This is a genomic window from Pseudomonas sp. MPR-R2A5 (genome assembly GCF_058793055.1).
In genome coordinates, this window is the sequence record NZ_JBXAFK010000048.1 from 1 (window position 1) to 54,781 (window position 54,781).

At 59.8% G+C, this 54,781-nt stretch carries 57 protein-coding genes (1 of these 57 cut by a window edge); 31 read left to right on the plus strand and 26 right to left on the minus strand.

Annotation, left to right across the window (positions count from 1 at the left end):
• Positions 1-120 precede the first annotated feature (120 nt).
• Entirely contained in the window at positions 121-558 is a 438-nt protein-coding gene (locus tag AC1Q6I_RS27330; RefSeq protein WP_010568046.1) for a Z-ring associated ZapG family protein, read from the minus strand.
• A 147-nt stretch (positions 559-705) separates the two neighbouring features.
• Between AC1Q6I_RS27330 and AC1Q6I_RS27335 the strand changes: the two genes are divergently transcribed.
• From AC1Q6I_RS27335 to zapE, 3 genes are all read left to right on the plus strand, one after another.
• Entirely contained in the window at positions 706-1,335 is a 630-nt protein-coding gene (locus tag AC1Q6I_RS27335; RefSeq protein ID WP_102624982.1) for an alpha/beta hydrolase, read from the plus strand.
• 24 nt (positions 1,336-1,359) lie between these two features.
• The gene (locus tag AC1Q6I_RS27340) at positions 1,360-2,715 is read left to right on the plus strand and encodes a tryptophan--tRNA ligase (RefSeq protein ID WP_102624981.1); all 1,356 of its coding nucleotides are present in this window, start codon (positions 1,360-1,362) and stop codon (positions 2,713-2,715) included.
• A gap of 79 nt (positions 2,716-2,794) precedes the next feature.
• Positions 2,795-3,889 (plus strand): cell division protein ZapE, encoded by a 1,095-nt coding sequence (gene zapE, locus AC1Q6I_RS27345; protein WP_024073425.1) that lies wholly within the window; start codon positions 2,795-2,797, stop codon positions 3,887-3,889.
• Between the two features lie 112 nt (positions 3,890-4,001).
• Here zapE and AC1Q6I_RS27350 read toward each other — a convergent pair whose 3' ends face one another.
• A complete protein-coding gene (locus AC1Q6I_RS27350; RefSeq protein WP_172831371.1) occupies positions 4,002-4,922 on the minus strand; it encodes a GlxA family transcriptional regulator in 921 nt (306 codons plus the stop codon).
• A gap of 220 nt (positions 4,923-5,142) precedes the next feature.
• On the opposite strand from AC1Q6I_RS27350, the gene AC1Q6I_RS27355 reads away from it, so the two are divergent.
• Positions 5,143-6,279: an acyl-CoA dehydrogenase family protein gene (locus AC1Q6I_RS27355; RefSeq protein WP_024073427.1), complete on the plus strand. Its 1,137-nt coding sequence runs from the start codon at positions 5,143-5,145 to the stop codon at positions 6,277-6,279.
• A 137-nt stretch (positions 6,280-6,416) separates the two neighbouring features.
• On the opposite strand, the gene AC1Q6I_RS27360 is transcribed toward AC1Q6I_RS27355, so the two are convergent.
• The gene (locus tag AC1Q6I_RS27360) at positions 6,417-7,457 is read right to left on the minus strand and encodes an NADP(H)-dependent aldo-keto reductase (protein WP_024073428.1); all 1,041 of its coding nucleotides are present in this window, start codon (positions 7,455-7,457) and stop codon (positions 6,417-6,419) included.
• A 248-nt stretch (positions 7,458-7,705) separates the two neighbouring features.
• On the opposite strand from AC1Q6I_RS27360, the gene rplM reads away from it, so the two are divergent.
• The 7 genes from rplM (at position 7,706) to AC1Q6I_RS27395 (ending at position 12,589) form a co-directional block, all read left to right on the plus strand.
• Complete coding sequence (rplM, locus tag AC1Q6I_RS27365; protein ID WP_010568039.1) at positions 7,706-8,134, plus strand: 50S ribosomal protein L13; 429 nt, start codon at positions 7,706-7,708, stop codon at positions 8,132-8,134.
• A gap of 14 nt (positions 8,135-8,148) precedes the next feature.
• A complete protein-coding gene (gene rpsI, locus AC1Q6I_RS27370; RefSeq protein WP_003171743.1) occupies positions 8,149-8,541 on the plus strand; it encodes a 30S ribosomal protein S9 in 393 nt (130 codons plus the stop codon).
• Positions 8,542-8,807: 266 nt separating this feature from the next.
• The gene (gene petA / locus AC1Q6I_RS27375; protein ID WP_024073429.1) at positions 8,808-9,401 is read left to right on the plus strand and encodes a ubiquinol-cytochrome c reductase iron-sulfur subunit; all 594 of its coding nucleotides are present in this window, start codon (positions 8,808-8,810) and stop codon (positions 9,399-9,401) included.
• A complete protein-coding gene (locus AC1Q6I_RS27380) occupies positions 9,401-10,612 on the plus strand; it encodes a cytochrome b (RefSeq protein ID WP_003171746.1) in 1,212 nt (403 codons plus the stop codon). The genes petA and AC1Q6I_RS27380 overlap by 1 nt, the downstream gene beginning before the upstream one ends.
• A complete protein-coding gene (locus tag AC1Q6I_RS27385; RefSeq protein WP_024073430.1) occupies positions 10,612-11,388 on the plus strand; it encodes a cytochrome c1 in 777 nt (258 codons plus the stop codon). The genes AC1Q6I_RS27380 and AC1Q6I_RS27385 overlap by 1 nt, the downstream gene beginning before the upstream one ends.
• Before the next feature lie 146 nt (positions 11,389-11,534).
• Positions 11,535-12,152 carry a glutathione S-transferase N-terminal domain-containing protein gene (locus AC1Q6I_RS27390; protein ID WP_024073431.1) on the plus strand — a complete coding sequence of 206 codons (618 nt, stop codon included), beginning with the start codon at positions 11,535-11,537 and terminating at the stop codon, positions 12,150-12,152.
• A gap of 17 nt (positions 12,153-12,169) precedes the next feature.
• On the plus strand, positions 12,170-12,589 hold the full coding sequence (locus AC1Q6I_RS27395; protein ID WP_024073432.1) for a ClpXP protease specificity-enhancing factor: 420 nt from the start codon (positions 12,170-12,172) through the stop codon (positions 12,587-12,589).
• 65 nt (positions 12,590-12,654) lie between these two features.
• Here AC1Q6I_RS27395 and AC1Q6I_RS27400 read toward each other — a convergent pair whose 3' ends face one another.
• Positions 12,655-14,244 carry a glucan 1,4-alpha-maltotetraohydrolase domain-containing protein gene (locus AC1Q6I_RS27400; protein WP_024073433.1) on the minus strand — a complete coding sequence of 530 codons (1,590 nt, stop codon included), beginning with the start codon at positions 14,242-14,244 and terminating at the stop codon, positions 12,655-12,657.
• Positions 14,245-14,475: 231 nt separating this feature from the next.
• Here AC1Q6I_RS27400 and AC1Q6I_RS27405 point away from each other — a divergent pair, with 231 nt between their 5' ends.
• Positions 14,476-15,225 carry a FadR/GntR family transcriptional regulator gene (locus tag AC1Q6I_RS27405; RefSeq protein WP_024073434.1) on the plus strand — a complete coding sequence of 250 codons (750 nt, stop codon included), beginning with the start codon at positions 14,476-14,478 and terminating at the stop codon, positions 15,223-15,225.
• Position 15,226: 1 nt separating this feature from the next.
• Here the strand turns inward: AC1Q6I_RS27405 and AC1Q6I_RS27410 are convergent, their stop codons facing one another.
• The 3 genes from AC1Q6I_RS27410 to AC1Q6I_RS27420 all read right to left on the minus strand — a co-directional run bounded on the left by AC1Q6I_RS27410 (position 15,227) and on the right by AC1Q6I_RS27420 (position 17,322).
• Entirely contained in the window at positions 15,227-15,436 is a 210-nt protein-coding gene (locus AC1Q6I_RS27410) for a hypothetical protein (RefSeq protein WP_024073435.1), read from the minus strand.
• A 220-nt stretch (positions 15,437-15,656) separates the two neighbouring features.
• Entirely contained in the window at positions 15,657-16,031 is a 375-nt protein-coding gene (locus AC1Q6I_RS27415) for a hypothetical protein (RefSeq protein ID WP_024073436.1), read from the minus strand.
• 136 nt (positions 16,032-16,167) lie between these two features.
• The gene (locus AC1Q6I_RS27420) at positions 16,168-17,322 is read right to left on the minus strand and encodes a phospholipase (protein WP_102624980.1); all 1,155 of its coding nucleotides are present in this window, start codon (positions 17,320-17,322) and stop codon (positions 16,168-16,170) included.
• Between the two features lie 234 nt (positions 17,323-17,556).
• Between AC1Q6I_RS27420 and kdgD the strand changes: the two genes are divergently transcribed.
• The 4 genes from kdgD to garD all read left to right on the plus strand — a co-directional run bounded on the left by kdgD (position 17,557) and on the right by garD (position 23,108).
• Positions 17,557-18,468 (plus strand): 5-dehydro-4-deoxyglucarate dehydratase, encoded by a 912-nt coding sequence (gene kdgD / locus AC1Q6I_RS27425; RefSeq protein WP_024073438.1) that lies wholly within the window; start codon positions 17,557-17,559, stop codon positions 18,466-18,468.
• A 54-nt stretch (positions 18,469-18,522) separates the two neighbouring features.
• The gene (locus AC1Q6I_RS27430) at positions 18,523-19,968 is read left to right on the plus strand and encodes an aldehyde dehydrogenase family protein (RefSeq protein WP_102624979.1); all 1,446 of its coding nucleotides are present in this window, start codon (positions 18,523-18,525) and stop codon (positions 19,966-19,968) included.
• Between the two features lie 204 nt (positions 19,969-20,172).
• Positions 20,173-21,543: an MFS transporter gene (locus AC1Q6I_RS27435; RefSeq protein WP_102624978.1), complete on the plus strand. Its 1,371-nt coding sequence runs from the start codon at positions 20,173-20,175 to the stop codon at positions 21,541-21,543.
• Positions 21,544-21,554: 11 nt separating this feature from the next.
• Entirely contained in the window at positions 21,555-23,108 is a 1,554-nt protein-coding gene (garD, locus tag AC1Q6I_RS27440; RefSeq protein ID WP_041160840.1) for a galactarate dehydratase, read from the plus strand.
• On the opposite strand, the gene AC1Q6I_RS27445 is transcribed toward garD, so the two are convergent.
• The 3 genes from AC1Q6I_RS27445 to AC1Q6I_RS27455 are packed head-to-tail and all read right to left on the minus strand — an operon-like array spanning position 23,101 to position 25,309.
• Positions 23,101-23,826, minus strand: coding sequence for an HAD family hydrolase (locus AC1Q6I_RS27445; protein ID WP_024073442.1), 726 nt, complete (start codon positions 23,824-23,826; stop codon positions 23,101-23,103). The two genes, garD and AC1Q6I_RS27445, sit on opposite strands and share 8 nt — an antisense overlap.
• On the minus strand, positions 23,823-24,683 hold the full coding sequence (locus AC1Q6I_RS27450; RefSeq protein ID WP_102624977.1) for a lysophospholipid acyltransferase family protein: 861 nt from the start codon (positions 24,681-24,683) through the stop codon (positions 23,823-23,825). The genes AC1Q6I_RS27445 and AC1Q6I_RS27450 overlap by 4 nt, the downstream gene beginning before the upstream one ends.
• A 32-nt stretch (positions 24,684-24,715) precedes the next feature.
• On the minus strand, positions 24,716-25,309 hold the full coding sequence (locus tag AC1Q6I_RS27455; protein WP_102624976.1) for a GNAT family N-acetyltransferase: 594 nt from the start codon (positions 25,307-25,309) through the stop codon (positions 24,716-24,718).
• Positions 25,310-25,514: 205 nt separating this feature from the next.
• Between AC1Q6I_RS27455 and AC1Q6I_RS27460 the strand changes: the two genes are divergently transcribed.
• The gene (locus AC1Q6I_RS27460) at positions 25,515-26,456 is read left to right on the plus strand and encodes an AEC family transporter (RefSeq protein ID WP_069075255.1); all 942 of its coding nucleotides are present in this window, start codon (positions 25,515-25,517) and stop codon (positions 26,454-26,456) included.
• A gap of 38 nt (positions 26,457-26,494) precedes the next feature.
• On the opposite strand, the gene AC1Q6I_RS27465 is transcribed toward AC1Q6I_RS27460, so the two are convergent.
• The 6 genes from AC1Q6I_RS27465 to gatC form a co-directional block, all read right to left on the minus strand.
• Entirely contained in the window at positions 26,495-26,878 is a 384-nt protein-coding gene (locus tag AC1Q6I_RS27465; RefSeq protein ID WP_053254400.1) for a carboxymuconolactone decarboxylase family protein, read from the minus strand.
• Positions 26,875-27,921, minus strand: a complete 1,047-nt coding sequence (locus AC1Q6I_RS27470) for a calcium/sodium antiporter (RefSeq protein WP_102624975.1) — start codon at positions 27,919-27,921, stop codon at positions 26,875-26,877. Before AC1Q6I_RS27470 ends, AC1Q6I_RS27465 begins: the two co-directional genes overlap by 4 nt.
• A gap of 58 nt (positions 27,922-27,979) precedes the next feature.
• Positions 27,980-28,351, minus strand: coding sequence for a septal ring lytic transglycosylase RlpA family protein (locus AC1Q6I_RS27475; RefSeq protein WP_024073448.1), 372 nt, complete (start codon positions 28,349-28,351; stop codon positions 27,980-27,982).
• 184 nt (positions 28,352-28,535) lie between these two features.
• Complete coding sequence (gene gatB, locus AC1Q6I_RS27480; RefSeq protein ID WP_102624973.1) at positions 28,536-29,981, minus strand: Asp-tRNA(Asn)/Glu-tRNA(Gln) amidotransferase subunit GatB; 1,446 nt, start codon at positions 29,979-29,981, stop codon at positions 28,536-28,538.
• Positions 29,982-29,991: 10 nt separating this feature from the next.
• A complete protein-coding gene (gene gatA, locus AC1Q6I_RS27485; RefSeq protein ID WP_102624972.1) occupies positions 29,992-31,443 on the minus strand; it encodes an Asp-tRNA(Asn)/Glu-tRNA(Gln) amidotransferase subunit GatA in 1,452 nt (483 codons plus the stop codon).
• Positions 31,444-31,460: 17 nt separating this feature from the next.
• A complete protein-coding gene (gene gatC, locus AC1Q6I_RS27490; protein ID WP_010567677.1) occupies positions 31,461-31,748 on the minus strand; it encodes an Asp-tRNA(Asn)/Glu-tRNA(Gln) amidotransferase subunit GatC in 288 nt (95 codons plus the stop codon).
• A 210-nt stretch (positions 31,749-31,958) separates the two neighbouring features.
• Between gatC and mreB the strand changes: the two genes are divergently transcribed.
• The 8 genes from mreB to tldD all read left to right on the plus strand — a co-directional run bounded on the left by mreB (position 31,959) and on the right by tldD (position 43,164).
• Entirely contained in the window at positions 31,959-32,996 is a 1,038-nt protein-coding gene (gene mreB / locus AC1Q6I_RS27495) for a rod shape-determining protein MreB (RefSeq protein WP_002555108.1), read from the plus strand.
• 138 nt (positions 32,997-33,134) lie between these two features.
• Positions 33,135-34,253 carry a rod shape-determining protein MreC gene (mreC, locus tag AC1Q6I_RS27500; RefSeq protein WP_081329150.1) on the plus strand — a complete coding sequence of 373 codons (1,119 nt, stop codon included), beginning with the start codon at positions 33,135-33,137 and terminating at the stop codon, positions 34,251-34,253.
• A complete protein-coding gene (gene mreD / locus AC1Q6I_RS27505) occupies positions 34,253-34,741 on the plus strand; it encodes a rod shape-determining protein MreD (RefSeq protein WP_024073452.1) in 489 nt (162 codons plus the stop codon). Before mreC ends, mreD begins: the two co-directional genes overlap by 1 nt.
• Before the next feature lie 51 nt (positions 34,742-34,792).
• Complete coding sequence (locus AC1Q6I_RS27510) at positions 34,793-35,389, plus strand: Maf family protein (protein ID WP_102624971.1); 597 nt, start codon at positions 34,793-34,795, stop codon at positions 35,387-35,389.
• A gap of 71 nt (positions 35,390-35,460) precedes the next feature.
• Positions 35,461-36,918, plus strand: a complete 1,458-nt coding sequence (gene rng / locus AC1Q6I_RS27515) for a ribonuclease G (RefSeq protein WP_024073454.1) — start codon at positions 35,461-35,463, stop codon at positions 36,916-36,918.
• A 75-nt stretch (positions 36,919-36,993) separates the two neighbouring features.
• Positions 36,994-40,809, plus strand: coding sequence for a YhdP family protein (locus tag AC1Q6I_RS27520; RefSeq protein WP_024073455.1), 3,816 nt, complete (start codon positions 36,994-36,996; stop codon positions 40,807-40,809).
• Positions 40,810-40,856: 47 nt separating this feature from the next.
• Positions 40,857-41,705: a carbon-nitrogen hydrolase family protein gene (locus AC1Q6I_RS27525; protein WP_069075260.1), complete on the plus strand. Its 849-nt coding sequence runs from the start codon at positions 40,857-40,859 to the stop codon at positions 41,703-41,705.
• 16 nt (positions 41,706-41,721) lie between these two features.
• Positions 41,722-43,164 carry a metalloprotease TldD gene (tldD, locus tag AC1Q6I_RS27530; RefSeq protein WP_069075261.1) on the plus strand — a complete coding sequence of 481 codons (1,443 nt, stop codon included), beginning with the start codon at positions 41,722-41,724 and terminating at the stop codon, positions 43,162-43,164.
• A 44-nt stretch (positions 43,165-43,208) separates the two neighbouring features.
• Here the strand turns inward: tldD and yjgA are convergent, their stop codons facing one another.
• On the minus strand, positions 43,209-43,730 hold the full coding sequence (yjgA, locus tag AC1Q6I_RS27535) for a ribosome biogenesis factor YjgA (RefSeq protein WP_102625292.1): 522 nt from the start codon (positions 43,728-43,730) through the stop codon (positions 43,209-43,211).
• 108 nt (positions 43,731-43,838) lie between these two features.
• Here yjgA and pmbA point away from each other — a divergent pair, with 108 nt between their 5' ends.
• The 6 genes from pmbA to AC1Q6I_RS27565 all read left to right on the plus strand — a co-directional run bounded on the left by pmbA (position 43,839) and on the right by AC1Q6I_RS27565 (position 49,094).
• A complete protein-coding gene (gene pmbA, locus AC1Q6I_RS27540; protein ID WP_102625291.1) occupies positions 43,839-45,185 on the plus strand; it encodes a metalloprotease PmbA in 1,347 nt (448 codons plus the stop codon).
• A gap of 148 nt (positions 45,186-45,333) precedes the next feature.
• Positions 45,334-45,729, plus strand: a complete 396-nt coding sequence (locus AC1Q6I_RS27545) for a hypothetical protein (protein ID WP_024073460.1) — start codon at positions 45,334-45,336, stop codon at positions 45,727-45,729.
• A complete protein-coding gene (locus AC1Q6I_RS27550; protein WP_102625290.1) occupies positions 45,722-47,098 on the plus strand; it encodes a class II fumarate hydratase in 1,377 nt (458 codons plus the stop codon). The genes AC1Q6I_RS27545 and AC1Q6I_RS27550 overlap by 8 nt, the downstream gene beginning before the upstream one ends.
• A 27-nt stretch (positions 47,099-47,125) precedes the next feature.
• The gene (locus AC1Q6I_RS27555; RefSeq protein WP_102625289.1) at positions 47,126-47,554 is read left to right on the plus strand and encodes a DUF2753 family protein; all 429 of its coding nucleotides are present in this window, start codon (positions 47,126-47,128) and stop codon (positions 47,552-47,554) included.
• Between the two features lies 1 nt (position 47,555).
• Positions 47,556-48,167, plus strand: coding sequence for a superoxide dismutase (locus AC1Q6I_RS27560; protein ID WP_102625288.1), 612 nt, complete (start codon positions 47,556-47,558; stop codon positions 48,165-48,167).
• Between the two features lie 33 nt (positions 48,168-48,200).
• Positions 48,201-49,094: a ZIP family metal transporter gene (locus tag AC1Q6I_RS27565; protein WP_069075266.1), complete on the plus strand. Its 894-nt coding sequence runs from the start codon at positions 48,201-48,203 to the stop codon at positions 49,092-49,094.
• A 35-nt stretch (positions 49,095-49,129) separates the two neighbouring features.
• On the opposite strand, the gene AC1Q6I_RS27570 is transcribed toward AC1Q6I_RS27565, so the two are convergent.
• The 9 genes from AC1Q6I_RS27570 to AC1Q6I_RS27610 all read right to left on the minus strand — a co-directional run.
• The gene (locus AC1Q6I_RS27570) at positions 49,130-49,402 is read right to left on the minus strand and encodes an HPr family phosphocarrier protein (RefSeq protein WP_024073465.1); all 273 of its coding nucleotides are present in this window, start codon (positions 49,400-49,402) and stop codon (positions 49,130-49,132) included.
• A gap of 16 nt (positions 49,403-49,418) precedes the next feature.
• Entirely contained in the window at positions 49,419-50,276 is an 858-nt protein-coding gene (gene rapZ, locus AC1Q6I_RS27575; protein WP_102625287.1) for an RNase adapter RapZ, read from the minus strand.
• A gap of 2 nt (positions 50,277-50,278) precedes the next feature.
• Positions 50,279-50,743 (minus strand): PTS IIA-like nitrogen regulatory protein PtsN, encoded by a 465-nt coding sequence (gene ptsN, locus AC1Q6I_RS27580; protein WP_069075268.1) that lies wholly within the window; start codon positions 50,741-50,743, stop codon positions 50,279-50,281.
• Positions 50,744-50,755: 12 nt separating this feature from the next.
• Positions 50,756-51,061, minus strand: a complete 306-nt coding sequence (hpf, locus tag AC1Q6I_RS27585) for a ribosome hibernation-promoting factor, HPF/YfiA family (RefSeq protein ID WP_024073468.1) — start codon at positions 51,059-51,061, stop codon at positions 50,756-50,758.
• A 75-nt stretch (positions 51,062-51,136) separates the two neighbouring features.
• Positions 51,137-52,630, minus strand: a complete 1,494-nt coding sequence (locus AC1Q6I_RS27590) for an RNA polymerase factor sigma-54 (RefSeq protein WP_024073469.1) — start codon at positions 52,628-52,630, stop codon at positions 51,137-51,139.
• Between the two features lie 185 nt (positions 52,631-52,815).
• Positions 52,816-53,541 carry an LPS export ABC transporter ATP-binding protein gene (gene lptB, locus AC1Q6I_RS27595; protein ID WP_003171806.1) on the minus strand — a complete coding sequence of 242 codons (726 nt, stop codon included), beginning with the start codon at positions 53,539-53,541 and terminating at the stop codon, positions 52,816-52,818.
• Positions 53,541-54,074 (minus strand): lipopolysaccharide transport periplasmic protein LptA, encoded by a 534-nt coding sequence (lptA, locus tag AC1Q6I_RS27600; RefSeq protein ID WP_024073470.1) that lies wholly within the window; start codon positions 54,072-54,074, stop codon positions 53,541-53,543. The genes lptB and lptA overlap by 1 nt, the downstream gene beginning before the upstream one ends.
• Entirely contained in the window at positions 54,061-54,633 is a 573-nt protein-coding gene (gene lptC, locus AC1Q6I_RS27605; RefSeq protein ID WP_024073471.1) for an LPS export ABC transporter periplasmic protein LptC, read from the minus strand. Before lptC ends, lptA begins: the two co-directional genes overlap by 14 nt.
• Before the next feature lie 8 nt (positions 54,634-54,641).
• Positions 54,642-54,781, minus strand: the end of a protein-coding gene (locus tag AC1Q6I_RS27610) for a KdsC family phosphatase (protein ID WP_069075269.1). 385 nt of this gene lie beyond the right edge of the window; 140 of the gene's 525 nt are visible here — the last part of the coding sequence; its start codon lies beyond the right edge, outside the window; the stop codon is at positions 54,642-54,644.

A 54,781-nucleotide genomic window follows, 5' to 3' on the forward strand; every position in this document is an offset into this window, starting at 1 on the left:
ATGGCCTCCAAAAACAAAACACCCTGCGAAAGCGTAGCCCTCGCAGGGTGTGGGGGTGACCATCTCATTAGCCCGGCTGATCATCGATCAGCCGGGCTTTTTTACAGCGCTCGAAAAGGCTTACTTCTTCAAGCCGTAATGCTCATCCAGCATGCCTGGGGCGTTCGGCGTCTTTGGCGCGTAGTCCCGTGGCGGCTCCTGGTTTTCCCGTGGCGGGGTCAGGCGCTCCCGTGGGGTTTGCGGTGCATCGGAATGCAGCGCGGCCAGCAGGCGCTGACGGGTGATGTCGTCGAGTGCCAGGCGGTTGGCGCCATCGGCGAGGTGATCCTGTACTTCCTGGTAGCTCTGGGTGAGCTTTTTGACCAGGGTCGCGGTGGTGTTGAAGTGGGTAACAACCTCGTTCTGATAACTGTCAAAACGTTCCTGGATGTCATCCAACTGACGCTGCGTGCGGTTAGGCGCGGCATTCGGCAGAAGGCGAGCAACCAGGAATCCAATGGCGACACCGGCAACCAGGGCAAGAGTCGGCAACAACCAAACTAAGAGCGAGTGTTCCACGAGTCCTTCCTCTATAAACGGCTTTGCTTTACGTTAACGGCTCGGACCTGCGCTGTATACCGCGATTAAGCTCGCAATGATGCCATGCACAGACTTTTAGCTAGACGAGTCGACCCCTTGAGAGGTCACGGAGTTCATTCCTTGCTCATGCGTGAAACCCCCGTTTTGATCGATGGCCCAGTAGGCCAGTTGGAAGCCTTGTACCTGGATCACCCCGAGCCACGTGGCCTGGCGCTGATCTGCCACCCTAACCCGGTACAGGGTGGGACCATGCTCAATAAAGTCGTATCGACCCTGCAACGCACTGCCCGCGATGCCGGTTTGATTACTTTGCGTTTTAATTACCGTGGCGTGGGTGCCAGCGCCGGCACGCACGATATGGCCACCGGTGAAGTCGATGATGCCGAAGAGGCCGCCGCCTGGCTGCGAGAAAAACACCCGGACCTGCCGATCACCCTGCTTGGGTTTTCTTTCGGTGGTTATGTGGCGGCCAGCCTGGGCGGTCGCCTGGAAGCCAAGGGCGAAAAGCTCGCGCACCTGTTCATGGTCGCCGCGGCAGTGATGCGCTTGCGTGATACTGACGTGTTGCCTCAAGGCTGCCCATTGACCCTGATCCAGCCGGAAACCGACGAAGTGGTCGACCCGCAGACCGTCTACGATTGGTCCGCCGCCCTGAAACGTCCCCATGAGCTGCTGAAAGTGGCAGAATGCGGACACTTTTTTCATGGCAAGCTGACCGATCTCAAGGATCTGGTACTGCCGCGCCTCTCGAATTGATAGCAGTCTGACAAGCGATTACCCATGACGACTCGTACCCGTATCCTCACCGGCATCACCACCACTGGCACGCCGCACCTGGGCAACTACGCCGGTGCGATTCGCCCGGCGATCCTCGCCAGCCAGGACGCCAATGCTGATTCCTTCTACTTCCTGGCCGACTACCACGCCCTGATCAAGTGCGATGACCCGCAGCGAATCCAGCGCTCGCGCATGGAAATCGCCGCGACCTGGCTGGCCGGTGGCCTGGATGTGGACCGGGTGACTTTCTATCGCCAGTCCGACATCCCGGAAATCCCCGAGTTGACCTGGCTGCTGACCTGCGTTGCCGCCAAGGGCCTGCTCAATCGCGCCCATGCCTACAAGGCGTCGGTGGACAAGAACGTGGAAACCGGCGAAGACCCGGATGCGGGCATCACCATGGGCCTGTACAGCTACCCGGTGCTGATGGCGGCGGACATCCTGATGTTCAATGCACACAAGGTGCCGGTGGGACGCGACCAGATCCAGCACGTGGAGATGGCGCGCGACATCGGCCAGCGCTTCAACCACCTGTTCGGCAACGGCAAGGAGTTCTTCACCATGCCCGAGGCGTTGATCGAGGAAAGCGTCGCCACGTTGCCGGGCCTGGATGGCCGCAAGATGTCGAAGAGCTACGACAACACCATCCCGTTGTTCACCAGCGCCAAGGACATGAAAGACGCCATTTCGCGGATCGTCACCGACTCCCGCGCGCCCGGCGAAGCCAAGGACCCGGACAACTCGCACTTGTTCACCCTCTACCAGGCGTTTGCCAGCAAGGCCCAGGAAGAAGCGTTCCGCGCTGAACTGCTGCAAGGCCTGGGCTGGGGCGAGGCGAAGAATCGTCTGTTCCAGCTGCTGGACGGCCAGTTGGGCGAAGCCCGCGAGCGCTATCACCAGTTGATGGCGCGACCGTCGGATATGGAAGACCTGCTGCTGGTGGGAGCCAAGAAAGCCCGCGCCGTGGCCGCGCCGTTCCTCGCCGAGTTGCGTGAGGCGGTGGGCCTGCGTTCTTTCGTGAACCAGGCCGCGGCACCTGTGAGCACCAAGAAGAAAACGGCGAAAGCCGCGCGTTTCGTCAGCTTCCGTGAAGACGACGGCAGCTTCCGGTTCCGCTTGCTGGCGGCTGATGGCGAGCAGTTGCTGCTGTCGCGCAACTTTGCTGACGGCAAGGCCGCCGGCGCGGTGACCAAACAACTGCAGAGCGGTAACGCGCTGGATATACGCACCGAAGCCCTGGGTTTCAGCGTATGGCTGGACGGCGCTGCAGTGGCCGACAGCGCGTCATTTGCCGACGACGCAGCGCGTGATGCCGCCATCGAAGCCTTGCGCGTCGCGTTGACCCCCCTCGAGGATTAACCCGACCAAGGGTTGATTGCCATTATCCAGGGCCGTCGTTACAGTGACGGCCCGTTTTTGTTGCCTTGCTAACGAAATTATGACGCCCCTAGAACGATATCAAGCTGATCTGAAACGCCCCGAGTTCTTCCACGACGCTGCCCAGGAAACGGCGGTGCGTCATTTGCAGCGCCTGTATGACGACCTGGTCGCGGCCTCGCAAAGCAAGCCTGGGATGCTCAGCAAGCTGTTTGGCAAGAAAGACCGCACGCCGGTCAAGGGCCTGTACTTCTGGGGTGGCGTGGGCCGGGGCAAGACGTACCTGGTGGACACCTTCTTCGAAGCGCTGCCGTTCAAGGAAAAGGTCCGGACGCACTTCCACCGCTTCATGAAGCGCGTGCACGAAGAGATGAAGACCCTGCCGGGCGAAAAAAACCCGCTGACCATCATCGCCAAGCGGTTCTCCGAAGAAGCGCGGGTGATCTGCTTCGACGAGTTCTTCGTCTCCGACATCACCGACGCCATGATCCTTGGCACCCTGATGGAAGAACTGTTCAAGAATGGGGTGACCTTGGTCGCGACGTCGAACATCGTGCCCGACGGTTTGTACAAGGACGGTCTGCAACGCGCGCGGTTCCTGCCGGCCATTGCGCTGATCAAGCAGAACACCGATATCGTCAACGTCGACAGCGGTGTCGACTACCGCCTGCGGCACCTTGAGCAAGCCGAGCTGTTCCACTTCCCGCTGAACGACGCGGCGCACGAAAGCCTGCGCAAAAGCTTCCGAGCCCTCACGCCGGAATGCACCCAGGCGGTGGAAAACGATAAGTTGATCATCGAAAACCGTGAAATCATTGCGCTGCGCACCTGTGACGACGTGGCCTGGTTCGATTTCCGCGAGCTGTGCGACGGCCCGCGCAGCCAGAACGACTACATCGAGCTGGGCAAGATCTTCCATGCGGTGATCCTGAGCGGCGTGGAGCAGATGAGCGTCACCACCGACGACATTGCGCGGCGCTTTATCAACATGGTCGACGAGTTCTATGACCGTAACGTCAAGTTGATCATCTCGGCGGAAGTCGAGCTCAAGGACCTCTACACCGGCGGCCGCTTGAACTTCGAATTCCAGCGCACCTTGAGCCGCTTGCTGGAAATGCAGTCCCACGAGTTCCTGTCGCGGGCGCACAAACCCTAGGACCGACACCGTAAAAAATGTGGGAGGGGGCTTGCCCCCGATAGCGGTCTTTCAGTAACAGATGCACTGACTGATCCACCGCTATCGGGAGCAAGCCCCCTCCCATATTTGCTTACGCAGCCTGTTGGAACTGCTGGCGGTACTGGTTCGGCGACAGCTCGGTGTGCTGCCTGAACAACCGCGCAAAGAAACTCGCGTCGTCGTAACCCACCTCATAACTGATGGTCTTGATGCTCTTGCGGCTGCCCGAGAGCAAGCCCTTGGCGGTCTCGATGCGCAGGCGTTGCAGGTAATGCAGCGGCTTGTCGCCGGTAGCGGTCTGGAAGCGGCGCATGAAGTTGCGGATGCTCATCCCGTGTTCCCGGGCGACGTCCTCGAAGCGGAACTTATCGGCGAAGTGTTCTTCGAGCCAGTGCTGGATCTGCAGGATGATCACGTCCTGGTGCAGTTTCTGCCCGCCGAAACCGATACGCCCCGGCGCATAGCTGCGCTGTACTTCGTAGAGGATGTCCCGGGCCACGGCCTGGGCGATGTTGGCGCCGCAGAAGCGTTCGATCAAATAGATGTAGAGGTCGCAGGCCGAAGTGGTGCCGCCGGCGCAGTAGAGGTTGTCGGCGTCGGTGAGGTGCTTGTCCTGGTTGAGCTGGACCTGGGGGAAGCGTTCGCTGAAGGCATTGAAGAACCGCCAGTAGGTGGTCGCCTCCTTGCCATCGAGCAAACCGGCCTCGGCCAGCCAGAACACTCCAGTGGCCTCGCCGCAAAGTACGGCGCCACGGGTATGTTGTTCGCGCAGCCACGGCAGCACTTGCGGGTAGCGTGTGCACAGGGTGTCGAAGTCATCCCAGAAGGCCGGCAGCACGATGATGTCGGCATCTTCGAGGCCGCCGTCCACCGGCATGATCACATCACTGAAGCTGCGCACCGATTGTCCATCGGGGCTGACCAGGCGCGTTTCAAACCCTGGCGTCAGGCCCAGGCCTTGTTGCTTGCCGTAACGCAGGCTGGCGAGGTGGAAGAAGTCCTTGGCTTGCATGAGGGTTGAAGCGAACACCCGATCAATGGCCAAAATGCTGACGCGCCGCAGGGGCGTGGAGATTTGGTTAGACATAATTTCATTTATTCTTATAGGGGAAAGTGGTCACCAGACGGCTGGATCGTCTTATTTTTTGTCGCATGTGTCCAGTGTCCCGTGACGCCTTCGCGGCATAGGCTCTGTGGTTCGTCTTTGTCCGACAATCCACGCAGGTGACTCCATGATCCCCAGAACGTTGTTCAGCCCGGAACACGAACTCTTCCGCCAGAGCGTGCGCACCTTCCTTGAAAAAGACGCCGCGCCGTTCCATGGGCAATGGGAGAAACAGGGTTACATCGACCGCAAGCTGTGGAGCAAGGCGGGGGAGGCGGGGATGCTGTGTTCCCATCTACCGGAAGCATACGGCGGCCTGGGCGCGGACTTTCTCTACAGTGCGGTGGTGATCGAAGAGATCAGCCGCCTGGGGCTGACCGGTATCGGTTTTTCCCTGCATTCGGACATTGTCGCGCCGTACATCCTGCATTACGGCAGCGAGGCGTTGAAGCACAAATACCTGCCCAAATTGATCTCCGGCGAGATGGTCACGGCCATCGCGATGACCGAGCCGGGCGCCGGGTCCGATCTGCAAGGGGTCAAGACCAGCGCCGTTTTGGACGGTGATGAATACGTGATCAACGGCTCCAAGACCTTTATCACCAATGGCTTTCTCGCCGATCTGGTCATTGTGGTCGCCAAGACCGACCCCAAGGCCGGCGCCAAGGGCACCAGCCTGTTTGTGGTCGAGGCTGATACACCGGGCTTCGATAAGGGCAAGCGCCTGGAGAAAGTCGGCATGAAGGCCCAGGACACCTCGGAGTTGTTCTTCCAGGACGTGCGGGTGCCCAAGGAAAACCTGCTGGGCCAGGCGGGCATGGGCTTCGCTTATTTGATGCAGGAGCTGCCCCAGGAACGCTTGACCGTCGCGATTGGAGCGCTGTCGTCAGCCGAAGCGGCATTGCAATGGACGCTTGACTACACCCGAGAGCGCAAAGCCTTCGGCAAGGCGATTGCCGACTTCCAGAACACCCGGTTCAAGCTGGCGGAGATGGCCACCGAGATTCAGATCGGCCGGGTATTCGTAGACAAATGCATGGCGCTGCACCTGGAGGGCAAGCTCGATGTGCCGACGGCGGCGATGGCCAAGTACTGGGCCACGGACCTGCAATGCAAGGTGCTCGACGAGTGCGTGCAACTGCACGGTGGCTATGGGTTCATGTGGGAATACCCGATTGCCCGGGCCTGGGCGGATGCGCGGGTGCAGCGGATTTATGCCGGGACCAATGAAATCATGAAAGAGATCATTGCGCGGGCGCTTTGATTTTTTGCGGGTCTTGAATGCGTCATCGGGGGGCAAGTCGAATCGTCGCACCGCCCCTCCCACACTTGGAATGCATTCCAATGTGGGAGGGGCGGTGCGACGATTCGACTTGCCCCCGATAGCGCTCTACAGATCAATCAAGGCGCCGGATTCGGATGATCCTTCTGAATCGCCTCAATCCCTTCCAGTACGTCCTTCGACAGCTTCAGATCGGCACTGGCGATGTTGCTGTCCAGTTGCTCCAGCGACGTTGCGCCAATAATGTTGCTGGTCACGAACGGCTGTTGCGTCACAAAGGCCAGGGCCATTTGCGCCGGGTCCAGGCCGTGTTCGCGGGCCAGTGCCACATAACGGCTGCACGCCGCTTCCGACTGTGGATTGAAGTAGCGGCTGAAGCGGCTGTATTCCGTCAGGCGCGCTTTTGCCGGGCGCGCGCCACCTTCGTACTTGCCACTGAGCATGCCGAACGCCAGGGGTGAATAGGCCAGCAGACCGCATTGTTCACGAATGGCGATTTCCGCCAGGCCCACTTCAAAGCTGCGGTTAAGCAGGTTGTAGGGGTTCTGGATCGACACCGCGCGGGTCCAGCCGCGCGCTTCGGCCAGGGCCAGGAACTTCATGGTGCCCCACGGGGTTTCGTTGGACAGGCCGATGTGACGGATTTTGCCGGCCTTCACTTGTTCGTCCAGTGCTTCGAGGGTCTCTTCCAGCGGCGTCAGGTCGTCTTCGTCCTTGTGCTTGTAGCTCAGTTGGCCGAAGAAGTTGGTGCTGCGCTCTGGCCAGTGCAATTGGTAGAGGTCGATCCAGTCGGTCTGCAGGCGCTTGAGGCTGGCATCCAGGGCTTCGACGATGTGCCTGCGGTTATGGCGCAGGTGGCCACCGCGGATGTAGTCGATGGTGTTGCCGGGGCCGGCGACCTTGCTGGCGAGGATCCAGTCGGCACGGTCGCCGCGGCTCTTGAAGTAATTACCGATGTACCGCTCGGTGGTGGCGTAGGTATCGGCCTTGGGCGGCACCGGGTACATTTCGGCGGTGTCGAGGAAGTTGATCCCTGCGGCCTTGGCCCGTTCGATCTGTGCAAAGGCCTCTGCCTCGCTGTTCTGCTCACCCCAGGTCATGGTGCCCAAGGCTATCGCGCTCACGTTCAGATCGGTCCGGCCCAGCTGTCGATAATCCATCGGGTACTCCTTCAGGGAAAACAATCATAAAAGCAGGTTGAATTTTTTTTCGCAATCTGCATAATTGCCCACCTCTTTCTGCAGTGGAAGTGATGCGCCGCCTGCCGAAGAATCTTGCCGTTGAACGGACGCGCCGACCCGAGCCCCCGATAGCGTCTGTATCCGGCTGCCTTTGACTTGTCAAAGTACGCACTATTCAGTAAGATCCGCCGTCTAATTTACAGGGCGGCCCCTGAGGCTATTAAAGAATGACAACTTTTACTGCAAAACCGGAAACAGTTCAGCGCGACTGGTTTGTCGTCGACGCCGCTGGTCAGACTCTGGGTCGTCTGGCCACTGAAGTCGCCAGCCGTCTGCGTGGCAAGCACAAGCCTGAGTACACTCCTCACGTTGATACCGGTGACTACATCGTGATCATCAACGCTGAGCAGGTACGTGTTACCGGCAACAAAGCGCAAGACAAAATGTACTACCGTCACTCCGGTTTCCCAGGCGGCATCAAGTCTTCCAATTTCGAAGGCCTGATCGCTAAAAAGCCTGAGGCCCCGATTGAAATCGCGGTTAAAGGCATGCTGCCGAAGGGCCCACTGGGTCGCGATATGTTTCGCAAGCTGAAAGTCTATGCGGGCGCTGCTCACCCTCATGCTGCTCAGCAGCCCCAAGAACTGAAGTTTTAACGGAATAGTTCATTATGTCGGCGACTCAAAATTACGGCACTGGCCGTCGCAAAACCGCAACCGCACGCGTTTTCCTGCGTCCGGGCACTGGTAACATCTCGATCAACAACCGCACCCTGGACAACTTCTTCGGCCGCGAAACTGCCCGCATGGTAGTTCGTCAGCCGCTGGAATTGACCGAGACTGTTGAAAAGTTCGACATCTACGTCACTGTTATCGGTGGCGGTGTAAGTGGTCAAGCTGGCGCAATCCGCCACGGTATCACTCGCGCTCTGATGCAGTACGACGAAACCCTGCGTGGCGCTCTGCGCAAAGCTGGCTTCGTGACTCGTGATGCCCGTGAAGTTGAACGTAAGAAAGTCGGTCTGCGTAAAGCGCGTAAGCGTCCGCAGTACTCGAAGCGTTAATTCGCTTTACGTTCCACAAAAACGCCCAGCCTCCTCACGGAGCTGGGCGTTTTTTATTACCTGCGATTTATGCACAAATTTCAGCGTGACAACTTGCCACATCCGTAGACCCCCTATACTACAAGGCCTGGAGCTGGAGCTCCGGGTAATTCCCTTGTCAGAGGTGGGGCTTTTCATTACCATTCGGCAAAATTTTTATAAGTTCAGATTTAATACTTAGTAGACGCCTGATTTAACAGGCCAAAAAGCTGATGGGAGAGGACTGAATGAGCAATGACGGCGTGAATGCAGGCCGGCGTCGCTTCTTGGTAGCAGCCACATCCGTGGTGGGTGCTGCAGGAGCGGTGGGGGCTGCGGTCCCGTTCGTGGGGTCATGGTTTCCCAGTGCCAAGGCGAAAGCCGCAGGTGCACCGGTGAAGGTGAATATCAGCAAGATCGAACCAGGTCAGCAGATGATTGCTGAATGGCGCGGCCAGCCGGTGTTCATTGTTCGTCGTACAGAGGAAATCCTGGGAAATCTGAAAAAGATCGAAGGCCAGTTGTCTGACCCCAAATCTGAGAAATCCGACCAACCCGCCTACGCCAAAAACGAAGTACGTTCGATCAAGCCAGAGATTCTGTTGCTGGTCGGTCTGTGTACCCACCTGGGTTGCTCACCAACCTTCCGCCCGGAAGTCGCCCCTGTCGATCTGGGCAAGGACTGGGTTGGCGGTTATTTCTGTCCGTGCCACGGTTCTCACTACGACTTGGCCGGTCGTGTCTACAAGTCTCAGCCTGCTCCCTTGAACCTGCCCGTGCCTCCGCATAACTACGAATCTAACGACATCATTGTCATTGGTCTCGATAAGGAGAACGCGTGATGAGCAAGTTCATGGATTGGGTGGATGCACGCTTCCCCGCCACTAAAATGTGGGAAGACCATCTCAGCAAGTACTACGCCCCGAAGAACTTCAACTTCTTCTACTTCTTTGGTTCCCTGGCACTGCTGGTGCTGGTCAACCAGATCGTCACCGGTGTCTGGTTGACGATGAGCTATACCCCCTCGGCGGAAGAGGCGTTTGCTTCCGTCGAATACATCATGCGTGACGTCGAGTACGGCTCGATCCTGCGCCTGCTGCACTCCACGGGCGCCTCGGCGTTCTTCATCGTGGTCTACCTGCATATGTTCCGTGGCTTGCTCTACGGTTCGTACCAGAAGCCTCGTGAGCTGGTGTGGGTGTTCGGCATGCTGATCTACCTGGCGCTGATGGCTGAAGCCTTCATGGGCTACCTGCTGCCGTGGGGCCAGATGTCGTACTGGGGCGCGCAGGTGATCATCTCGCTGTTCGGTGCTATCCCGGTGATCGGCAACGACCTGACCCAGTGGATCCGGGGTGACTACCTGATCTCCGGCATCACCCTGAACCGCTTCTTCGCCTTGCACGTAGTGGCCTTGCCGATCGTGATTCTCGGCCTGGTGGTGCTGCATATCCTGGCGCTGCACGAAGTGGGTTCGAACAACCCGGATGGTGTGGACATCAAGAAGCACAAGGACGAGAACGGCATCCCGCTGGACGGCATCCCGTTCCACCCGTACTACACCGTGAAAGATATCGTCGGCGTGGTCGTGTTCCTGTTCGTGTTCTGCTCGATCGTGTTCTTTTTCCCGGAGATGGGTGGTTATTTCCTGGAAAAACCTAACTTCGAACAGGCCAACGCCTTCAAGACACCCGAGCACATTGCCCCGGTCTGGTACTTCACGCCGTTCTACGCGATCTTGCGGGCGATTCCCGACAAGCTCATGGGCGTGATCGCCATGGGCGCGGCCATTGCGGTGCTGTTCGTGCTGCCGTGGCTCGACAGAAGCCCGGTCAAGTCCATGCGCTACAAGGGCTGGCTGAGCAAGATCTGGCTGTGGGTGTTCTGCATCGCGTTCGTGATCCTGGGTGTACTGGGCGTGTTGGCGCCGACTCCTGAGCGTACGCTGCTGTCGCAGGTCTGCACCTTCCTGTATTTCGCCTACTTCATTCTGATGCCGTTCTATACCCGGCTCGAGAAGACCAAACCGGTTCCGGAAAGGGTGACTGGCTGATGAAAAAGTTATTCGTTGCATTGATGCTTGCGGCGCTGCCGCTACTGTCCTTCGCTGCCGAGCATGGCCCGGAGCTGGAAAAAGTCGCTATCGACGTGTCTGACAAGGCTGCCCTGCAGGACGGCGCGCGTACGTTCGCCAACTACTGCATGGGCTGCCACAGCGCCAAGTTCCAGCGCTATGAGCGCGTGGCCGATGACCTGGGCATTCCCCATGAGGTAATGCTCGACAAGCTGGTGTTCACCGGCGCCAAGATCGGCGACCACATGAACATCGGCATGCAGCCGGCTGACGCCAAGACCTGGTTCGGTGCTGCACCGCCTGACCTGACCCTGGTTGCGCGCGTTCGCGGCACCGACTGGCTCTATGGCTACCTGAAGTCCTTCTACGAAGACCCGGCACGTCCTTGGGGTGTGAACAACCGAGTGTTCCCGAACGTCGGCATGCCTAACGTTCTGGTCGGCCTGCAAGGCAAGCAAGTGGTAGGATGCAAGCAGGTTCAGGTCGTTGAAGACGGCAAGAAGCAATACGATCCGTTGACCGGCACGCCTTTGACCCATGAAGCGTGCGATCAGCTGAAGATAGATACCCCCGGTGCACTGACTGACGAGCAGTTCGACGAGAAGGTCAAGAACCTGGTGACCTTCCTGGCCTACTCGGCCAACCCGGTCAAACTGCAGCACCAGCGCATTGGTACTTACGTCTTGCTCTACCTGGCCTTCTTCTTCGTATTCGCCTATCTGCTCAAACGCGAATACTGGAAGGATGTGCATTGATCCAACCGTAAGCAATTGCTGTTAATCTTGCGCGCCCAGCGGCATCTCTGAACCGTAGCGACCTGGACTCCAGGTACTACAGAGACGCTCTCTGGGCGCGCTCGTTTTTGAGCTTTCGATAATTTCAACAAGCGAGGAGGACCGCCATGGGCGTGACCAACCGGTTGGCCTGTTACTCCGACCCCGCCGACCACTATTCCCACCGAGTACGCATCGTGCTCGCAGAGAAGGGTGTCAGCGCCGAGATCATCAGTGTGGAAGCGGGACGTCATCCGCCGAAACTGATCGAAGTGAACCCTTACGGCAGCTTGCCCACCCTGGTCGATCGCGACCTGGCGTTGTGGGAGTCAACCGTGGTGATGGAATACTTGGATGAGCGTTACCCGCATCCCCCTTTGCTGCCGGTGTACCCGGTGGCGCGTGCCAACAGCCGCCTGCTGATCCATCGGATCCAGCGTGACTGGTGCGGGCTGGTGGATGTGATTCTGGATACCCGCAGCAAAGAAGCGGCACGTGTGCAGGCGCGTAAGGAATTGCGCGAGAGCCTGACCGGTGTTTCGCCGTTGTTCGCCGACAAACCTTTTTTCCTCAGCGAGGAACAAAGCTTGGTGGATTGCTGCCTATTACCGATACTCTGGCGTTTGCCGATTCTCGGTATTGAACTGCCGCGGCCGGCCAAGCCGTTGCTTGATTACATGGAGCGCCAGTTTGCGCGTGAGGCTTTCCAGGCAAGTCTGTCTGGTGTCGAACGCGATATGCGCTAAGGCTTAAGGAGCCGCTGATGAACTCCAGTCGACCCTACCTGGTCCGCGCGCTCTACGAGTGGATTGTGGACAACGATTGCACCCCGCACATGCTGGTCAATTCCGAATTTCCTGCGGTGCAGGTACCGCAGGGGTTTGCCAGTGATGGGCAGATTGTGTTGAACGTATCGCCCAGTGCAGTGCGCCACCTGCACATGGACAACGAAGCGGTGAGCTTCGAAGGGCGTTTCGGCGGCGTGCCGCATACGCTGTTCGTGCCGATCGGCGCCATCCTCGGGATTTACGCCCGGGAAAATGGCCAAGGCATGGTCTTTGATCTGGAATCCCCTTTCGAGGACGATGAAACGATCGAAAGCGAAGACGGCGATGATGTGCCACCACCGGATTCAGAGCCGCCGCGTCCAAGCGGTCGGCCGAGTCTGAAAGTGGTGAAGTAAGCCCCTGTAGCCAGCAGGCGAATAGGGGAATGCCTCGGCTTTGGCCGAGGCATTTTTTTGGACGATCAAAAGTGCCCCACGCTTTCGGTTTGAGTGCCTGGCGAGGCACGGTTATTGGGGTCGGCTTGCCAGTCAACCTGATTGATGTTGTCGAGGCTGCGGATCACACATTTCCACTCGATGGCCTGCTGCGCCGGTAGCGTTACGATGCCGCTCCATCGATTAGGGGTGCTGGGTTGCAGGGGGATCGCATGAGCAGGGTCCCATGCGCTCAGTTCCAGCGGTGAACCGACGGCGTAGACCGCTTGCCTGTTCCCTGGCTGAGCGTTGTCGCAATGCAGCGTGAGGGGGACATCCTGTGCCGTCGTGGCGGTTTTCCAAATGCGGATGCGTTGCCCGTCGGCATTCATAACGGGGGTGAAGTCGTCGGGGACTTTGTTCAAGTCGGAGTCCAAGGCCATCAGTATCCGCTGTTGAGTGCCATTGGTGGCGGCCACCAGGCCGGAATATTGGGTCTGGAAACTGATCGGTGAGTCGGCCCTGATGCCGGCACTCTTGCGCAGGGCTATGAGCGTGCGGATCAGGTTGCCACGCCCCCAGTCATACATGGCGGGCCAGTACACGACGGGTATTCCGGGGGCTAGGAGGATGTAGGCGTACGCGAGGTTAATCATCGGATCGGGCAAAGGCCAATGATGTTGACCACCATATTGCCCCGGCGAATAACCGGTATCGTGATTGTCTACGAATGTAACGGCGATTTCGCGCCAAGACTTGACGGGGTTGCCGTTGAGGCCGTGGCGCCATTCGGCGATGCTGCCGTTTTGCATGCGCTCCTTGAGGGCGAAATCGAACACGGCGCAGTGCGAGCGATCCGACCAATCCTTGAGTGCGTCCTGCCAACTGGCCTTGCTGCGCCAGTCGCTGGCGGGGAATTCGCCGGGGCTCTTCCAGAACTCGCCGACACAGAACGCCTGGTCGTTGAAGTTTTTCATCCACAGGTCGACCCGCTCAGGTGAGTAACCGCGTACATAGTCGAAGCGCAAGTCGTGGGCGCTGTAATTGTCCCGCAGGTTGCGAAACTCCTGCATGAAGCGTGGTGAAACCTCTGGGCTGGCGGTATTGAGGTCCGCCGCACCGTCCTCGAATGGATCGCCTTCATCGCAATCGCTGGGGGGCGTGCAGTCATTGCGCCACAGTTTGTAGCCCCGGGGGAAGCGCACCATCACGCCGGGAATCTTGTCGTTCATGTGATTCGGCACCACGTCATACATAACCTGCACGCCGGCTCTCGTCAGGGCCGTGGCAGCTTGCTTGAGTTCAGCGTCGGTGCCGTACGCGCTGTTTTTATCGAAATCGTTCCAGTAGTAGCCTTCACCTCCGCCCGAAGTACCTTTGGCCGGATCGCTCCAGCTGGACTTATCCACCCACACGGGCGGTAACCAGATCTTGGTGAAACCGTCCTGGCCGATAACGGGGGCCATTCGGGCAAGCACTTGGTACCACTTTTCAGGTGTGTTGCGACTGGAGTTCCAGTGAAAGCCTTGCAGGATGATGTCTTCGCCGCCGCCATTACGCAGGGGCGACGGGGCCCCGGTAGCGAAGTTCGTCAGCAGGCTCAGGAGAACGGTGCAGTAGAGAAGTTTGCATTTCATGACGGGTCTCCTGTTGATCAAAACAGGTTTAACTCTGCGCGGTATCGGAGGCGGCGTCTGCTGTGAGAAATGACAGCTCGTCGAGACGTTTTTGCACTAATCCCCAGGACACAAATAGCTAAATCTATTATCGAGCGCGCAGGGTTTGATGAAAGTCATGCCAGGAACGGTGATCGTACAACCGCCATGGGCTATGATGCTTTCTCAGTTCACCCACAAAGATGACCCGATATGCAAAATGCCAACACCGCCCCTCGTCTTCCCCGCAAGCGCCGCAGCCTTGCCCAGGAATTGGTCACGGTGTTGTCCGAGCAAATCCGCGACGGCCAGCTCAAGCGTGGTGACAAATTGCCCACCGAGTCGGCGATCATGGAGGCCCATGGCGTCAGCCGCACCGTGGTGCGCGAAGCCATCTCGCGCCTGCAGGCGGCGGGGCAGGTCGAAACCCGCCACGGTATCGGCACCTTTGTGCTGGACACCCCAAGCCCGAGCGGTTTTCGCATTGATCCGGCCACGGTCGTGACCCTGCGTGATGTGCTGGCGATCCTGGAGTTGCGGATCAGCCTGGAAGTGGAGTCGGCAGGCCTGGCTGCGTTACGCCGCAGTGATGAACAGCTGGCGGCCATGCGTGCAGCCCTCGACGCGCTGAATGAGAGTGCGGCCCACGCCGGCGATGCGGTGGCCTCCGACTTCGCATTCCACCTGGAAATTGCCCTGTCCACCGGCAACCGCTACTTCACCGATATCATGACTCACCTGGGCACCAGCATCATTCCGCGTACCCGCCTGAATTCGGCGCGCCTGGCCCATGATGACCAGCAGCACTACATGAGCCGCCTGAGCCGCGAGCACGAAGAGATCTATGAAGCGATTGCCCGCCAGGATTCGGATGCGGCGCGGGCGGCCATGCGCTTGCATTTGACCAACAGCCGGGAGCGGCTGCGCCATGCCCATGAAGAAGCGGAGGCGCAGCGGGGATAAATCAAGGCTGAATGACGTCTACGTGTAATTCGATATCATTGATTTTGTCTTCTTCGGTGATGATGTATTTCTTGTGTACGACTATGAACACAACGTTGGGTAGAAGCGCGAATTCAAGCCAATCACCTATATTGATGAAGCGATCAAACGAGACCTCTCTCCTTGGAATTTTCAGGTTTGCGGGGAAGATGACCTGGTATTTGCTGTCCATGGATACCTCTGCGTATTGATGGGTTTCCACGTATTGGGGGCTCAATCCGAGCGCAGAGATACTGTGAGAAATCACAGTTCTGACAAACGGCAGGCTCCGTGTGCCGATTTATCTGCTGCTGTGCGCCGAGGGGTATCCGCGTCGATGGCGTCGAAATTTGACCAACACCGGGAGCGGCCGCGCCATGCCCATGAAGCGGCGGAGGCGCAGCGGGGTTGAGCTATGTGGTGATGGTCAGCGAAATCGGCTCAGAGATGATCTGCATGTTGGACTCACTCTGGGCTTTATAGCGTAGCAGCGTGGTTTGGTTCTTGAAGCGCAATAAATCCTGTTTTGGCACCTCGAGTTTCAGGTTCGAACGCCGTTGATATTGTTCCGTGTCCTTTTGCCATTCACCTGCGTCGATTTGGGCTCCCTCCCAAGCTGGCGCGTCCGAATTCGGGCCCAGGATCACGTACACCTTGCCCTTCGGAAAGAGCTCGGCATCGTTTGGAATGCTGACCACGAGCGGCCCTGTGAATGTGGAAAGGTTAACCTCTGCTTGGTCAAAGGGCCCTGTGATACGAATGTTCAGGCCGGGGACTGGATTCGTCATGATGAAATCTCCGTGGTTGTCACAGCGGTGGCCGGGTCAATTCAGGGGCCGGGTTTCTGGCCCCTGAGCAAACTTATCCACTGCAACGACATTGTCCGGAACTGTTAGAAATCCCAGTGTCGACAAACGGTATTCTTCAAGCTGGCGTATTCGGCTTGTAGTCCTTAAGCAACAAATACGTACTCCACCCCCACCAATCATTGGTCCAGTGCTTGTCGTTCAGGTCATTCACGTCCTTGCGCCGCAGTACCTTGTCCCCCTCCATCTTGAACAGTGGCGAGAAGTTGTTCGCCGGATTTTGCGCCGCGTTCAAATCTGGCACATGCAGCGGAGCCTTGAAGTTGGCCGGGGAGGGCGCTACGCCGCTGATAAAGGTCTCGAAGATTTCATCGGCTGAAGCCTGCACCGCACGTTTGACTTGCGTCCGGTTATCCGCGTCGATGGCGTCGAAGTAGCGTTTGTCGCCATACGCGTGCCACTGATCACCCAGGGCGTTGCGCACGTTGAGCCCGAACTTGCTGTCTTCGTCATGCATGAAACGGCTGATCAGCGAGCCCAGTTCGCCAGGTGTCACCACCGCTGCCAATTGTTTACGCGGGACCCGCAAGTGGCCTGCGGAGAACAGGTCGGTCAAGAAGTGATCAGCAAAACTGTTCATGGCATAGGCCAGTTCCAGTGCCTGGTCGGTGCCGGTTTGATGGGCGACAACGGCCTGTTGCAGGGCTGCCGTATGCCCGGCCAGGTACGCTGACAGCGCCCATTCGCCAAAGTGGTCGGCATTGTCCGCCGCCAACTTCAGGTAGCGGCCCAATGGGATCAATGCCGACACTGCGCTGCCACCACCGGTGATGCGGTTCCACTCTTCCGACAACGTATCACCCAGGGCGTCGTAGGCTTCATGGGCTTGCTTGCCATCCTTGATTGCCTGGTTGACCGCGTTTATCTCCTTTTGCATCACCGCGAGGATCTTGTGAGCTTCTTCCCGTGAGGCGGGCAAAACCGCCAGGGAGTTGAAGGCGGCGATGAAGCGTTGCACGCGTTCGGCTGCCGAGGCGCCATCGCTGATGGGCTGGCCGGGAACCCCATAAAAGTCACCGCCCAGTGCGATCACTTGGCCGTAGGTCAGCGCCAGGCCGTTGGGCAGGTGCAGCTCGACTTGTCGCGCGGGAATCGCCGGGGCGTCCTTGACGAAGCGCAACAGGGTGTCATCGCCGATGGCGGTGTGTTCGCCACCTTCGAAGCGCAGGGTAGGCGGGTTTTTGGTGGGTGCTGCGAGTTCAAGATCTGACATGTTAGCTCCTTGCTATGCCGTAGGAATCTTCCTTGATTACTGTATGTATATACAGCCATCCGGAGAATAGAGGAAAAAATTCCTACGTCAAGAAGGTGAGCCTCAGCACCCTGTGCAAGCACGATCGATGAATTACAGTTGACGAATTATTTTATAGTTGTACGATGACGTACGACATCAACAGAACCAACAACAACCTTTCGCCAGAAAATCTTTGCCCAGGGTGTTCGAATAATGAATCCACAAGAACTGAAGTCCATCCTCTCCCACGGTCTGCTGTCTTTCCCCGTGACCGATTTCAACGCCCAGGGTGACTTCCACCAGGCGGGCTATATCAAGCGCCTGGAATGGCTGGCGCCCTACGGCGCCACTGCGTTGTTCGCGGCCGGCGGCACCGGCGAGTTTTTCTCCCTCGCTGCCAGCGAATACTCCCAGGTGATCAAGACCGCCGTTGATACCTGCGCCACCAGCGTGCCGATCCTTGCCGGTGTCGGCGGTGCCACCCGCCAGGCCATTGAATACGCTCAGGAAGCTGAACGCCTGGGTGCCAAAGGCCTGCTGCTGCTGCCGCACTACCTCACCGAAGCCAGCCAGGACGGGGTTGCCGCCCACGTTGAAGCCGTGTGCAAATCGGTGAAAATCGGCGTGGTGGTCTACAACCGCAACGTCTGCCGCCTGACCGCGCCCTTGCTGGAACGTCTGGCCGAGCGCTGCCCGAACCTGATCGGCTACAAGGATGGCTTGGGTGACATCGAGTTGATGGTGTCGATCCGCCGTCGTCTCGGTGATCGTTTCAGCTACCTCGGCGGCCTGCCGACCGCAGAGGTTTACGCCGCTGCCTACAAGGCCCTGGGGGTGCCGGTGTACTCCTCGGCGGTGTTCAACTTCATCCCGAAAACCGCGATGGATTTCTACCACGCCATCGCCCGTGACGATCACGCCACTGTCGGCAAGATCATCGACGACTTCTTCCTGCCGTACCTGGACATCCGTAACCGCAAGGCCGGCTACGCCGTGAGCATCGTCAAGGCGGGTGCCAGGATCGTCGGCTACGACGCCGGCCCGGTGCGCACTCCACTGACCGACCTGCTGCCGGAAGAATACGAAGCCCTGGCCGCGCTGATCGACAAGCAAGGTCCGCAATAACTTATCTATAAGGCCGCTGAGCAATCAGCGGCCTTTTGCGTCAGGAGAAGATTCGTGTCCCAAGCCAAACGTTTTGAAAACTACATCAACGGTGAATGGGTAGCCGGTGCTGACTATTGCACCAATATCAACCCGTCGGAGTTGTCCGATGTGATTGGCGAATACGCCAAGGCTGATGTTGCCCAGGTCAACGCCGCCATTGATGCGGCCCGCGCTGCATTCCCTGCGTGGTCCACCTCCGGTATCCAGGCGCGGCATGACGCCCTGGATAAAGTCGGCAGCGAAATCCTTGCCCGCCGCGAAGAACTTGGCACCCTGCTGGCCCGGGAAGAGGGCAAGACCCTGCCTGAAGCCATCGGCGAAGTGACCCGCGCCGGTAACATCTTCAAGTTCTTTGCTGGCGAATGCCTGCGTTTGTCCGGTGACTACGTGCCGTCGGTGCGCCCGGGCGTCAACGTGGAAGTGACGCGCGAAGCCCTTGGTGTGGTCGGCCTGATCACCCCGTGGAACTTCCCGATTGCCATCCCCGCGTGGAAAATCGCCCCGGCCCTTGCCTACGGTAACTGCGTGGTGATCAAGCCGGCCGAACTGGTACCGGGCTGCGCCTGGGCCCTGGCGGAAATCATCTCCCGCGCCGGCTTCCCCGCCGGTGTGTTCAACCTGGTGATGGGCAGCGGTCGTGTGGTCGGCGATGTGTTGGTCAACAGCCCGAAAGTCGATGGCATCAGCTTCACCGGTTCCGTCGGTGTGGGCCGTCAGATCGCGGTCAGCTGTGTATCGCGCCAGGCCAAGGTGCAGTTGGAAATGGGCGGCAAGAACCCGCAGATCATCCTTGATGACGCCGACCTCAAGCAGGCCGTCGAGCTGTCGGTACAGAGCGCGTTCTACTCCACTGGCCAGCGTTGCACCGCCTCCAGCCGCTTGATTGTCACGGCCGGCATCCACGACCAGTTCGTTGCAGCCATGGCCGAGCGCATGAAGTCGATCCGGGTGGGGCACGCCCTGAAAAGCACTACCGACATCGGCCCGGTGGTTTCCCAGGCCCAGTTGGACCAGGACATGAAGTACATCGATATCGGCCAAAGCGAAGGCGCGCGGCTGGTGAGCGGTGGCGGCCTGGTGACCTGCGACACCGAAGGCTACTACCTGGCGCCGACCCTGTTTGCCGACAGCGAAGCCGCCATGCGTATCAGCCGTGAAGAGATCTTCGGCCCGGTGGCCAACGTGGTGCGCGTAGCGGACTACGAGGCGGCGCTGGCCATGGCCAACGACACCGAGTTCGGTCTGTCGGCGGGTATTGCCACCACGTCGTTGAAATACGCCAACCATTTCAAACGTCATTCCCAGGCCGGGATGGTGATGGTCAACCTGCCGACCGCCGGTGTGGACTATCACGTTCCATTTGGTGGCCGTAAGGGCTCATCCTACGGTTCGCGTGAGCAAGGTCGCTATGCGCAAGAGTTCTACACCGTGGTGAAAACCAGCTACATCGGTTCGTAATACGCAACATCCCCCTGTCAGGAGGGGGGCTGTCTTTCTGTAGGAGCGAGCTTGCTCGCGAAAAACCCAAGGGCTCCGCGTGCATCCCGAATGCCCGCGTATTCGTTGACATTTTTCGCGAGCAAGCTCGCTCCTGCAGGGGGCGGCATCCAAAAACACATAACTATTACCCGCAAAAAAAATAATTAGTGGGAGTACATCTACATGCAAGCGACCAAGCCAACCCATGTCCGCTATTTGATCCTGCTCATGCTGTTCCTGGTGACCACGATCAACTACGCCGACCGGGCCACCATCGCCATTGCCGGCTCCAGCCTGCAAAAAGACCTCGGTATCGACGCGGTCACCCTCGGTTATATCTTTTCTGCATTCGGTTGGGCCTACGTGGCCGGGCAAATCCCCGGCGGCTGGCTGCTCGATCGTTTCGGCTCGAAAAAAGTCTATGCCCTGAGCATCTTCACCTGGTCGCTGTTCACCGTGCTGCAAGGCTATGTCGGTGAGTTCGGTATCTCCACCGCCGTCGTCGCGCTGTTCATGCTGCGCTTTATGGTGGGCCTGGCCGAAGCGCCGTCCTTCCCAGGTAACGCGCGCATTGTGGCTGCCTGGTTCCCCACGGCCGAACGCGGCACGGCCTCGGCGATCTTCAACTCGGCGCAATACTTCGCCACGGTGCTGTTTGCGCCGCTGATGGGCTGGATCGTCTACAGCTTCGGCTGGCAGCACGTGTTTATCGTGATGGGCGTGATCGGCATCCTCTTCTCGCTGGTGTGGCTGAAGATTATCCACAGCCCGCGCCAGCACCCGATGATCAACGAAGCCGAGTTCAATCACATCGCGGCCAATGGCGCGATGGTCGATATGGACCAGGACAAGGGCAAGGGCAAGGGCAAGAAAACCGATGGTCCGAAGTGGGATTACATCCGCCAGCTGCTGACCAACCGCATGATGCTCGGGGTTTACCTGGGCCAGTACTGCATCAACGGCATCACCTACTTCTTCCTGACCTGGTTCCCGGTGTACCTGGTGCAGGACCGTGGCATGACCATCCTCAAGGCTGGGTTCATTGCTTCGCTGCCGGCGATCTGTGGGTTTATCGGGGGCGTGCTGGGCGGGGTGATATCCGACTACCTGTTGCGCAAGGGCCATTCCCTGACCTTCGCCCGCAAGGCGCCGATCATTGGTGGCTTGCTGATTTCCAGCAGCATCGTGGCCTGCAACTACGTCGACATCGAGTGGATGGTGGTGGGCTTCATGGCCTTGGCCTTCTTCGGTAAAGGCGTTGGCGCACTGGGCTGGGCGGTGGTGTCCGACACCTCGCCGAAACAAATCGCCGGCCTCAGTGGCGGCCTGTTCAACACCTTCGGTAACCTGGCCTCGATCACCACGCCGATTGTCATCGGCTACATCATCAGCACCACCGGCTCGTTCAAATGGGCACTGGTGTTCGTCGGCGCCAATGCGCTGGTGGCGGTGTTCAGCTATCTGGTCATCGTCGGCCCGATCAAGCGTGTCGTACTCAAAGAGCCGCCAAGCAAGGGGCCTGAGTTGACCAACCTAACCGAAGCGCATTCCTGAGAGGCCCCGTGATGCAGTTGATTGAACATGCCGACTCGCCGCGCTCCATTCGCCTGCACGCGCGCGACAATGTAGTGATCGTGGTCAACGACCAGGGCGTACCGGCCGGGACCGAGTTCCCGGACGGCCTGGTGACCGTGGATTTCATCCCCCAGAGCCACAAAGTGACCCTGGAAGACATCCCCGAAGGCGGTCAGATTATTCGCTACGGCCAGACCATCGGTTATGCCCTGGCGCCGATTCCCCGTGGCAGTTGGGTGCAGGAAGATCAACTGCGCATGCCCACCGCGCCGCCCTTGGACAGCTTACCGCTGTCCACCGAGGTGCCGCAGGCCCAGGCGCCTCTGGAAGGGTTCACATTCGAGGGGTATCGCAATGCCGACGGCACGGTCGGCACACGCAATATCCTGGGTATCACCACCACGGTGCAGTGTGTCACCGGGGTACTGGACCATGCGGTCAAACGCATCAAGGATGAGTTGCTGCCCAAGTATCCCCATGTCGATGACGTGGTGGCGCTGACTCACAGCTACGGCTGTGGGGTCGCGATCACCGCGACGGATGCCTATATCCCGATCCGCACTGTGCGCAACCTGGCGCGCAACCCGAACCTGGGCGGCGAAGCCCTGGTCATCAGCCTGGGCTGCGAGAAATTGCAGGCCGGGCAGGTGATGCACGACAACGATAGCTCGGTCGATTTGAGCGAGCCGTGGTTGTATCGGTTGCAGGATTCCAGCCACGGCTTTACCGAGATGATCGAGCAGATCATGGAACTGGCCGAAGTCCGCCTGAAGAAGCTCGACCAGCGCCGTCGGGAAACCGTGCCGGCGTCCGAGCTGATCCTGGGCATGCAGTGCGGCGGCAGCGATGCGTTTTCCGGGATCACCGCCAACCCGGCGCTGGGCTACGCCTCGGACTTGTTGCTGCGGGCGGGGGCGACGGTGATGTTTTCCGAAGTCACTGAAGTGCGCGATGCGATTTATTTGCTGACTTCACGCGCCGAAACCAAGGCTGTCGCCGAGGAACTGGTCCGGGAAATGGACTGGTATGACCGTTACCTGGCCAAGGGCGAGGCGGATCGCAGTGCCAACACCACGCCGGGGAACAAGAAGGGCGGGTTGTCGAACATTGTCGAGAAGTCCCTGGGCTCCATCGTCAAGTCCGGCAGCAGCGCGATCAACGGCGTGCTGGGGCCGGGCGAGCGCTTCAAAAGCAAGGGCCTGATCTTTTGCGCGACGCCGGCCAGTGACTTTGTGTGCGGCACCTTGCAGCTCGCGGCAGGGATGAACCTGCATGTGTTCACTACAGGGCGCGGTACCCCTTACGGGCTGGCCATGGCACCGGTCGTGAAGGTCTCGACCCGTACGGAGTTGGCGCAGCGCTGGCCGGATCTGATCGACATCGACGCCGGACGCATTGCCACCGGGCGCGCGACCATCGAGGAATTGGGCTGGGAGTTGTTCCACTTCTATCTGGACGTGGCCAGCGGTAAGAAGCAAACGTGGGCGGAGCAGCACAAGCTGCATAACGACATCACGTTGTTCAACCCGGCGCCGATTACCTAGAGCAGGTTGGCGGGCGTTGGAGGTTGCCCAGCACTGTTTGGATGTGTGCGTAGACCTGAGCGGGTTCGCTGGCGCGCAAGACATTGTCAGGCAATTGCGTCAGTGGCTGCTCGATAAAGTAGTCCGCGCAGACGAAACCGTCCACGCAGCCGTTCTTGTAGACCTGGAAGTCGGACGCACCATCGCCCACGATGAGCGTTCGGCCTTTCAGCCTGCCAGCGGCACGCCATCGACGGACAATCTCCGACTTGCCCTTCGACGAGCTGAGCAGCGGAGAAGGGCGCGTGAGCAGGACGCGTTTGCCCGCCCACAAGAACTGGTTGGCCGCCACATTTTGGTGGGCGATACCCCATTCACGGGCCGTGGGTACGATCCACTCCGTGTAGCCGCCGGAAATGATATGCAGCCCTACACCGTCTTCTCGCAGCCGGCCAAGGGTTTCCAGCAATACGGCCGGGATGCTGCGAATGGCCTTTTCCACATACTGGTCGATGTGATGGGCACGCACATGGGTTGCCACGCTCATCAGCTTCAACAATTCTCCGATACTTGCTTTGCCGCTCAATGCTTTGGGGGCAATTCGCGCGATCCGGTCAAGCCGCTCGGCACTGTCCGGATGGTCGTGGAGAGCGGCTTTAAGTACTTCCACCGTGCTTTCGTGGTCGACCAAGGTGTAATCGAAATCAAAGATGATGTCGACGTCGTTGCCCATGCTCATCGCGTTGCTCGTTTGTCAGTGTTGCGGTAGGTGTATTTGTCGTCCCGGGTCCAGTGACAGGCGGCAATGGCTAAATGTTCGGCGATGCTTTGCTGAATCTGATCGGCAAACGCTTGATCGCTCTGATGTGCCGTGCGCACTTGTGGCGCCAGGTAGCTCATCTCGAACTCAATGCGCGGCATTGCCAGAAGACGCAGGAACTTCATCAGGCCTGAGGCGTGCAGCGGGTTGGCGGTCAAGCCGAACGGCACATTCAAGCGCAGGGCCAGCGGTACCACGGGCAGCCCGCGATTGAGCATTTCCGGGCGGAACCGGAACAGACCATGGCCATTGTTGATGGTCGTCTCGGGTGTGGTGTAGAGCGCAGTGCCGCTGGGCCTGCGACGAAATTCGCGGATGCGTCTGGCGAGCATTTTCTTGTCGCTGACTTTCCAGAACGTGCCACCGGAACATTTGAAGAGCAGGAAAGCGGTTGCGGCACCGAGGGGGCTGTCGGAGTTGGCTACCATGATGGTCGCTGAGGGCATGGCCAGCACTGGAAAATGATCGAATACACTGATGTGGTTGGCGGCGACGATGCAACCATCGGTATGCGCCGCGACTTGTTTCGGGGACATTTTGCACGTGATTTTCACGCCCAGGATGAACAACAGTACGCGGTACATGAGTTGTTTGGCCGCTACGGGTAAAGGCCAGGCGATCAAGCTGATAAACACCACGGCCTGCAGACGGTTCAAGACAAGTGCGCAGCCCAGCGGCAGGTAAAGCCAGCGCCACAGGGCGCGACCCTTCCAGACCTGAGCGGTGCATAGGTCGGCAACTGAAGGGGAGTGGCAGGTGTTTTTTTCATTGGGCAAGGTCGGGTCTCTCTGAAAGGCAGGGGGCGTCATCAAGCCGGAGCGTGGCTGCGGGTCAGGCGGCGGGAGAATCGGTCGATACGTGCGCGATTCAATGGGCTTATTTCCATGAACCGTTCACGGGTCAGGTCGACTTTCAAATGCGGGCCGAAGGGTGTTTCCATGACAGTCCCGCTGATTTCCGGCAAATGCAGAAAGGCGCGGTTCATCTCCAGGGCGCGGTGATGCTTGATGTTGGTCAGGGTGTAGATCTGATCGAAGCCCAGTTGCAGGAAACCATGCTCCAAGGCCAGATGAATAGCCGTGAAGGGATAGGGGCTGCCCCAGTATTTTTTGAGAAAACGGTTGCCGAAGTTGATGCCGTATTCTTTTTCGGCAAACCCGGCATAACCGATGAAGGGCGAATCCAGGCCCAGGCTTACGGCCCAGCGTGACCAGCCTTGCTGGGCTATTTCCTGCTGGAAACGTGCGATTTCTGCAGCGGCCGTGTCTCGGTTGCGCGTGGTTCCTGCCGATATGTATTGCATGGTCTGCGGATCACCGAGGAGTTCAGCGTAACCCTCGATGTCGTCTTGGTCCCAGGTTCTGAGATATACGTTGTAAAGGTGGTTCACGTTTTGCCGCATTGGTTGTTTCCTTGCCTCACGACTTTCGTAACGAAGAAGGCGTTAGCTTGTGCCGAAGCGGGAACAACGCGGAGTTGCAAAATCTTTGTGTGTTGTAGGCAACGTTACCTTTCTAGGTAGGGGCGATTTCAATCAAACCTCATGCGCGGGCCTGAGCTGGCTTATCATGAGCCTTTCCTGAACACAGGTTCCAAGGCCCGTTCTTATGCTGGCAATTTTCCTCACCACCCTCACCATCACCGCGCCGGTATTCGCCATGCTGTTCCTGGGGGTGCTGCTCAAGCGCATCAACTGGATCAACGACAACTTTATCCACACGGCTTCGTCCCTGGTGTTCAACGTCACCATGCCTGCGCTGCTGTTTCTCGGCATCCTGCACGCCGACCTGCATTCGGCGCTCAAGCCGGGTTTGCTGATCTACTTTGCCGTCGCCACTCTGCTGAGTTTTGCCCTGGCCTGGGGCTGGGCGATTTTTCGCTGCGCGCGCGAAGACCGGGGCATCTACACCCAGGGGGCGTTTCGCGGCAACAATGGGGTGATCGGCCTGGCGCTGGCCGCCAGCATGTACGGCGACTACGGTATTTCCCTGGGGGCAATCCTCGCCGCACTGGTCATCCTGTTCTACAACACCTTGTCGACCATTGTGTTGGCGGTGTACAGCCCGGTGATCAAGTCCGACCCGTGGAGCATCTTCAAGAGTGTGGTGGCCAACCCGCTGATCATCAGCGTGATCGTGGCCGCGCCGTTCGCCTATTTCCAGATTGGCCTGCCAGGCTGGCTGGAAAGATCCATGCAGTACCTGGCGGACACCACCTTGCCGCTGGCATTGATCTGCATTGGCGGCACCTTGTCCCTGGCGGCGTTGCGCAAGAGCGGCAATATGGCGCTGAGCGCAAGCTTGATGAAGATGGTGTGGCTGCCGGTAGTCGCCACGCTGGGCGCCTGGCTGCTGGGGTTCCGTGGGCCGGAATTAGGGATTCTGTTCCTGTACTTCGGTGCGCCGACCGCTGCGGCGAGCTTCGTGATGGCGAGGGCGGCCGAGGGCAATCATGAGCTGGCGGCGGCGATTATCGTGATCACTACCTTGATGGCGGCAGTGACCACGAATATCGGGATTTTTGTGTTGCAGGCGGGTGGCTGGATCTGAGTTTTTGGGGGGGCTTGCTCGCCAATGCTATCTGGCAGTCACTGCTGGTCGGCCTGATACGCCTCGATGACTTCCTGTGCCGCTCTAAACGCATCAATCGCCGCCGGTACGCCGGCATATACCGCGCAATGCAGCAGCGCTTCGCGGATCTCTTCCACGGTGCAGCCATTGTTCAGCGCGCCGCGCACGTGGCCCTTGAGTTCCTGCGGGCACTTGAGCGCGGTGAGGGCGGCAAGGGTGATCAGGCTGCGTGTCTTCAGCGGCAAGCCTTCGCGGTTCCACACACTGCCCCAGGCATGTTCGTTGACGAAGTCCTGGAGGGGCTGGGTGAATTCGGTGGCATTGCCCAGGGCGCGGTCGACGAACACATCGCCCATCACCTGGCGACGCATTTCAACCCCGGGCTTTTTCTGATCGGTCATTGCGATTCCCTCTTGTGTTGGCGGCGCCAGGCTCGCAGGGTGCTGAACAGCAGGAACACCACCAGCACTGGCAGGACGTAAAACAGCATCAGTTGTTCAAGCTTGTTGGCCAGCGGCATACCGGTGGTGAACGCCATCACATGCAGCCCATACGCCAGGTACAGTCCCAGCAGCACCAGGCCTTCGATGCGGGTCACACGGTAGCCGGTATAAAACACCGGCAGGCACAGCACCACCACGCCAAGCATCACCGGCAGATCGAAATCCAGGGCGTTAGGCGACACCGACAGCGGCGATGGCGCAAGCAGGGCCGTCAGCCCCAATACGCCCAGCAGGTTGAACAGGTTGCTGCCAATCACGTTGCCTACGGCGATATCCCGCTCGCCGCGCAGGGCTGCAATCAGCGAGGTGGCCAGGCACGGCAGGGACGTGCCAACGCCGATCAGTGTCAGGCCGATGATGCGTTCCGACAGTCCCAGGTCACTGGCTACATCCACCGCCGCGCCCAGCAACAGATGCCCGGCCAGTACCAGTACCAGCAGGCCGCCGAACATCAGCAATACACTGCTCAGCCAGGGCGCCTTGGTCACGATGTCCAGCGTGCGCGGACGGCGTGAATGGCGGGTCTGGTAGTGCAGCACGCCGAGGTAGGCCAGCAGGGCGCAGAGCAGCAGCAAACCGTCGAGCGGTGTGAGCTCTTCGTTGGCGGCCAGGGTAAATACCAGCAAGCCGGCGAGGATCATGACCGGGATGTCCAGGCGCACCAGTTGGCGCGAGACCCGCAATGGAATGATCAGCGCCGACAGGCCCAGGGTGACGAGGATATTGAAGATGCTGCTGCCGATGACGCTGCCGACGGCAATATCGGTGTTGCCGGCCAGTGTGGCCTGCAGGCTCACGGTCATCTGCGGTGCGCTGCTGCCGAAGGCGACGATCGTCAGGCCGATAATCAGTGGGCGGACCTTGAGGCTGGCGGCCAGGCGCACAGCGGCACGTACCAGGATTTCGGCGCCGACGATCAGCAGCACCAGGCCGCTGACCAGTTCGAGCAGGCTCCAGGGCGAGAGGGCGGTTAATCCGAAAATGGCCAGGGCTCCGTCGTCAATTGTTCAGGGCTTGCACGCGAACCCGTGCGGTGCCGCTGCTCAGCATGCCCAGTTGTTCGGCCGCCTTGCGTGAAAGATCGATCAAGCGCCCACGAGTATGCGGGCCGCGATCATTGATGCGCACCACCACGGTTCTGTCGTTGTCGAGGTTGGTGACCTTGACCTGGGTGCCAAAGGGCAATTGCCGGTGGGCGGCGGTCAGGGCGTTCTGGTTGAAAGGTTCACCGCTGGCGGTTTTTTTGCCATGGTGCTTGGCGCCGTAATAAGAGGCGGTGCCGGTTTCATCGTAGCCGTTGGGGTTAATGAGGCCGCTGGCGCAGCCGGCCAGCAGGGAAAACAGGGCCAGGAGGCCGAATAGACGCTTCATTTCCAAGGTGCCCCCATTTCGAGTTTGGGGTGAGCTTATGTGGGAGGGGGCTTGCCCCCGATAGCGGAGTGCCAGTCACTGAATGCTTTGACTGAATCACCGCCATCGGGGGCAAGCCCCCTCCCACACAAGCCCGCTCCCACAGGGGTCCGAGTAGAAGTCTCACTCGGACCATTCATCGCAATCAGCCTTCGAGCTTGCTTTTCAGCAGTTCGTTTACCTGCTGCGGGTTGGCCTTGCCCTTGGAGGCTTTCATGGCCTGGCCGACAAAGAAGCCGAACATCTTGCCGCGCTTGGCTTCGTCTGCTGCACGGTACTGCTCGACCTGTTCCGCGTTGGCCGCCAGCATTTCGTCGAGCACGGTCGAGATGGCGCCGCTGTCGGTGACTTGCTTGAGGCCGCGTTTTTCGATGATTTCATCGGCGCTGCCTTCGCCACTGGCCATGGCTTCAAACACTGTCTTGGCAATTTTGCCGGAGATGGTGTTGTCCTTGATGCGCAGCAGCATGCCGCCCAGTTGCTCGGCGGTGACCGGTGCCTCGTCGATTTCCAGGCCCTGCTTGTTCAACAGGCTGCCCAGCTCAACCATCACCCAGTTGGCCGCCAGCTTGGCGTCGCCGGCAATGCTCACGACTTTTTCGAAGTAGTTGGCTTGCTCACGGCTGGACGCCAACACGCTGGCATCGTAGACGGACAAGCCGAACTGCTCCTGGAAGCGCTCGCGTTTTTGCTGCGGCAGTTCCGGCAGGGTGGCGCGGATGTCGTTGAGGAACGAGTCTTCCAGTACCACCGGCAACAGGTCCGGGTCAGGGAAGTAACGGTAGTCGTTGGCTTCCTCTTTGCTGCGCATGGCGCGGGTTTCGTCTTTGTTCGGGTCGTACAGGCGGGTTTGCTGGATCACCTTTCCGCCGTCTTCGATCAGGTCGATCTGGCGGCGGACTTCGCTGTTGATCGCCTTCTCGATGAAGCGGAACGAGTTGACGTTCTTGATCTCGCAGCGGGTACCGAACTCGACCTGGCCCTTAGGGCGGATCGATACGTTGCAGTCGCAACGTAGCGAGCCTTCGGCCATGTTGCCGTCGCAGATGCCCAGGTAACGCACCAGCGCGTGGATCGTCTTGACGTAGGCCACGGCTTCCTTGGCGCTGCGCATATCCGGCTCGGAAACGATTTCCAGCAACGGTGTGCCAGCTCGGTTCAGGTCGATACCGGTGGCCCCCGGGAATTCTTCGTGCAGGCTTTTGCCGGCGTCTTCCTCGAGGTGGGCACGGGTCACGCCGACACGCTTGATGGTGCCATCTTCCAACGGGATATCCAGGTGGCCCTTGCCGACAATCGGCAGTTCCATCTGGCTGATCTGGTAGCCCTTGGGCAGGTCCGGGTAGAAGTAGTTCTTGCGCGCGAACACGTTGTGCTGGCCGATTTCGGCGTCAATCGCCAGGCCGAACATCACCGCCATGCGCACCGCTTCCTGGTTCAGCACCGGCAGTACGCCGGGCATGCCCAGGTCGACCAGGCTGGCCTGGGTATTCGGCTCGGCGCCGAACGTGGTGGCGCTACCGGAGAAAATCTTCGATTGGGTGGCGAGCTGGGTATGAATCTCCAGCCCGATCACGACTTCCCATTGCATAGTGTTCTCCTCAGAAGCCGGTAGGGGTGCGAGTGTGCCAGTCAGTGTTCAACTGGTACTGGTGCGCCACATTGAGCAGGCGGCCTTCCTGGAAATACGGGGCGAGCAATTGCACGCCAACCGGCAGCCCATCGACGAAACCTGCCGGCATGGACAAGCCTGGCAAGCCCGCGAGGTTGGCGGTGATGGTGTAGAGGTCTTCCAGGTATTCGGCGATCGGGTCGCCGGTCTTGGCGCCGATCTTCCAGGCCGGGTTGGGCGTGGTTGGGCCGAGGATGATGTCGACTTCTTCAAACGCCGCCATGAAGTCGTTCTTGATCAGGCGCCGGATTTTCTGCGCCTTGAGGTAGTACGCGTCGTAGTAGCCGGCCGACAGGGCGTAGGCACCGACCATGATCCGGCGTTGCACTTCGACACCGAAACCTTCGCCACGGGAGCGTTTGTACAGGTCGGTGAGGTTCTTCGGGTTCTCGCAGCGATAGCCAAAGCGCACGCCGTCGAAGCGCGATAGGTTGGAGGACGCTTCAGCGGGCGCGATCACGTAGTACGCCGGAATCGCGTGCTGGTTGTTCGGCAGGCTGATTTCCTTGATCACGGCACCGAGCTTTTCCAGCTCCTTGACGCTGTTGTGCACCAATTCGGCGATGCGCGGGTCGAGACCGGCGCTGAAGTATTCCTTCGGCACGCCGATGCGCAGGCCTTTGATCGAGGTATTGAGGCTGGCGCTGTAGTCCGGCACCGGTTCGTCGATGCTGGTGGAATCCTGCGGATCGAAGCCTGCCATGCCTTGTAACAAAATCGCGCAGTCTTCGGCCGTGCGGGCCAGGGGGCCGCCCTGATCCAGGCTGGATGCATAGGCGATCATGCCCCAGCGGGAAACGCGACCATAGGTCGGCTTCAGGCCGGTGAGGTTGGTAAAGGCCGCGGGCTGGCGGATCGAGCCGCCGGTGTCGGTGGCTGTTGCAGCGGGCAGGAAGCGCGCGGCGACCGCGGCAGCCGAACCGCCAGACGAACCGCCCGGGACGTGTTCCAGGTTCCACGGGTTTTTCACCGGGCCGTAATAGCTGGACTCGTTGGCCGAACCCATGGCGAATTCGTCCATGTTGGTCTTGCCCAGGGTCACGGCTCCGGCGGCAGCCAGCTTGGACACCACGGTGGCGTCGTAGGGCGCCTTGAAGTTGTCGAGCATCTTCGAGCCGCAGCTGGTGCGGATGCCTTGGGTGCAGAACAGGTCTTTGTGGGCGATCGGTGCGCCCAGCAGTGCACCATTGTCACCGTTGGCGCGACGCACGTCGGCGGCCTTGGCCTGGCTCAGGGCCAGCTCCTCGGTGAGGCTGATGAAGCTATTGACCTTGGAGTCGAGCTCGGCGATACGCGCCAGCAGGGTCTTGGTCAGCTCTTCGGAAGAAAACTTTTTGTCGGCGAGACCGCGGGCGATCTCGGCCAGAGTCATGTGATGCATTGCAGGCTCTTTCCCTATTAGTCGATGACTTTCGGAACCAGGTACAGGCCGTTTTCGACCGCTGGTGCGATGGACTGGTAGGCCTCGCGATTATTAACCTCGGTCACGACGTCTGCGCGCAGGCGCTGGCTGGCTTCCAGCGGGTGAGCCAGGGGCTCGATGCCGTCGGTATTGACGGCCTGCATTTGGTCAACCAGCCCCAGAATGCTGTTCAGGGCTGCGGTGGTCTGTGGAAGATCGGCTTCATTCAGGCCAAGCGAGGCCAGATGAGCGATTTTTTCCACGTCGGAGCGTTCAAGCGCCATGGGATTCTCCAGTGGAAAACAGAACGGAGGGCGTCCGTGTGTTAGATTGTCGGAACACTACCGCATTTCTACGGTCATATGGCCGCGATTGTGGGGGTTGGTGCACAGAAAGTCGGCCAATTTAGCACATTGGCGCCTTGCCCAAAATCCCTGTCGTTGTTAGAGTTTGCCGCACTTTTTTACCCACGCGTTGCCTAGGGTCCCTTTCCCATGTTCAAGAAACTGCGTGGCATGTTTTCCAGCGATCTTTCCATTGACCTGGGCACTGCCAACACCCTTATTTACGTGCGCGAGCGCGGTATCGTCCTGAATGAGCCATCGGTTGTGGCTATTCGGACCCATGGTAATCAGAAAAGTGTCGTTGCCGTTGGCACCGAGGCCAAGCGCATGCTTGGCCGAACACCAGGCAATATCGCTGCCATTCGTCCGATGAAAGACGGCGTGATCGCCGACTTCAGCGTCTGCGAGAAGATGCTGCAGTACTTCATCAACAAGGTTCACGAAAACAGTTTTCTGCAGCCCAGCCCTCGTGTGCTGATCTGCGTTCCGTGCAAGTCCACCCAGGTGGAGCGTCGCGCCATCCGTGAATCGGCCCTTGGTGCCGGTGCCCGTGAAGTCTTCCTGATCGAGGAGCCAATGGCTGCTGCGATCGGTGCCGGCCTGCCGGTTGAAGAAGCGCGCGGTTCGATGGTGGTGGATATCGGTGGTGGTACCACTGAAATCGCCCTGATTTCCCTGAACGGCGTGGTGTATGCCGAGTCCGTGCGTGTAGGCGGCGACCGCTTCGACGAAGCGATCATCACTTATGTGCGTCGTAACTACGGCAGCCTGATCGGCGAATCCACCGCCGAGCGCATCAAGCAGGAAATCGGTACCGCTTATCCCGGTGGCGAAGTTCGCGAAGTCGACGTTCGCGGTCGCAACCTGGCCGAAGGCGTTCCACGTGCCTTTACCCTGAACTCCAATGAAGTGCTGGAGGCTCTGCAAGAGTCCCTGGCAACCATCGTTCAGGCGGTGAAGAGCGCCCTGGAGCAATCGCCGCCGGAGCTGGCTTCCGATATCGCCGAGCGTGGCCTGGTACTGACCGGTGGTGGCGCCTTGCTGCGCGACCTCGACAAGTTGCTGGCCCAGGAAACTGGCCTGCCGGTGATCGTTGCCGAAGACCCGCTGACCTGCGTTGCCCGTGGCGGTGGTCGTGCACTGGAAATGATGGATAAACACACCATGGACCTGCTTTCCAGCGAATAAGACCGTTGGTTGCACCATGTTTCGCCCGCAGGCAGCACTTTGCAGTGCTGCCTGTTGGCGTTTATCTTCTTCAATCTGCATCCAGGCCGGTTAGATGCCGTATGAATAAAGAGAAACTTTGCCTGGGAGGAGCGGCCTATTAAACCGCTTTTCGCCAAAGGCCCCTCATTGGGCGTGCGCTTGTTGGTGCTGGTCGTGCTTTCGGTCGCGCTGATGGTGGTCGATGCCCGCTTTGCACTGCTCAAGCCTGTGCGTAGCCAAATGTCGCTGGTATTGATGCAGACCTACTGGATCACCGACCTGCCGCAACGTCTCTACCAGGGCGTGGCCAGCCAATTCGGCAGCCGCACCGAGCTGGTCGCCGAGAACGAAAAACTCAAGACTGAAAACCTGCTGTTGCAGGGGCGCATGCAAAAGCTGGCGGCCCTCACCGAGCAGAACGTTCGGCTGCGCGAGTTGCTCAATTCTTCGGCACTGGTCAACGAAAAGGTTGAAGTCGCCGAGCTGATCGGCATGGACCCCAACCCCTTTACCCATCGCATCATCATCAACAAGGGTGAGCGCGACGGTGTGGTGCTCGGCCAGCCGGTGCTCGATGCCCGTGGCTTGATGGGCCAGGTGGTCGAGTTGATGCCCTACACCTCACGGGTATTGCTGCTGACAGACACGACCCACAGCATTCCGGTGCAGGTCAACCGCAACGGCTTGCGTGCGATTGCCAGTGGCACCGGTAACCCCGAACGCCTGGAATTGCGCCATGTGGCCGATACCGCCGACATCAAGGAAGGCGACCTGCTGGTCAGCTCGGGCCTCGGCCAACGCTTCCCGGCGGGTTACCCGGTGGCGACAGTCAAGGAAGTGATCCACGATTCTGGCCAGCCGTTCGCCATTGTGCGCGCCGTGCCCACCGCCGCCCTGAACCGCAGCCGCTACCTGCTGCTGGTATTCAGCGACAACCGTACCCCGGAAGAGCGTGCCAACGACGCCGCACAAGCCCAGGAAGCGGAAGACAAGCAAAACGGCACCGCGCCGATCATTCCGGCAACCGTACCCAAGCCGGCGCCTGCCGCATCGGCCACACCGGCGCCCGCTCCGGCAGTAGCGCCCGTGGCCACGCCCGCCAAGCCGGCCGCTCATAGTGCGCGCGCGGTGAAGCCAGCGGCGACCAAGCCGTCGGCCACCACGCCCGCCACCACGACGCCTGCTGCGAAGCCCCCAGCCGCCGCCCCGGCAACCACACGGCAGAGGGAGGAATAATGGCCGGTACTCATTCGAGCAATGGCTGGATCGTCTGGCTGACCTTCGCCATCGGCTTGCTACTCAGCGTTTCGCCACTGCCGCAGTTCATGGAAATCCTGCGTCCGCTGTGGCTGGCCTTGCTGCTGGCATTCTGGTCGCTGAACCTGCCGCACAAGGTGGGCATGGTCACGGCGATGTTCCTGGGCTTGGCGGAAGATGTGCTCTATGGCACCTTGCTGGGCCAGAACGCGTTGATCCTGACCCTGATTACCTTTCTGGTGCTGTCGTTGCAGCAACGCCTGCGCATGTTCCCGATGTGGCAACAGTGCCTGGTGATCCTGGTGATCTTCGGCCTGGCGCAATTGGTGCAACTGTGGCTCAGCGCCTTGACTGGTAACCGCCAGCCGACCCTGGCGCTGGTATTGCCGGCCCTGGTCAGTGCGCTGCTGTGGCCATGGGTCAGTTTTGGCCTGCGCGGGTTACGTCGTCGCTATAAAATCAATTGAATGGATTGCGAGGCTCTGCCTGGTTATCGAACCCCACAGGGAGAGTCTGGAATGAATTCGCTTTATCTGGCTTCGGGCTCCCCGCGACGGCGTGAACTGCTGACCCAGATCGGTGTGCCTTTCACCGTGGTCAGTGCTGCCATTGATGAAACTCCCCTTACAAATGAATCTGCCGTTTCCTACGTCGAGCGTCTATCGCGCGGCAAGGCAACGGCGGGTTTTGCTGCGCTTGGGCAAACGTCGGGCGCCTGTGTATTGGGTGCCGACACGGCAGTGATTGTCGACGGCCAGATCCTTGGCAAGCCGGTGGATCAGGCGGATGCCCTGGCCATGTTGCTGGCCCTGTCGGGGCGTGAGCATGAAGTGCTGACGGCGGTTGCCCTCACGGACGGTCAGCGTTGTGAAACTCGATGTGTAAGCAGTCGCGTACGTTTTCGGGGTATTTCTGTCGAGGAGGCTACAACCTACTGGCACAGTGGCGAACCCCAGGACAAGGCAGGCGGCTATGCTATCCAAGGGCTGGGCTCGGTGTTTGTGGCCGGGCTCAATGGCAGCTATTCCGCCGTGGTTGGCCTGCCCGTGTGCGAAACCGCGGAACTGCTTGGTCAATTCGGCATACCCTGTTGGCAAAACCTTACCGCGCGCTGAACGCCTGTACTTGCGCGCCAAGCCTTAAGCGATCGGTCACTATTGTGAAAACGCCTGAACGAGACCCAGCCATGAGTGAAGAGATTCTGATCAATATCACGCCGATGGAATCGCGCGTGGCGGTGGTAGAGAACGGTGTTCTGCAAGAAGTGCACGTCGAGCGCACCCAGAAGCGCGGGATTGTCGGCAACATCTATAAAGGCAAGGTCGTGCGCGTATTGCCGGGGATGCAGGCGGCTTTTGTCGACATTGGCCTGGACCGTGCCGCGTTTATCCATGCTTCGGAAATTTCCCTGCGCGAAGGCCCGGCGGTCGAAAGCATCAGCGCCTTGGTTCACGAAGGGCAGAGCCTCGTGGTGCAAGTCACCAAGGACCCCATCGGTTCAAAGGGCGCGCGCCTGACGACCCAGCTGTCGATTCCATCGCGCTACCTGGTGTACATGCCGCGCACCGCTCATGTGGGCATTTCCCTGAAAATCGAAGACGAGGCCGAGCGTGAGCGCCTGAAGAAGGTGGTCAGCGATTGCGTGGCGGCCGAGGGCATCAAAGAGGCGGGAGGCTTTATTCTGCGCACGGCGGCCGAAGGCGCCGGGGCTGATGAGATTCTCATGGACATCCGTTACCTGCGGCGCCTGTGGGACCAGATTGGCGCGCAGATCAAGACCGTTGGCGCGCCCAGCGTGATCTACGAAGACCTGGGCCTGGCCCTGCGCACCTTGCGCGACCTGGTCAGCCCGAAGATCGAGAAAATTCGCATCGACTCGCGGGAAACCTTCCAGCGCACCACGCAGTTCGTCGCCGAGCTGATGCCGGAAATTGCCGACCGCCTGGAGCATTACCCCGGCGAGCGGCCGATTTTCGACCTGTATGGCGTCGAAGACGAAATCCAGAAGGCCCTGGACCGCAAGGTGCCGCTCAAGTCGGGCGGTTACCTCGTTGTGGACCCGGCGGAAGCCATGACCACCATCGACGTCAACACCGGTGCGTTCGTGGGCCATCGCAACCTCGAAGAAACCATCTTCAAGACCAACCTCGAAGCCGCTACCGCGATCGCGCGTCAACTGCGCCTGCGCAACTTGGGCGGGATCATCATCATCGACTTCATCGACATGGAAGATGAAGAGCATCAGCGCCAGGTACTGCGCACCCTTGAAAAGCAGCTGGAACGCGATCACGCCAAGACCAATATCATCGGTATTACCGAGCTGGGCCTGGTACAGATGACCCGCAAACGCACCCGCGAAAGCCTGGAACAGGTGTTGTGCGAGCCGTGCAGCAGTTGCCAGGGGCGCGGTAAATTGAAAACGCCTGAAACGGTTTGCTACGAGATTTTCCGCGAAATCCTACGGGAGGCGCGAGCCTACCAGGCCGAAGGTTATAGAGTGCTTGCCAACCAGAAAGTGGTCGATCGGCTGCTGGACGAAGAGTCCGGTAACGTCGCTGAGCTGGAGGGGTTTATCGGACGTACGATTCGCTTCCAGGTTGAGACCATGTATTCCCAGGAACAATACGACGTGGTGCTGCTCTGATCCTCATTCGTTTCTTTCTACGAGATGCGCAGACCTTGATCTGCCGTCCGCTTACTGCCTTGAGGGTCGCCTGACATGGAGCGTCTGAAACGCTTTTTTGCCGCTTTGACCCGTTGGGGCCTGGGCTTGTGCGCCTTGCTGCTGGTATTGGCGGCGGTCTATGTGAGCCTGGGACGAGAATTGACTCCGCTGGTGGCCGAATACCGTGCGGACATCGAAGCCAAGGCCCAGGCCGCAGTGGATATGCCACTGCACATCGGCAGCCTGGAAGGGCGCTGGAGTGGTTTCGCACCGGTATTGCTGGCCCACGACGTGATGGTCGGCCAGGGCAGCAACGCCTTGCGCCTGGATCAGGTCGAAGTCGTGCCGGATATCTGGGCCAGCCTGATGGCCCGCGAAGTGCGTCTTGCGCACCTGGAAGTCAGCGGCCTGCAATTGAGCGTCAAGGAAGACCAGGACGGCCACTGGGCGCTGCAAGGCCTGCCGGTGCAGGATGACCAGCCGCTGGACCCGGAGCAGGTGCTCAAACGCCTGCAAATGGTCAAGCGTGTGTCGTTGCTCGACAGCCAGGTGACCCTGCAACCGATCGACCATGCCCCGCTGACCCTGACCTATGTGGGCCTGAGCCTGCACACCGGGACCACCCGCCAACGCCTGGATGCCCGCCTGACCTTGCCCGATGGCCAGCCCCTGGCCTTGAGCCTGCGCAGCCGCATTCGCGCAAGCCAATGGAAGGATGCTGAAGTCGACGCCTACCTGAGCCTGCCGCAAAGCGATTGGGCCAAATGGATTCCGGCCAAACTGACTCAACAATGGAAGCTCACGCAGTTCAAGGCGGGTGGCGAGTTCTGGCTCAACTGGGCCAAGGGTGACGTGCAGAGTGCTGTGGTGCGCCTCAATTCACCCCAGGTGAAGGGCAGCTACGCCGATCGCAAGCCCGTGCATATCGAAAACCTCGCCCTGACCGCGTACCTGCAACGCAATGAGCAGGGTCTGAAGGTATTGTTCGACTCGTTGGCGATGAACCTGGGCGAGACCCGCTGGGAATCGCGCTTGCAGTTGCAGCAGAGCCTGGCCACCGACCAGGCGCAGGAGGTCTGGAACCTGCAGGCCGATCGCCTGGACCTCACGCCCATTACGCCGTTGCTGAATGCCCTGGCGCCCCTGCCGGAAGGCTTCGCCAAGACCATCGAGCACCTCAAGGCCACTGGCCTGTTGCGCAATGTGCTGGTGGATTTCCGTCCCCAGGACACGACCGATCAGAAAGTCAGCTTCGCCGCCAACCTTGAGCGGGTGGGGTTCGATGCTTACTTTGGTGCACCGGCAGCGCGGAACGTATCCGGCAGCATCAGCGGTGACCTGGGGCATGGCGAGTTGCGCCTGGACAGCAAGGACTTTTCCCTGCACCTGTTTCCGATCTTCGCCAAGCCCTGGCAGTACATCCAGGCGAATGCGCGCCTGACCTGGAAGCTGGATAAAGAAGGCTTCACCCTGATTGCTCCCTATATCAAGGTGCTGGGGGAAGAGGGCAAGGTCGCGGCTGACTTCCTGATCCGCCTGCACTTTGACCCTGGCCAGGAAGACTACATGGACCTGCGGGTCGGCATGGTCGATGGCGATGGGCGCTTCACGCCCAAGTACCTGCCAGCGGTACTGAGCCCCGCGTTGGACGAATGGCTGCGCACAGCGATTCTCAAGGGCGCGGTCGATCAAGGTTTCTTCCAGTACCAGGGCTCGTTGAACCATGACGCGCTGCCGGCTTCGCGCAACATCAGCCTGTTCTTCAAGGTGCATGATGCAGAGCTGGCATTCCAGCCGGGCTGGCCGCATGTGAGCAAGGTCAATGGCGAAGTGTTCGTCGAGGAGAGTGGCGTACGCATCCTGGCCAGCAAGGGCCAGTTGCTCGACACCCAAGTCAAGGACGTCTACGTCAATATTCCCCACGCACCCGCGGGCAAGGACAGCCACCTGCTGCTCACCGGCGGGTTTGCCGGTGGCCTGGGTGATGGCCTGAAGATTCTCCAGGAAGCGCCAATAGGCACTGCCTCGACCTTTGCCGGCTGGAAAGGCGAGGGGGACCTGCAAGGCAAGCTGGACCTGGATATTCCGCTGGCCAAAGGTACCGAACCGAAGATCGTGGTGGATTTCCAGACCGACAAGGCGCGCTTGCAATTGGCTGAGCCGACCCTGGACCTGACGCAACTCAAGGGTGACTTCCGCTTTGATAGTGCCAAGGGCTTGAGTGGGCAGAATATTACGGCGCAAGCATTCGAACGGCCGATTAGCGCGCAGATTTTTGCCGATGGTAAGCCAGGTAATCTGAGTACCCGCATCACGGCCAAAGGCCAGGTCACGGTCAAGCGGCTGACCGATTGGTTGAAAATCAGCCAGCCACTGCCGGTGTCCGGCGATATTCCGTACCAGTTGCAAGTCAACCTGGATGGCGCCGATAGCCAATTGATGGTCAATTCCAACCTCAAGGGGGTCGCAGTGGATCTGCCGGCACCGTTCGGCATGGCGGCCAGCCAGGGGCGTGACAGTACGTTCCGCATGACCTTGCAGGGCGCCGAGCGTCGTTACTGGTTCGATTATGGCGAGCTGGCGAACTTCACCTTTGCGGCGCCGCCGGACAAGTTCAATGAGGGCCGCGGTGAGCTATTCCTGGGGGATGGCGATGCCGTGCTGCCCGCTGGCAAGGGGTTGCGCATCCGTGGCGTGCTTTCGGAGTTGGACATAGACCCCTGGAAGAAACTCGTGGACCGCTACGCGGGCAATGACCCTGGCGGCAGCGCCAAGCAACTGCTGAGCGGCGCTGACTTCAAGGTGGGCAAGCTGACTGGCTTCGGCAAGCAGTTCGACCAGGTCAACTTGCAGCTTGACCGTAAACCCACCGCCTGGGGCCTGCAACTCGACAGCCAGCAGGCCAAAGGCAGCGTGAACCTGCCGGATGCCAAGGGCGCGCCCATCGCGATCAACCTGCAGTTCGTGAAATTGCCGGCCGTGGACCCGACCGTCCAGGCAGACGAAAACGCCCCGGACCCGTTGGCCGATATCGATCCCAAGGGGATCCCGGCGCTTGATATCAGCATTGATCAACTGTTCCAGGGACCGGACCTGATAGGGGCCTGGTCGCTGAAAATCCGGCCAACCGCCAAGGGCCTGGCCTTTAATAGCCTGGACCTGGGCCTCAAGGGCATGCAGCTCAAGGGCGCGGGGGGCTGGGAGGGTGCACCGGGGGACAGCAGCAGTTGGTACAAAGGGCGCCTGGATGGCAAGAACATCGCCGATGTGCTCAAGGGCTGGGGCTTTGCGCCTACCGTGACCAGTGAAGATTTTCACCTGGACGTAGACGGCCGTTGGCCGGGGTCGCCGGCCTGGGTCGGGCCCAAACGTTTTTCCGGTAGCCTCGATGCCACCTTCCGCAAAGGCCAGTTCGTTGAAGTGGAAGGCGGTGCCCAGGCGCTTCGGGTGTTTGGCTTGCTTAACTTCAACTCCATTGGCCGCCGGTTGCGCCTGGACTTTTCCGACCTGCTCGGCAAAGGCTTGAGCTATGACCGCGTCAAGGGCTTGCTGGCAGCGAGCAACGGCGTATTTGTGACCCGTGACCCCATCACCATGACCGGGCCATCGACCAACCTGGAACTCAATGGCACCCTGGACCTGGTCGCCGACCGCGTGGACGCCAAGCTGTTGGTGACCCTGCCGGTCACCAACAACCTGCCGATTGCGGCGCTGATTGTGGGTGCGCCGGCCATTGGTGGCGCGTTGTTCCTGATCGACAAGCTGATCGGTGACCGCGTCGCGCGCTTTGCCAGTGTGCAATACAAAGTGGAAGGGCCCTGGAAGGATCCGAAAATCACCTTCGACAAGCCATTCGAAAAGCCTAACTGAGACTTTCTGGAGTAGCCTGGAGCTATTCGTTTACGGAGTATCGGCCCATGTCGTTTGCGGTAATTCAGATGGTCAGCCAGAGCGATGTGCTGGCCAACCTGGCCCAGGCCCGGCGCTTGCTGGAGCAAGCGGCAGCGGGCGGGGCGAAGCTCGCGGTGCTGCCGGAAAACTTTGCCGCCATGGGACGCCGTGACGTGGCTGATATCGGCCGTGCCGAGGCATTGGGTGAAGGTCCGATCCTGCCATGGTTGAAACAGACCGCCCGCGACCTCACCTTATGGATAGTTGCAGGCACATTGCCGCTGCCGCCCAGGGACCAGCCGGATGCCAAGGTCAACGCCTGCTCGTTGCTGGTGAATGACCAGGGCGAGATAGTGGCCCGATACGACAAGCTGCACTTGTTCGATGTCGACGTGGCGGATGCCCGAGGCCGTTATCGTGAATCCGATGACTATGCTTTCGGCAGTAATGTGGTGCTGGCGGATACGCCGGTTGGCCGCTTGGGCCTCACGGTATGCTACGACCTGCGTTTCCCCGAGCTGTACAGCGAATTGCGCGCGGCCGGGGCTGAGTTGATTACCGCACCTTCGGCCTTTACGGCGGTGACCGGCGCCGCGCACTGGGATGTGTTGATCCGCGCGCGGGCCATCGAGACCCAGTGCTACCTGCTGGCGGCCGCCCAGGGCGGTGTGCACCCAGGGCCCCGGGAAACCTTTGGCCACGCGGCGATTGTCGACCCGTGGGGGCGCATACTGACGCAACAGGATCAAGGCGAAGCGGTGTTGCTGGCCGAGCGCGACAGCAGTGAACAGGCGTCGATACGGGCGCGCATGCCGGTGGTGAACCATCGGCGCTTTTTTTCGCAGGGCGCGCAGCGGCCTGCTTCAGAACGATGAATTTAAGGCCAAACCTATGAGCGAGTTGTTGTCCTCAGTCAGTGAACACCTCCTGGCACCCGGTGGCGTGACCATCGAAAGTCTGCAAACCGTGCTCGGCGATCTGGCCGGACCGGGCATCGACGCGGCCGACCTGTATTTCCAGGGGCAGATTTCCGAGTCCTGGGCCCTGGAAGACGGCATCGTCAAGGAAGGCAGTTTCAACCTCGACCAGGGCGTGGGGGTGCGGGCGCAATCCGGTGAAAAAACCGGTTTTGCCTACAGCAACGCGATCACCTTGGAAGCGCTGGGCCTGGCCGCTCGCGCAGCGCGCTCGATCTCCCGTGCCGGTCAACATGGCACGGTGCAGGCGTTCAGTACCCAGGATGTGGCCCAGTTGTACGCGCCGGATAATCCGCTGGAAGTGATCAGCCGTGCGGAAAAGGTCGAGTTGCTCAAGCGTGTCGATGCCGCCACCCGCGCCTTGGACCCGCGTATCCAACAAGTCACCGTGAGCATGGCTGGCGTGTGGGAGCGGATCCTGGTGGCGTCCACCGATGGCAGCCTGGCGGCGGATGTACGGCCGCTGGTGCGTTTCAACGTCAGTGTGATCGTCGAGCAGAACGGGCGCCGCGAGCGTGGCGGTCATGGCGGCGGCGGGCGTACCGACTACCGTTATTTCCTCACCGATGATCGCGCCATGGGTTACGCCCGTGAGGCACTGCGCCAGGCGCTGGTCAACCTGGAAGCCATTCCGGCGCCGGCCGGTACCTTGCCGGTGGTGCTCGGTTCGGGCTGGTCTGGCGTATTGCTCCACGAAGCGGTCGGCCATGGCCTGGAAGGCGACTTCAACCGCAAGGGCAGTTCGGCCTACAGCGGACGCATGGGTGAGATGGTCGCCTCCAAACTGTGCACCATTGTCGATGACGGTACCCTGGCCGGGCGCCGGGGTTCGCTGACGGTCGATGACGAAGGTACGCCGACCGAGTGCACCACGCTGATCGAGAACGGCGTGCTCAAGGGCTACATGCAAGACAAACTCAATGCCCGTCTGATGGGCGTGGCGCGCACTGGTAACGGCCGTCGCGAATCCTACGCTCACTTGCCGATGCCGCGCATGACCAACACCTACATGCTCGGTGGCGAAAGCGACCCGGCGGAAATCATCGCCTCGGTGAAGCGTGGTATCTACTGCGCCAATCTCGGCGGCGGCCAGGTGGATATCACCAGCGGCAAGTTCGTGTTTTCCACCAGCGAGGCCTATCTGATCGAAGACGGCAAGATTACCGCCCCGGTCAAAGGGGCAACGTTGATTGGTAACGGACCAGAGGCGATGAGCAAGGTGTCGATGGTCGGTAACGACCTGTCGCTGGACAGCGGCGTCGGTACGTGCGGTAAGGATGGGCAGTCGGTGCCGGTCGGCGTGGGGCAGCCCACCTTGAAGATTGATGCGATCACCGTGGGTGGCACAGGGTCGTAAACCGGGAGCTTCGGGTGGCGAAGACCGCCACCCGGGGAAGAGGATCAGCGCAGGCCGCGTTGAGTCTCGTCCAGCTCACGGATGTACTTGAAGATTTTACGGCTGGTGGCCGGCGCCTTGTTATGCGCCTGCTCGTGCTGGGCCTGACGGATCAGGGAGCGCAGTTGCTGGCGGTCGGCATCCGGATAGTCCACCAAGAACTTCTCCAGTACCGCGTCATCGCCCGAGATCAGGCGGTCACGCCAACGCTCCAGGTTATGGAAGCGTTCATTGTACTGGCGAGTGGAGGCATCGAGTTGATCGAGCAAGGTCAGAATGGCGTCAGTGTCCTGGTCGCGCATCAGCTTGCCGATAAACATGATGTGCCGTTTACGCGCGATATTCGCGGTGTGCTTGGGCGCATCCGCCAGGGCCCGACGCATTTCGTCGGTCAGAGGCAATTTTGCAATCAAGTCCGGCTTGAGCGTTGTAAGGCGCTCGCCGAGGTCAACCAGAGCATGCAGCTCGCGTTTGACCTGGGTTTTGCTTTTCTCCCCATCGAGGGAGTCGTCGTAAGAATCAACCATGGTGGCAGTCCGCAAAGAAACGCCGCCATGATAACCAGTCGGGGGCCGCTTGTCCGGCCCGGTCGCTCGATGGCCTTAACCGAAAGCAGAATTTGAGTGGAGAAAACCATGAGTGCAGCCCAAAGCGTCGGTCCGCAAGCGTTACCGGCACTGCAGGAACAAGTCGAGCAGATCCTTGCCGAGGCCAAGCGCCAGGGGGCCAGTGCGTGCGAGGTGGCTGTGTCGCTGGAGCAGGGGTTGTCGACGTCGGTACGTCAGCGGGAAGTGGAAACCGTTGAATTCAACCGCGACCAGGGTTTTGGCATCACCTTGTACGTAGGGCAGCGCAAAGGCTCGGCCAGTACGTCGGCCAGTGGCCCGGAAGCCATTCGCGAGACTGTCGCTGCTGCGTTGGCAATTGCCAAGCACACCTCCGAGGATGAGAGTTCGGGCCTGGCCGACAAGGCATTGATGGCCAAGGACCTGCAGGATTTTGACCTGTTTCATGCCTGGGACATCACGCCAGAGCAGGCCATCGAACAGGCATTGATCTGCGAAGCGGCGGCATTCGATGCCGATGCCCGCATCAAGAACGCCGATGGCACCACGTTGAGCACCCATCAAGGGTGCCGCGTGTACGGCAACAGCCATGGTTTTATCGGCGGTTATGCCTCCACGCGCCATAGTTTGAGCTGCGTGATGATTGCCGAGGCCAATGGGCAGATGCAGCGCGATTACTGGTACGACGTGAACCGCCAGGGCGAATTGCTGGCGTCTCCTGCCAGCATTGGCCAACGTGCTGCGCAACGTGCCGCGAGTCGCCTGGGTGCGCGCCCGGTACCGACCTGCGAAGTGCCGGTGCTGTTTTCGGCAGAGCTGGCCGGTGGTTTGTTCGGCAGCTTTCTGGGGGCGATTTCCGGCGGCAACCTGTATCGAAAATCGTCGTTCCTTGAAGGCGCGATCGGCCAGAAACTGTTTCCTGAGTGGCTGACCATCGATGAGCGTCCACACCTGATGCGCGCGATGGGCAGTTCGTCGTTCGACGGTGATGGCCTGGCGACCTATGCCAAGCCGTTCGTCGAGAAGGGCGAATTGGTGTCCTATGTCCTGGGCACCTATGCCGGTCGCAAGCTCGGTTTGCCCAGTACGGCCAACGCGGGTGGCGTGCACAACCTGTTTGTGACCCACGGTGATGAAGACCAGGCGGCGCTGTTGCGGCGCATGGGGCGTGGCCTGCTGGTGACCGAGTTGATGGGCCAGGGCCTGAACATGGTCACCGGTGATTATTCCCGGGGCGCGGCAGGTTTCTGGGTGGAAAATGGCGAGATTCAATTCGCCGTCCAGGAAGTCACCATCGCCGGCAATATGCGCGATATGTTCAAGCAGATCGTTGCCGTCGGGAACGACCTGGAACTGCGCAGCAACATTCGCACGGGTTCGGTATTGATCGAGCGGATGATGGTCGCCGGTAGCTGATCCTTCCGACGCTTCACAAAAAAGGCGCGCCCTCCTGGAGATGGCGCGCCTTTTTTGTGGGCGCATGGTTGAAGGATGGGAAGGGTGACCTTGTTTTGATTCTCAATATCATTTAATAATAAATATCATTATTGAGCGAGTGCGGATCATGAGTACTGTCCTGCATGAGGATCCCTATCTGGAGAGCTGGCGCTGGATGAGTCGCCAGATTCGTTGTGGCCTTGATCCCAATGAACCTCGCCTGATCGAGCATTACCTCAATGAAGGTCGATACTTGGCGTGTTGTACCGCGACCCACCCGTGGACGATCGCCGAAACGGCATTTCGCCTGCTGATCGATACCGCCACTGATATCGCATTGCCCTGGCACTGGCGCTCAATGTGCCTGGACCAAGCCTGGCGACCGCTGCGCGACCTGGAAAAACTCTCCCACTGTGCCTGCCGCCTCAAGCGCTGGCAGACCTTTGCCTGGCAATTGGCGACCTGCGAATTGCTGCCGTCTATTTCTCATTCCGACCTAGTGCAAGGATCTAATGATGAGTAACACCCGTATCGAACGCGACAGCATGGGCGAACTGCAAGTCCCCGCCGAGGCCCTGTACGGCGCACAAACCCAGCGCGCGGTGAATAACTTCCCGATCAGCCACCAACGCATGCCGGCGCAATTCGTTCGTGCGCTGATCCTGGCCAAGATCGCGGCCGCCAAGGTCAACGTCGACCTCAAGCAGATCAGCGAAGGGCAGGGCAAGGCCATTGTCGACGCCGCCCAAGGCTTGCTGGAAGGGGACTTCATGCAGCACTTCCCTGTGGATATCTTCCAGACCGGTTCCGGCACCAGCTCCAACATGAACGCCAACGAAGTCATTGCGACCCTGGCCAGCCGTCTGCTGGGCGAGGTGGTCAACCCCAACGATCATGTGAACTGTGGCCAAAGCAGCAACGACATCATCCCCACCACCATTCACGTCAGCGCGGCGTTGGTGCTGCATGAGCAAACCCTGCCGGCCCTGCTGCACCTGGTACAGGTCATCGAGCAGAAGGCCATACAAGTGCACCCGTTCATCAAGACTGGCCGCACCCACCTGATGGACGCCATGCCCGTGCGCATGAGTCAGGTGCTTGACGGTTGGGCGCAGCAGCTCAAGGCCAATATCGGCCACCTGCAGGACCTGCTGCCAAGTCTGCAGGCGCTGGCGCAGGGAGGGACGGCAGTGGGCACCGGGATCAACGCTCACCCGGAGTTTGCTGCACGTTTCAGCCAGCGACTGAGCCAATTGACCCAGGTGCAGTTCACGCCTGGCAAGAACCTGTTTGCGCTGATCGGCTCTCAGGACACCGCGGTTGCCGTCTCCGGCCAATTGAAAGCCACCGCCGTATCGTTGATGAAAATTGCCAACGACCTGCGCTGGATGAACTCCGGCCCACTGGCCGGCCTCGGCGAAATCGAACTGGAAGGCTTGCAGCCTGGTTCCTCAATCATGCCCGGCAAGGTCAACCCGGTGATCCCGGAGGCCACGGCGATGGTTGCCGCGCAAGTCATCGGCAATGACACCGTCATCACGGTTGCCGGCCAATCCGGCAACTTCGAGCTGAACGTGATGCTGCCGATCATTGCCCAGAATCTACTCAGCAGCCTGGAGCTCCTGGCCAGCGCCAGCCGCCTGCTGGCGGACAAGGCGATCGCCAGCTTCAAGGTCAACGAAGCCAAGCTCAAGGAAGCGCTGTCGCGCAATCCGATCCTAGTGACTGCACTCAACCCGATCATTGGTTACCAAAAGGCTGCTGAAATCGCCAAGAAGGCCTATCAGCAAGGCCGTCCGGTGATTGATGTGGCCCTTGAGCACACCGACTTGCCCCGTAGCCAACTGGAAGTCCTGTTGGATCCGGAAAAACTCACGGCCGGCGGCGTGTAATCACCGACCCTGCTTTGGAGGCTCACCATGGAGCACTGGAAACGCACGATCGAACGGGCCAATCGCTGCTTTATGCAGGGCGAATTGGTTGACGCTCGCGAGGCCTATCTGCAAGCCCTGGCCCTGGCCCAAGTGCTGTTCGAGCGCTGGGCGAACGCCGACGAAGCAGTAGCGGCTTGCGTCATTTCCCATCACAACCTGGCGGACTTGCACCTGCGCCTGAATCAGCCCGAGGAAAGCGCCGAATACCTCTGTGCTATTCACCAGCGCTTGCTGCAGGCCATGCAGGACGTGCGTCTGAGCCCGCAACTGCGCGAAGCGGCCTTGCGCCAGAGCAGCAAGACTTACGTCGAACTGTTGAATTTTATCAGTGATCACGGTGAGTACCCGCGCACCCATCGCTTACTGAGCGGTGCTGCCGTGCAGCCGACCACGTCTCAATACGGAGCACATTGATATGCCCTACACCTTGCCTGCCTTGCCCTATGCCTACGATGCCCTGGAACCGCATATCGATGCGCAAACCATGGAGATTCACTACACCAAGCACCACCAGACCTACATCAATAACCTCAATGCTGCGGTCGAGGGCACCGAATTTGCGGGCTGGCCGGTGGAGAAACTGGTGTCCAGCGTGCAACAACTGCCGGAAAAACTGCGTGTGGCCGTAATCAACCAAGGCGGCGGCCACGCCAACCACTCACTGTTCTGGGCGGTGATGTCGCCTAAAGGTGGTGGCAAGCCCGATGGCGCGCTGGGAAAAGCCATTGAAGAGCAACTCGGTGGTTTCGACAGTTTCAAGGAAGCCTTCACCAAAGCCGCCTTGACCCGTTTCGGCAGCGGCTGGGCCTGGCTGAGCGTCACCCCGCAAAAGACTCTGATAGTGGAAAGCAGCGGCAACCAGGACAGCCCACTGATGAATGGCAATACGCCGATCCTCGGCCTGGACGTCTGGGAGCATGCTTATTACCTGCGGTACCAGAACCGTCGGCCTGAATACATCAATGCCTTCTACAGTGTCATTAACTGGCCGGAAGTTGCTGCCCGCTATCAGGCCGCGCTGGCCTGACAGTCACCTCGATAACAAGATCTAAGGCCGACTATGGGCACTGAAACACTGGCGATCAGTAGCGTGCGAATGTTTCGTTATGCGTTTGGCTCGCTGCTGCTATTGGCAGGTACTGCATTGCTGGTGGCCCACGGGCTGGCCTGGCTGGATCTGGAGCCGCGCATCATGCGCGCCTTGCAAGGCGGGGCGATTTGCGCGCTGGGCACGGCGCTGGGGGCGGTTCCGGTATTGGTGATTCGTCGGATGCCGGTGGCGTTGAGCGATACCTTGTTGGGCTTCGGTGCCGGCGTGATGCTGGCGGCGACTGCCTTTTCGCTGGTCGTACCTGGTATTGCTGCTGCCGAAGCCCTTGGCCTTTCGCCCTGGGGGGCAGGTGGGCTGATCAGCTTCGGCATCATGCTGGGGGCATTCGGTTTGTATCTGGTGGACCGCAAAGTCTCCGGCGCCAGCCCGGAGATGTTGGTGGGCACGCCGGATAAACCGGTGATTCCACCGCGCATCTGGCTGTTTGTGTTTGCCATCATCGCCCACAACATCCCCGAAGGCATGGCCGTTGGCGTTTCAGCCGGCGGCGGCATGCCGGATGCCGACAGCCTGGCCATGGGCATTGCCTTGCAGGATGTGCCGGAAGGGTTGGTGATTGCGTTGGTATTGGCCGGGGCGGGGATGTCGCGGGTCAAGGCCTTCTTGATCGGTGCGGCGTCAGGCTTGGTAGAGCCAGTGTTCGCCGTGCTTTGCGCCTGGCTGGTGACCCTGGCCGAGGTGCTGTTGCCGCTTGGCCTGGCGTTGGCTGCCGGGGCGATGCTGCTGGTGGTGACTCATGAAGTGATCCCCGAATCGCGGCGTAATGGTCACGAAAAGCTTGCCAGTCTGGGGCTATGTAGCGGTTTTTGCTTGATGATGGTGATGGATACCGCCTTGGGGTGAAGCCCCTGGCTTCACGCCCGCCTCAGCGGATGGTTTTACTCACCCTCATCAAAGAAGTTGTTGATCAGCTCCACCAGGGCCTCCATTGCTTCCTGCTCTTGCTCGCCCTCGGTGCTCAAATGAATCTTGGTGCCCTTGCCGGCTGCCAACATCATCATCGCCATGATGCTTTTGCCATCGACCATGGTCTCCGGTGTGCGCCCGGCGCGGATCTGGCAAGGGAACTTCCCGGCAATACCGACGAATTTGGCAGAGGCGCGTGCGTGCAGGCCCAGCTTGTTGATGATTTCAATTTCCAGAGCGGGCATCGCGCAGGTGTTCCTTTCAGCTGAGGTCGCGGTGGCGGACCTGGACATTCTTGAGGTTTTTTTGCAGCACCTGGCCCAGGCGTTCGGTCAGGTAGACGGAGCGATGGTGGCCGCCGGTGCAGCCGATGGCAATGGTGACATAGGCTCGGTTGCTCGCGGCAAAGCGCGGCAACCATTTGAGCAGGTAGCTGGAGATGTCCTGGAACATCTCCTCCACATCCGGTTGCGCGGCCAGGTAATCGGCCACTGGCTGATCCAGCCCCGACTGGTCACGCAGCTCTGGTTTCCAGTAGGGGTTGGGCAGGCAGCGCACATCGAAGACCAGGTCGGCATCCACCGGCATGCCACGCTTGAAGCCAAAGGACTCGACCAGAAATGCCGTGCCCGGCTCCGGCTGGTTCAGCAGGCGTAGCTTGATGGCATCGCGTAACTGGTACAGGTTGAGGCTGGTGGTGTTGATCTTGAGGTCGGCGAGGTCAATGATCGGCCCCAGCAACTTGGTTTCGTCCTCGATGGCTTCGGCCAGGGAACGATGGGGGCTGCTGAGAGGGTGGCGTCGACGGGTCTCGGAGAAGCGCTTGAGCAGGGTTTCTTCGTCGGCGTCCAGATACAGCACATCGCAATGAATGTGCTTGGCGCGCACCTCTTCGAGCAATTCCGGGAAGCGCGTAAGGTGGCTGGGCAGGTTGCGGGCATCAATCGAAACGGCGACCAGGGGCTGCGCCAATTCGGTGTGGATCAGGGCGCGTTCCGCCAACTCCGGCAGCAGCCCGGCGGGCAGGTTGTCGATGCAATAGAAACCGTTGTCCTCAAGAACGTTGAGGGCGGTACTTTTACCCGAGCCAGAGCGGCCGCTGACGATGATCAAACGCATGATTACTGCCTGTTTTGCTCATCCAGGACAACTTGGTACAGTGCCTCGTTGCTGCTGGCACTGCGCAGTTTGTCGCGTACGTCCTTGCGGTCGAGCATGCTTGCGATCTGCCGAAGCAGTTCCAGGTGCGCATCGGTGGCGGCCTGTGGGACCAGCAGAACAAACAGCAGGTCTACCGGGGCACCGTCGATCGCGTCGAAATCGATAGGCGCGTCCAAGTGCAGCAGGGCGCTGACAGGTGTGTCGCAGCCTTTGAGGCGGCAGTGAGGAATGGCGATGCCGTTGCCAAAACCGGTGGAACCGAGTTTTTCACGGGCAATCAGAGCCTCAAAGACATCTTGCATCTCCAGATCAGGCACTTCTCGGCTGATCAGGTTGGCAATTTGTTCGAGGGCTTTCTTCTTGCTGCCGCCCGGCGCGTTCACGAGGGAACGGCCGGGGGTCAGGATGGTTTCAAGTCGGATCATGGGTGGGGAGTGTTAGCGGCCGGTGCCCTGAAGGAGGCTCAACTGCTTTTCCTTATGCTTTTTGATTTGGCGATCCAGTTTGTCGGTCAGGTCGTCAATGGCGGCATACATATCAGTATGCTCGGCATTGGCGACGACTTCTCCGCCGGGTATACGCAAGGTGGCTTCAATTTTCTGCTTCAGCTTCTCGACAGTCATAATGACTTGCACGTTGGTGATCTTGTCGAAATGCCCCTCAATTCTTTTGAGTTTTTCGCCGATATAGGCGCGCAGCGGTTCGGTCACTTCCAGTTGGTGTCCACTGATGTTGACTTGCATACAGCTTCTCCTTCGTTGCCAGTGCATAAAGCGGCGGGTAGGAATACCCGCCACTGGAACGCTGTGGCCCGCCCGTCACATCAAACGCTTACGCTCGCTGGAAGGCGCGATCCCAAGGGACTCGCGGTACTTGGCGACGGTTCGACGGGCGACCTGAATGCCTTGTGCCTCCAGTAAACCAGCGATCTTGCTGTCACTCAACGGCTTTTTCTGATTTTCCGCCGCAACCAGTTTTTTGATGATCGCGCGGATCGCCGTGGACGAGCATTCGCCGCCTTCGGAGGTGCTGACATGGCTGGAGAAAAAGTATTTCAGCTCATATATGCCCCGTGGGGTATGCATGAATTTTTGCGTGGTCACCCGGGAAATCGTTGACTCATGCATGCCAACCGCTTCGGCGATATCATGCAGCACCAGAGGCTTCATCGCTTCGTCGCCGTATTCCAGGAAGCCACGCTGGTGCTCGACGATCTGGGTGGCGACTTTCATCAGGGTTTCGTTGCGGCTTTGCAGGCTCTTGATGAACCAGCGCGCTTCCTGCAACTGGTTGCGCATGAAGGTGTTGTCGGCGCTGGTATCGGCGCGACGCACAAAACCGGCATATTGCGGATTGACCCGCAGGCGCGGTACCGACTCCTGGTTCAGTTCCACCAGCCAGCGCTCGTTGTCCTTGCGTACGATCACGTCGGGGACGACGTATTCGGCTTCGCTGGACTCGATCTGCGAGCCCGGGCGAGGGTTGAGGCTCTGTACCAGCTCGATCACCTGGCGCAGGTCGTCTTCCTTGAGCTTCATACGGCGCATCAACTGGCTGTAGTCGCGGCTGCCCAGCAGGTCGATGTAGTCCGTGACCAGGCGTTGGGCTTCGGCAAGCCAAGGCGTCTTGGCAGGCAGTTGACGCAGTTGCAGCAGCAGGCACTCGCTGAGGGTGCGCGCGCCAATGCCGGCGGGCTCGAATTGCTGGATGCGGTGCAGGACGGCTTCGATCTCGTCCAGTTCGATATCCAGTTCCGGATCGAAGGCTTCAAGAATCTCGTCGAGCGTTTCGTCCAGGTAACCTTGGTTGTTGATGCAGTCGATCAGGGTCACGGCGATCAGGCGATCGGTGTCGGACATCGGCGCGAGGTTCAATTGCCACAACAGGTGGCTCTGCAGGCTCTCGCCGGCGGACGTGCGGGTGGTGAAGTCCCACTCGTCATCATCGTTGCTGGGCAGGCTGCTGGCGCTGGTCTGGTAGACGTCTTCCCAGGCGGTGTCCACGGGCAGCTCGTTGGGTATGCGTTCGTTCCAGTCGCCTTCCTCGAGGTTATCCACCGTCGGGGCGGTTTCCTGGTAGGAGGGTTCCTGCACATCGGGGTTGGGTTTTTGCTCGATGTTGTCGGCCAGCGGGTCTGCATTGTCGAAGTCGTCGCCTTCTTCCTGGCGTTCGAGCATCGGATTGGACTCCAGGGCCTCCTGGATTTCCTGTTGCAGGTCCAGGGTCGACAATTGGAGCAGGCGGATGGCCTGTTGCAGCTGCGGTGTCATCGTCAGCTGCTGGCCCATTCTCAGGACTAGCGATGGTTTCATGGCAGGGGCTTAACACCTTATTCGCCGGCGCAATGCGCCATCCACGACAGGGCGCGTGAGCGCCAAACATAAGCAAATTATATGCCTGATATCGGGGGCTTTGCCTAGAGCGCGGTAACAATAAAAATCCGGAGGTTTTTATTGACTCCCGCGCACCGTGGCCAACGGCCGTGACGCCAGGCTGCTTACAGGCGGAACTCGTGGCCCAGGTACACTTCCTTGACCAGTTCGTTGGCCAGGATAGTGGCGGAGTCACCTTCGGCAATCAGCTGGCCATCGTTGACGATGTAAGCTGTTTCGCAGATATCCAGGGTCTCACGGACGTTGTGGTCGGTGATCAGTACACCGATGCCCTTGGCCTTGAGGTGATGGATGATCTGCTTGATGTCACCCACCGAGATGGGGTCCACGCCGGCAAACGGTTCGTCCAGCAGGATGAATTTCGGCGCGGTCGCCAGGGCGCGGGCAATTTCAACGCGACGACGCTCACCACCGGACAGGCTCATGCCGAGATTGTCGCGAATGTGGTTGATGTGGAATTCCTGCAGCAGGCTTTCCAGCTCTTTACGGCGGCCGTCGCGGTCGAGTTCCTTGCGGGTCTCGAGGATGGCCATGATGTTGTCGGCCACCGAGAGTTTGCGGAAGATCGACGCTTCCTGGGGAAGATACCCAATACCTGCGCGTGCACGGCCATGCATCGGCTGGTGGCTGACGTCCAGGTCATCGATCAGTACGCGACCTTGGTCCGCCTGCACCAGGCCGACGATCATATAGAAGCAGGTGGTCTTGCCGGCGCCGTTGGGGCCGAGCAGGCCGACGATCTGGCCGCTGTCGATCGACAGGCTGACGTCGCGCACGACCTGACGGCTTTTATAGGCCTTGGCCAGATGCTGGGCTTTCAGGGTTGCCATTACTCGGCCTTCTTCTTCGGCTGGATAACCATGTCGATACGTGGGCGTGGCGCAGTGACCTTGCTGCCGTTGGCCCGGCCGGCATTGGCGACCTGCTTCACGGTGTCATAGGTGATCTTCTCGCCTTCGGTGGAGTTGCCATCGGGGCTGAGCACCTTGGCCTGGTCGATCAGGACGATGCGGTTTTGCTGGGCGTGATACTGGATGGTCTTGCCGTAGCCCTTCATCGGGGCGGTATCGGTAGCGGCCTGCTTCTGTTCGAAGTAGGCCAGGTTGCCCACCGAAGTCACGACGTCGATGTCGCCAGCGGGGGTGCGAGTCAGTGTCACCGTGTTACCGGTGATTTTCATCGAGCCCTGGGTAATGATCACGCCGCCTGTATAAGTGGCGACGCCTTGCTTGTCATCCAGTTGCGCATCGTCAGCTGAGATGTGGATCGGTTGCTGGCTATCGTTCGGCAGAGCCCAGGCGCTCACGCTTCCCAGTGCTGCGCCCAGACCGAGCAAAATAGGGAGGGTTTTAACGAGCCTCATACTGTCCTCTTACGTTCGATAGCAGGTGTATCCTGCTTTCTTTCAAATACGCTTTCATTCCCTTGCCAGTCGATACACCGCCAGCGCCGTCGATTCTAACGTCTTGCTCGGTCTGCGCATATTGCTTCTGTGGGAATACGGTCATGCGTGTGGTGGTAATAATGGTGTCGCGGTTCTGTGCGTCAGTACGTGCGACGCGCACCGAGTCGATCAGTTCCACCTGGGTACCGTCCGGGTTGACCTCGCCGCGCTTGCTGGTGACGTGCCATGGGAACTCGGTGCCGCGGTACAGGTTCATGTCCGGATTGGTCAGCAGGGTGACCTCGGAGGCCTTCAGGTGCTCGACCTTGTCCGACGTCATTTCATATTGCACCTTGCCATCGGGCAGGAACTGCACGCTATAGGCATTGGTTGCGTAATAGTCGATAGCCCCTTCATCAACCTGCGCAACAGGCTGGTCGAGAAAGCGCTCCGGGCTGATATTCCAGTAGCCCACCGCCAGGAACAGCGCGGCGATGCCTGCGAATAGCAGGAAGTTGCGAATCTTTTTACTCAGCATAAAACGCTCTATAGGTAGGCGGCATGGGCCGCTTCGAGGCGGCCTTGGGCCCGCAGGATCAACTCGCAGAACTCACGGGCGGCGCCTTCGCCGCCACGGGCCGTGGTGATGCCGTGGGCATGCTCGCGAACAAACGCCGCCGCATTGG

What these genes read in the sequence shown, in the direction of transcription:
- AC1Q6I_RS27335 (WP_102624982.1), top strand. Translation starts at nt 706, where the DNA reads ATGCGTGAAACCCCCGTTTTGATCGATGGCCCAGTAGGCCAGTTGGAA.
- AC1Q6I_RS27340 (WP_102624981.1), top strand. Translation starts at nt 1,360, where the DNA reads ATGACGACTCGTACCCGTATCCTCACCGGCATCACCACCACTGGCACG.
- zapE (WP_024073425.1), top strand. Translation starts at nt 2,795, where the DNA reads ATGACGCCCCTAGAACGATATCAAGCTGATCTGAAACGCCCCGAGTTC.
- AC1Q6I_RS27350 (WP_172831371.1), bottom strand. Translation starts at nt 4,922, where the DNA reads ATGCAAGCCAAGGACTTCTTCCACCTCGCCAGCCTGCGTTACGGCAAG.
- AC1Q6I_RS27355 (WP_024073427.1), top strand. Translation starts at nt 5,143, where the DNA reads ATGATCCCCAGAACGTTGTTCAGCCCGGAACACGAACTCTTCCGCCAG.
- AC1Q6I_RS27360 (WP_024073428.1), bottom strand. Translation starts at nt 7,457, where the DNA reads ATGGATTATCGACAGCTGGGCCGGACCGATCTGAACGTGAGCGCGATA.
- rplM (WP_010568039.1), top strand. Translation starts at nt 7,706, where the DNA reads ATGACAACTTTTACTGCAAAACCGGAAACAGTTCAGCGCGACTGGTTT.
- rpsI (WP_003171743.1), top strand. Translation starts at nt 8,149, where the DNA reads ATGTCGGCGACTCAAAATTACGGCACTGGCCGTCGCAAAACCGCAACC.
- petA (WP_024073429.1), top strand. Translation starts at nt 8,808, where the DNA reads ATGAGCAATGACGGCGTGAATGCAGGCCGGCGTCGCTTCTTGGTAGCA.
- AC1Q6I_RS27380 (WP_003171746.1), top strand. Translation starts at nt 9,401, where the DNA reads ATGAGCAAGTTCATGGATTGGGTGGATGCACGCTTCCCCGCCACTAAA.
- AC1Q6I_RS27385 (WP_024073430.1), top strand. Translation starts at nt 10,612, where the DNA reads ATGAAAAAGTTATTCGTTGCATTGATGCTTGCGGCGCTGCCGCTACTG.
- AC1Q6I_RS27390 (WP_024073431.1), top strand. Translation starts at nt 11,535, where the DNA reads ATGGGCGTGACCAACCGGTTGGCCTGTTACTCCGACCCCGCCGACCAC.
- AC1Q6I_RS27395 (WP_024073432.1), top strand. Translation starts at nt 12,170, where the DNA reads ATGAACTCCAGTCGACCCTACCTGGTCCGCGCGCTCTACGAGTGGATT.
- AC1Q6I_RS27400 (WP_024073433.1), bottom strand. Translation starts at nt 14,244, where the DNA reads ATGAAATGCAAACTTCTCTACTGCACCGTTCTCCTGAGCCTGCTGACG.
- AC1Q6I_RS27405 (WP_024073434.1), top strand. Translation starts at nt 14,476, where the DNA reads ATGCAAAATGCCAACACCGCCCCTCGTCTTCCCCGCAAGCGCCGCAGC.
- AC1Q6I_RS27410 (WP_024073435.1), bottom strand. Translation starts at nt 15,436, where the DNA reads ATGGACAGCAAATACCAGGTCATCTTCCCCGCAAACCTGAAAATTCCA.
- AC1Q6I_RS27415 (WP_024073436.1), bottom strand. Translation starts at nt 16,031, where the DNA reads ATGACGAATCCAGTCCCCGGCCTGAACATTCGTATCACAGGGCCCTTT.
- AC1Q6I_RS27420 (WP_102624980.1), bottom strand. Translation starts at nt 17,322, where the DNA reads ATGTCAGATCTTGAACTCGCAGCACCCACCAAAAACCCGCCTACCCTG.
- kdgD (WP_024073438.1), top strand. Translation starts at nt 17,557, where the DNA reads ATGAATCCACAAGAACTGAAGTCCATCCTCTCCCACGGTCTGCTGTCT.
- AC1Q6I_RS27435 (WP_102624978.1), top strand. Translation starts at nt 20,173, where the DNA reads ATGCAAGCGACCAAGCCAACCCATGTCCGCTATTTGATCCTGCTCATG.
- garD (WP_041160840.1), top strand. Translation starts at nt 21,555, where the DNA reads ATGCAGTTGATTGAACATGCCGACTCGCCGCGCTCCATTCGCCTGCAC.
- AC1Q6I_RS27445 (WP_024073442.1), bottom strand. Translation starts at nt 23,826, where the DNA reads ATGAGCATGGGCAACGACGTCGACATCATCTTTGATTTCGATTACACC.
- AC1Q6I_RS27455 (WP_102624976.1), bottom strand. Translation starts at nt 25,309, where the DNA reads ATGCGGCAAAACGTGAACCACCTTTACAACGTATATCTCAGAACCTGG.
- AC1Q6I_RS27460 (WP_069075255.1), top strand. Translation starts at nt 25,515, where the DNA reads ATGCTGGCAATTTTCCTCACCACCCTCACCATCACCGCGCCGGTATTC.
- AC1Q6I_RS27465 (WP_053254400.1), bottom strand. Translation starts at nt 26,878, where the DNA reads ATGACCGATCAGAAAAAGCCCGGGGTTGAAATGCGTCGCCAGGTGATG.
- AC1Q6I_RS27475 (WP_024073448.1), bottom strand. Translation starts at nt 28,351, where the DNA reads ATGAAGCGTCTATTCGGCCTCCTGGCCCTGTTTTCCCTGCTGGCCGGC.
- gatB (WP_102624973.1), bottom strand. Translation starts at nt 29,981, where the DNA reads ATGCAATGGGAAGTCGTGATCGGGCTGGAGATTCATACCCAGCTCGCC.
- gatA (WP_102624972.1), bottom strand. Translation starts at nt 31,443, where the DNA reads ATGCATCACATGACTCTGGCCGAGATCGCCCGCGGTCTCGCCGACAAA.
- gatC (WP_010567677.1), bottom strand. Translation starts at nt 31,748, where the DNA reads ATGGCGCTTGAACGCTCCGACGTGGAAAAAATCGCTCATCTGGCCTCG.
- mreB (WP_002555108.1), top strand. Translation starts at nt 31,959, where the DNA reads ATGTTCAAGAAACTGCGTGGCATGTTTTCCAGCGATCTTTCCATTGAC.
- mreD (WP_024073452.1), top strand. Translation starts at nt 34,253, where the DNA reads ATGGCCGGTACTCATTCGAGCAATGGCTGGATCGTCTGGCTGACCTTC.
- AC1Q6I_RS27510 (WP_102624971.1), top strand. Translation starts at nt 34,793, where the DNA reads ATGAATTCGCTTTATCTGGCTTCGGGCTCCCCGCGACGGCGTGAACTG.
- rng (WP_024073454.1), top strand. Translation starts at nt 35,461, where the DNA reads ATGAGTGAAGAGATTCTGATCAATATCACGCCGATGGAATCGCGCGTG.
- AC1Q6I_RS27520 (WP_024073455.1), top strand. Translation starts at nt 36,994, where the DNA reads ATGGAGCGTCTGAAACGCTTTTTTGCCGCTTTGACCCGTTGGGGCCTG.
- AC1Q6I_RS27525 (WP_069075260.1), top strand. Translation starts at nt 40,857, where the DNA reads ATGTCGTTTGCGGTAATTCAGATGGTCAGCCAGAGCGATGTGCTGGCC.
- tldD (WP_069075261.1), top strand. Translation starts at nt 41,722, where the DNA reads ATGAGCGAGTTGTTGTCCTCAGTCAGTGAACACCTCCTGGCACCCGGT.
- yjgA (WP_102625292.1), bottom strand. Translation starts at nt 43,730, where the DNA reads ATGGTTGATTCTTACGACGACTCCCTCGATGGGGAGAAAAGCAAAACC.
- pmbA (WP_102625291.1), top strand. Translation starts at nt 43,839, where the DNA reads ATGAGTGCAGCCCAAAGCGTCGGTCCGCAAGCGTTACCGGCACTGCAG.
- AC1Q6I_RS27545 (WP_024073460.1), top strand. Translation starts at nt 45,334, where the DNA reads ATGAGTACTGTCCTGCATGAGGATCCCTATCTGGAGAGCTGGCGCTGG.
- AC1Q6I_RS27550 (WP_102625290.1), top strand. Translation starts at nt 45,722, where the DNA reads ATGAGTAACACCCGTATCGAACGCGACAGCATGGGCGAACTGCAAGTC.
- AC1Q6I_RS27555 (WP_102625289.1), top strand. Translation starts at nt 47,126, where the DNA reads ATGGAGCACTGGAAACGCACGATCGAACGGGCCAATCGCTGCTTTATG.
- AC1Q6I_RS27560 (WP_102625288.1), top strand. Translation starts at nt 47,556, where the DNA reads ATGCCCTACACCTTGCCTGCCTTGCCCTATGCCTACGATGCCCTGGAA.
- AC1Q6I_RS27565 (WP_069075266.1), top strand. Translation starts at nt 48,201, where the DNA reads ATGGGCACTGAAACACTGGCGATCAGTAGCGTGCGAATGTTTCGTTAT.
- AC1Q6I_RS27570 (WP_024073465.1), bottom strand. Translation starts at nt 49,402, where the DNA reads ATGCCCGCTCTGGAAATTGAAATCATCAACAAGCTGGGCCTGCACGCA.
- rapZ (WP_102625287.1), bottom strand. Translation starts at nt 50,276, where the DNA reads ATGCGTTTGATCATCGTCAGCGGCCGCTCTGGCTCGGGTAAAAGTACC.
- ptsN (WP_069075268.1), bottom strand. Translation starts at nt 50,743, where the DNA reads ATGATCCGACTTGAAACCATCCTGACCCCCGGCCGTTCCCTCGTGAAC.
- hpf (WP_024073468.1), bottom strand. Translation starts at nt 51,061, where the DNA reads ATGCAAGTCAACATCAGTGGACACCAACTGGAAGTGACCGAACCGCTG.
- AC1Q6I_RS27590 (WP_024073469.1), bottom strand. Translation starts at nt 52,630, where the DNA reads ATGAAACCATCGCTAGTCCTGAGAATGGGCCAGCAGCTGACGATGACA.
- lptB (WP_003171806.1), bottom strand. Translation starts at nt 53,541, where the DNA reads ATGGCAACCCTGAAAGCCCAGCATCTGGCCAAGGCCTATAAAAGCCGT.
- lptA (WP_024073470.1), bottom strand. Translation starts at nt 54,074, where the DNA reads ATGAGGCTCGTTAAAACCCTCCCTATTTTGCTCGGTCTGGGCGCAGCA.
- lptC (WP_024073471.1), bottom strand. Translation starts at nt 54,633, where the DNA reads ATGCTGAGTAAAAAGATTCGCAACTTCCTGCTATTCGCAGGCATCGCC.